Origin of the sequence: Tatumella sp. UBA2305 (genome assembly GCF_002345795.1) — a bacterium.
In the GTDB taxonomy this organism is placed as follows: Bacteria; Pseudomonadota; Gammaproteobacteria; order Enterobacterales; family Enterobacteriaceae; genus Tatumella; species Tatumella morbirosei.
The window spans coordinates 1-57,671 of the sequence record NZ_DDVT01000025.1; the positions used below are offsets into that span (position 1 = coordinate 1).

The window sequence follows — 57,671 nt, forward strand, 5'->3', positions numbered from 1 at the left end:
GTTTCATAGAAATCCCCCTGAATTCAGGTTAGTAGAGAAATCTACTTATTAACCCGCCCATTTTTCGGGGGGATTACCTCAGCATAGTGTGATTAGGATTACGCGGAGTTACGCATTTGGGGGGTTGTAAGCGGGAAGCCGCCAAAATTTTGGCACTATGTTGTTCGTTAAATTAAGTTAATAAATTGTGAGAATTAGCGGTAAAGTACGTCTCAGCAGACGTACTTTAGATTATAGCGATGTGGATTTTTATTTTGAATCCGACTCATTCTCCGAAGCGTATGTACCCTCAAAAGGATCTGTCCACTTATAATTATTATAAAATAATGTTGCTACATCACCAGTATCCCATAAAAGGGTTGCCCCTCCACTGGAGGAAATCTTCCATTTACCACGAGTATTATCGCTGAATTCGATGAAACCTTTAGCATAACAAGGTGAATAACGTTCATGGATATTGAAGTTTAAAGGTACAGGATATGATTTTGAAAAGTATTCTCTCACATCTTTCTCTGTGATTTTAAATGCACGACAACCATCAATCACATTTATCGATTCATCGTCACTTTTTCCTGTTTCATTAATTTTTATTTCTACTATTGTCCTGGGTGCAGTATGGTCTGCAAAAGCCACATCTATGGTTAAAATCACACCCAATATAGAAAATATTTTTTTTACCATCGGGCTGTGCCTGCTTCTGTCTTAACTTTATATGATACTTCAGGATGTCTGAATATTTCAGTCATTGATACTTTCAATGTGTCAGTAAGTTCTGCTACAAGCCATCTTAAAGAGCTATTTTGTGCTTCATTTACTTTTTCATAAACAGCATTTTCCCCTTCGCCTGAATCGGGTTTCCCCACCATTTCTATACCCAGAGAATCAAAGTTAGCAGGGTATCTTTCCGGATATGGCTTCTTCTGTTCTAATCGAGAGAGTTGTTTATATTTATTCAGTAATGGTTTTATTGTGGCAATTTCTGAAGGTGTGCATGTTTTTTCCATGTAACATCTGGATCTTATATTGCCGACATGATTTGTGACTTTGAAAACTGAGGCAGTCTGATAAATATTGCCATCTTTATCTATTAGAAAATGAGCACCGTTTGCGCCTGTATGTTTATAACTATTAAAAGAACTTTCTGCTGTGGAGCCACCCGTCTGATGTACAACGATCCCGTTCACTTTATCCAGTTTACCGCGCTCTATTGTACTGAATCTCTTAATAATAATACGTTCCGCATCCACTAAACCATTTTTATCAACGAATAACATAGTTACATTTCCTTATATCACCTGTATTTAAATGTTTGCATTGGCTTTAATGTAGTAACCCATAGCAACTGTACCCGCTGAATTTCCCTCTGCATTCTGCAAAACGTAATCCATTTTCACCCGTGAAAATGGATTACGTTTCGCGCGGGACCCGCATGGTATTGAGGTAGACCGGACTAACCCGGGTAATGATAATTTCCTGAAGCGTAATTCGCAGATATTCCAGCGGAGAGCCACCTGCTTTTCTTACTGTCAGAACAGCTTCGGGAATATGTTTGCCAGTCAGACAATGCTGAAGAAGGTTGGGACTGGATTTGTCGATATAATGCTCAAAATTAAGGTCCTCAATAGTACATTTTCCCGCACCGCCGCCACTACCGGAATGCATATTCGATGTCTGACTAACAGACCAGTCCCAGTCAAGTACCTCAACCTCTCCTTTATGAGTGGAATCCTGAGATTCACCTTCGATACCATCAATTTTTATAAAAATATCCTGAGCCATAATTCTTCCTTGTATGGGTGAAATGATTTACTGCTTTTCTCTGCCTCGTATAAGCGTCCGGTAAACCGTCGGGCGCGACACCGAAAACAGCTCTGTCAGGTCACTGATTGAGTGTTCCCCCCTGCCGTGCATACGGCACAGCTCCTGTTGCTGCCTGTCTGAAAGCTTTGGTTGTTTGCCTTTCAGTTTTCCTTTTGCCCGTGCGATGGCCATTCCTTCGCGGGTCCTGAGCCGTATAAGGTCCCCCTCAAATTCTGCGAAGGTGGCCAGTACATTAAAAAACATTTTTCCCATCGGGTCTGCCGAATCGTAAACGCTGTTTCCCAGCGCCAGTTTTACCCCCCGCGCCTGGAGAGCATCCGCAATCGCTCTGGCGTCCGGAACTGAACGGGCCAGCCGGTCCAGCTTTGGCGCAACCAGCGTGTCCCCCTGGCGCACCGCTGCCAGGGCCTGGTCCAGGCCGGGACGCTGGTGATGTGAGCCTGTAAGTCCTTTATCGGTGTAAATCCGGTCCGGAGAAACGCCCAGTCTGGTCAGGGCTTCCTGTTGTGCAGCCAGATCCTGTCTGTCGGTTGAGCAGCGTGCATAGCCTATGCGTATTTCAGTCATAATATGTACGATTAAGGGACCGCAAGAGAGATTGATAACGTACTATCTATATGAGATAACTTTATGCCTGATTTTCCGCGGATACCAGAATGATTTTTGAATGTCCGCAGAACGATCCTCTTACGGACATATTCAGTGCGAGGTCAGGATGACATCCCGTCGTAAAGATAAAGGAAAAAGACTCTCCGTTTTAACGGATACAGAAAAATTCGCACTGTATGGTCTGCCTGATTTTGATGAAGGCCAGCAACTGGGATATTTGTCGCTCACGACAGAGGAGCTGGCAACCAGCCGCCCCGGCATACTGGCGCAGATTTATTGCATCCTGCAGATGGGTTATTTCAAGGCCAAAGACGCCTTCTTTCATTTTTCACCGAAGGACGTGGAAAGTGATTTCGATTTTGTGGTTCAGCGTTACTTTCGTGAGATATCCCTCACCGAACAGACCATTACCGATCATGAATATTATGCCCAGCGTAAGCTTATTACCGACTTCTTTGGGTATCATCAGTGGTCCGGCTCCGTTGGTCCGCAGCTGGATGCACGCGCAGCACAGATTGTGCGTCGTTGTATTAGCTCAGACCTGATCTGACAGTTACCGGTTATTTATACAGGTGTCTGTCAGATTACATCTGGCTTAAATTTTTCTCAGCCCAGATGCGTTTTCCATCAAGTAATGTTTCCATTGGCGTCCGGCCACAGCACATTTTCCCCTGATGGGTTCGCTCATTATTATAGTGAGCCAGCCATGCATCAAGATCTGATTGTAATGTATCGAGTTCGCCATACAGTTTTTTGCGGAACGCTATCTCGGTTAACACCGATCAGCAGTTTGCGATTGCTAATCCGATGGCGATGCCTTTTATTTCTAAGCTGATCCCACGCGGACCGGGCAACCCCATAGAACCCGGCGCTGATGGTGCCGCCGGTTCCGGGTCAGAGTCCGGGGTACAGCATATGTATGGTGTGCCTTACGGGGTTGAACTGAATCCGTTCCTGTCACCACTGGGTTTACCTTGTCTGCAACCTTCATGGGGCTTTGTCTCTGCGATCAATTTACGTAATCACCAGATCATCTGGAAAAAACGGATTGGTACTGTTCGTGACAGTGCGCCGGTACCTTTACCCTTTAAAATGGGTGTTCCAATGTTGGGTGGTCCGGTGACAACGGCAGGGAATATCTTCTTTGTGGCTGGCACACTGGATAACTACCTGCGTGCTTATAGTGTACGTGACGGCAAACTGCTGTGGCAGGCTCGTCTGCCGGCAGGTGGTCAAGCGACACCAATGACGTATGAGGTTGATGGTAAGCAATATGTCGTGATTATGGCCGGCGGGCATGGTTCTTTTGGGACCAGCCTCGGCGATTCACTGATAGCTTACAAACTTCCTTAATTTAACGCCCCCGTACCCTTAGGGTACGGGGGCTTTTCTTATGTGTTTAATCATCACGGGTTAACATTCTTCATACTTTCAGCTTTATCTGTCTGGTTGATGCTTTCATTCTTGCCAGAAGTGCAGTTTTTCACTTCGTCGACGTCCTGATAATGCCCGTAAATTTACTTCCTAAACTACTCCAGCTCCAGTTGTTCAATCACTGCGGCTATTTCCGCTAAATCGCTCTCCGGGAGGGGTAACAGCGGGCGGGGCAGGTTGTCGGGGGGCGTCAGACCAAGTATTCCGGCAGCGGCGGAGATAACCCGCAGGCTACTGCCATGTTTGCGGAACAGTGCCCATAAAGGTTCCAGTCTGGCACTCAGTGCTGTGACCTGTTGTGCATCTCCGACTGCCGCCGCCCGGGTTATTTGTTTGCTGATGTGCGGGAACAGGCCGCCACATACTGAATACCAGACGTCACAGCCAGCAATTAAACCACTCGCCGCAAAAGCATCTCCGCTAATACCAATAACGGTGCCAGGTCTTAGCTGGCTACGCAACTGGTTAATCCGCTGTGTCACCGTACCGTGATCCCCGGGGATTCCGGGAATTTTCACCGAGCGAACTTGTGGCAATGACGAGAGTTGTCTGAGTAACTGGTCTGAATAGCGGAAATGGGTGGTCGACGGGTTATCATAAACACAGATCGGTATCGATACTTGTTGGGTTACCGTCTCAAACAACCGGTACACTTCTTCATCGCGCAGAGACTGGTAGCAAATCACAGACAGTAGAAATGCATTCGCCCCGGCTTGCTGTGCATCTTCCGCCAGACGCAGAATTTCATCACTGCTGACTGAGCCGATACCGGCCATTAATGGAATATCACCGGCCAGCTGGCGGGTGAGCTCTATCACGCGCTGGCGCTGCTGACGGGTCAGATAGGCATAGCTACCGGTTGATCCCAGAATACCCAGTGAATCGACTCCGGCGGCAGTCAGACGCGCCATAATCCGGGCAAAACTCTCTTCATCCACCTGTCCGTTGTTTAACGGAGTTAACGGGAAAGCACACAGACCACTGAGCATAGAAACACTCCTGAACTAACGTAATTGTTTATTCGGATATCAGGGCCATGTTGAATTGCATACCTGGCATCATTTTCTCCAGACCATCTGTCAGCATTTTTCCGGCGAGATCCAACTGTTCAGCCGGCATTTCAGGCAGGCTTTCCAGAATAAACCACATATGCTGTGCTTCGATACTTAAACGGGTACGAATTCCCTGGCGCCAGTTCCAGCGCCGGCAAGTGACACCCATATCATCACGCCAGATGACCTCGCCAGGTGAAGCGGTTTCGGTCACTGGATTTCCCTGTTTCAGTGTGTCGAAAGGTTCATCCCCTTTGGCGATAACTAAGCGAGGCTCTCCCTGATAAGCTGCTATATCTTCTCCTCCTACCGGAATGGCAAAGCGCAGGCTGACGGCATTATACAGGTCAACTATGGGATCCAGAGGCGGCAGGCTACCATCACGTAATACCCTTTTGCGCAGTGCATCCGCAGAACAGGGAGTACGTTTAGCCTTGGCACCAAATGACCGAAATACCTCAGCCCAGGCAGCCAGGTGTGAATCTGCCCACCGGGGCTCTCCGGCCAGAACTGCTTCACAGGCCGCCTGCAATTCAGCCTTACCAATTTCTGCATTTTCAACCGGTGCAGCGGTAACGCTAATACTGAGTGCCCGAAAACCCGGGGCAAGTCGATAAATCTCTGGTGCAATTGACGGAATGAGTGCTGACACGACATAATCCTTTAATGACTATTTTATCGCATAATATCGACTAATGACCAAAAAAGTCAATTTAGTGACCGAGCCTGGAGCGGACGTAAGTTCGGTGAATCAGGCTGTATCACAGAGAATCAAACAATACCGTAAACAAAAAAAGCTCTCCCTCGATGAGCTTTCCCGTCGGGCGAACGTCAGTAAAGGTATGCTGGTGGAGATTGAAGGCTGTAAGGCCAATCCAAGCATTGCTCTGTTATGCCGTCTTGCTGCAGCGATGGGGGTTTCGGTAGCTGATTTTGTCGACGTGAGTTCCAAACCGGATGTGCGTATCATCGATGCCCGGGATATTCCTGAACTCTGGACTGGTGAGAAAGGAGGGTATGCCAGATTACTGGCAGGGTCCGGAGGCCCAGAAATGACGGAACTTTGGTTATGGAAGATGCAGCCAGGGGAAAAATTTGAATCCTCAGGACATCCGCCAGGAACCTTTGAATTAATGTATGTCCGGTCCGGCACTTTGACGCTTAGCGTCAAAGAGAGTGTTTACCCGCTAACTCAGGGGTGTTCAGCGATAGCCAAAACCGATGCGCCTCACAGTTATGAAAATAGGGGGGATCAACCGGTAGTGTTTATGATGACGGTGAACGAAAAGCCCTCCTGAGTGTCACCATCTACGCCTGCAACGTCATGACAGTCTGGTGGCTTGTGGTCAGGTGTTGAATTTGTCACCACTACATGCTGTTATAAATCCTGACAACTTCGCTATACCACAAGGGAAAGGGAAAAACATCAGTGTTACAGTCCAGCGAGTGGTTCAGCCGGAATGGCATCGAATGTTCCCGGGTGATCGCCTGTGATGACGGATTTCCAAGACATTCTCATGATGAGTATGTGATCAGTGCTAATCTTAGCGGCGTAGAGGAAATCTGGTTGTCGGGAAAAAATTTAACCGTAAAAAGCGGACAGGTCACCCTGTATAACCCCGCCTCTGTTCAGTCTTCCGAATTTGCACAGCAGAGTGTCGAATTTATCAGCATTCATCTGCCCCAGTCCGTGGTGAAAACGCTGGTGGCACAGGAAAATCTCAGCAGCCAATCTCAGGCTCCGGTACTGCGTGAAGGGGTGCTGGATGATCCGCAGTTGTTTCATGCTATCTGCCGGTTTGCGGATTCGGCCCGCGAAGATAACGACTCTCTTCAACAGCAGGAACTGTTACAGTTGTGCGGCGAATTGCTGGAACCTTCCGTCTCCCTGACGGGGAGTGAAGCACAGCAAATCAGCAGAGTGATCGACTACCTTCGCTGCCACCTGACGGAAAAACCCTCTCTGGAAACTCTGGCGCAGATAGCCGGATTAAGTAAATATCATTTTGTCCGGTTGTTTACCCGCTATACAGGGTTGCCACCCTTGCAGTATCACATGCAGCTCCGGCTGCACCAGGCGCGTAATCTGCTACGCCGCAATATTTCTCCGCTGGAGGCCGCGATTAGTCTCGGATTTTACGACCAGAGCCATTTTATCAATGCGTTTCGCAAAGTGATGGGGATCACCCCCGGTCACTATATTGCCCGGTTAGGTCTTAGCCGGGGATAAATTCGTGGTAGCCGGAGACAATCACCGTGACTGCGAAGTAACTGAATATAATCGCAGAGGCGATATAAGAAAACTTCAGTAAACGGTTACCCATTAATTTTCCCCCCAGGCTGCCAACCAGACAGAGTGCACAGGTCCAGAGGACTCCGGCCATAAAGAATCCGCCCAGAAACCATCCTGAGGATGCCACACTATGCTGCCCCATCCTTGAGATTAGTGCACCGCCGACGGTGGCAAACCAGAGAATGGCCGAAGGGGAAGACATCGCCAGCATCATGCCCCGAAAGAACTCCCTTCTCAGTGAGCATAACTGAGGGGGTTCTCCGCTGTTCAGGGCGGTTGACTGATTAACGGCCGCGATCAACATTTTCACTGCAAACCAGACCAGCATCGCGCCGCCGCCAATCCACAATACCCAGCGTACGGCACTGAACTGTAACAGCACCGTCATGCCTGCCAGCGCCAGAATGGCGTAGGCCAGATCACCGAAACAGGTGCCAATGCCCAGCCATAAACCATGAAAATAACCGCGCTGCATTGCCAGTGTCATCATCGCGATATTGGCAATACCAATATCCAGACACAACGACAGGCTAAGTAAAAAACCATTAGAAAACTGAAGCATAGGGTCAGTCCCTGATCATAATTTAAGCAGTAATAAACGTGGTAACCGTGGCCACATAAACGGCCAGAGAGTGACTATCTCATCACAAGCCGCTAACAAGGTATTGGAAATAATTGCGCCGCTGACAGTGCCGGCAATGGCCGGAGAATCTACGCAGTTATGATTTTTCTGTCTGCGGGGCGGAAGATGGAGAGAAATAGCGGGAAGGGGTGATACCAAAGGTCTTTCGAAAGCCATGAATAAAGGCACTCAGGCTGTCATACCCCACGGCAAGGGAGACCCCGGTGACACTCTGCCCGCTAAACAGTAATTCCAGGGCGTGCAGCATACGCGCCTGTTGCCGCCACTGGCCCGGGGTAATCCCGGTCTGCTGCCGGAAACGACGCGATAAGGTACTCAGTGACATGCCGGCCTGCTGTGCCCATTCTTCGATGTTGTGATTAAGGTCAGGCCTGTCCAGTAACCGATGGGTAAGTTGCTGTAACCGGGATTCGGTGGGCATGGGCAAATGGAATCCTCCCCGGGGGAGAAGTGCTATTTCATGGGTCAGGCTGTCCAGCAGGCTCAGGACATGCCCTGGTTCCAGTAACGGGGCATCTGCCAGCCGACTGATCATCGCGTCGGTCAACGACGTCTGAGTGAAAATCACCGGAACGTCAGGAAATGCCCCACCAAGTTCTGGTTGCAGATAAAGGCACATCCCTTCAATCGCGCCAAACCAGTGAGTACCGTGATCCTGTTTGCCGGGGATCCAGCAAAACTGTCCGGGCAGTACACATGTGACCTCATCGCCACTGTGAAGAATGACTAATCCGTGGTGGATCGCGATAATTAATCCCTGCGGATGCTGGTGCTGTTCCAGAAAAGTGCCCTGTTCCCGGCGTTTTCCAGCTAACCGCAACGGAGTCACCGGCCGATCTTTATCGATCATTGGCGTCTCCAGCCGCAGTACCGGTGACGATTCTGAGCAATTCTCTGACGGGTTGGCGTTAGCCGCATTTTTAGGGGCCGGGTACACTGTGTTCTCCTGATGTTAACCTGCTGTTTAGTTTAACGGCTTGTTGACGGGTAATCACTTTTCTCTGGAAATAAAACCATGTCGCAGTCACCACTGACCCTCTCTTCAGAAAGGTCATTCTCCTCAGCCCTGATTTTCGCGGGGATCATTCTGGTCGGCGCCAATCTCAGAGCGGCGATCACGGTCGTCGGCCCGGTACTTTCTGATATCCGGGCCAGTACCGGAATCTCAGATTCCGCAGCGGGCTGGCTTAATGCATTACCGTTACTGATTTTTGCCCTGCTGGCCCCGGCTGCCCCAAAGATGGCGGCTAAATGGGGGATGGAAAGGGTTATCGGTCTGGCCCTGACATTGCTGGTGGTTGGCATCAGCTGGCGTTCCTCCGGAGGCAGTATCGGCCTGTGGGGAGGGACCTGTATCCTTGGGGCAGCCATCGCATTTTGTAATGTATTGCTGCCGGCACTGGCAAAACGGAGTTTCCCGGCGAAAGCTGCAAGAGTCATTGGCGGTTATGCGGCGATGATGGGCGTTATCGCCGCGATAGCCTCCGGCGCGGCGGTGATGCTGGCCAATGGGGATACAGAGGGTTGGCGCCGGGCATTGGGTGCCTGGGCGGTACTGGCCGTCATCGCGTTACTGGTCTGGTTGCCACAGCTACGTACCCGTACCCGGCCTGCACATACCCGACTGGCGGCGCTTGATCCCCACCCGGAACAGTACCGCTCTCCCTGGAAAAGCAGTACCGGTTGGCAGGTTGCGCTGTTTATGGGATTACATTCGACGGTTTTTTATGTGCTGGTGGACTGGTTTCCCGCCTATGCACAGACCGTCGGTATTTCAGCTTCTATGGCCGGCCGCTGTCTGTTCGTGTACCAGTGTATTGCTGTGCTGGCCAATCTGAGCATGACGATCATCATCCCGCGGGTTAAAGATCAGCGCGGACTGGGGCTGTTATGTTCGGTTCTGATTCTGGCTGGGGTCAGTGGTTTGTATTACCAGCCAGCTCAGGCGATGCTTTGGCTGGTACTGGCCGGCATGGGGGCGGGCATTGCGATGGTCGTCTGCTTGTCATTGTTTAATTTACGCAGCCAGGGCCACAGTCAGGCAACGGCGTTGTCCGGGATGGCGCAATGTATCGGTTATCTGATGGCGGCGGCGGGGCCGGCACTGGTCGGGTTGGCAGTGCAGTACACCCATCAATGGGCCGTTCCGTTTACTTTGCTGATGGGGCTTGCGGCTATCCAGATAGTCGTTTCGGTACTGGCAGGGCGCAACCGTACTATTGGCTGAACATAGTCAGCGGGTTTGGGGGCAGGGCATCTGGCATAGATTTACCCCCTAAATAACATTATTTTGTCAGGGTCACTGCTTTCAGGCAGTGGCCCGGGGCTCGTCGCGGAGCGGACCCGGTGATGACGATGGACTGATACCCGGCATTTCAGCGGCCAGTTGATTCCACTGTTGGCAACTGCGACTGAGCTCGCGCTCGCTGGTGTATCAGAGTCGGGTCATTGCTGAGTGCAGGGGGGCAGCGGGACAACCACAAAATCTCCCGATATATTGCTGACGGGCACACTGCGTGGCAGCAACATAATACCCACTCCGTCGTGAACCATTGCCATCATCAGGTCCCGATGGCTGGTTCACCCGGCGAGCATTAGCTTTACACCCTCTCACCGCACAGGAATCCGGAATCTGAAGTTAATTTAACCAAAATGTGAATTTCACAGCCCGGTGTTATTTCACTGTAAACGTTACCACTCTCCAGCATAAACTAATTTAAAGATTATTTTTCCCGTTTTTTTATGCCAATTTATTCTCTAAAAATTGGTTTATCTGCAATCCTGGCATATCCAATTTTAAGGTAATATTCCGAATTTTGTCGCTAATGTATGGATTTTTTTCATAAAATTTTGCGAACAAATGAACACATTTGTTGGTGCCGTGTCATGAAATTTATGAACAAATGTTATTGTCAATGGATATGGATCACAAAAAACGATATTAAATACAACTAAAAAGGACTAACCTTATGCGGCTCTTTACATATCTATAAAGTTGTTGATTCTAAGGTTAATTCAATGTCACAGGAATCCAGAGGCCTGCGCCTCATCACACTAGCAATATCAGTGTTCTGCACCTTGTGGCTGATAATCGGCGGTGGCTGGTTACTGGCAATTGGCGGCAGCGCATACTATCTCATCAGCGGCATCGTTATGGCGGTGTTCACTGTAATGCTGTTAAAGAAAAGAAGCTGTGCTTTTTATCTTTACTCACTCATTCTGTTAGGCACAGCTCTCTGGGCCTGGTGCGAATCCGGCCTTGATTTCTGGGCTCTGGCTCCGCGTCTCGATATCTGGGTACTGTTTGGTATCTGGATGATTTTGCCGTTTGTTTATCGCCAACTGGCGGCTCCCAACCGTAAAGCTACTACGCTGATGGTAATTGCTATCGTCATCAACCTGGCCATGGTCGTTGGCGCCTTTTTCGGCAAAGACCCGCAGGCAGTCTACGGTGACCTGAATGTTCAGGCTCCTGCAACTCAGCCAGTGTCTGCTGGCAAAGACTGGACCGCTTATGGTGGTACTCAGGCCGGTGACCGTTACTCTTCATTAAGTCAGATTAACGAAAGCAATGTCAAAAATCTGCAGGTGGCATGGACCTATCAGTCTGGTGACGTAAAACGCCCTGATGATCCGGGTGAGATCACTAACGAATCAACTCCACTGAAAGTAGGCAATCTGCTTTATACCTGTACAGCGCACCAGATTCTGGTCGCGATTGATGCTGCAACAGGTAAAGAAAAATGGCGTTTTGACCCTAAAATCAAATATGACCCTACCTTCCAGCACATGACCTGTCGTGGTGTTTCCTATCATGACTTTAATACGGCAACAGATCCGCAGAGTGCTCCGGTTTCTCCGGCGGCCTGCTCACGTCGTATCTATCTGCCGGTTAACGATGGTCGTCTGATTGCGGTGGATGCTGAAAATGGTCAGCTGTGTAAAGACTTTGGTAATAATGGTGAGCTGGATCTGCAGCATCAGCAGCCGAATGCTTTCCCGGGCGGCTATGAGCCAACATCACCACCGGTAATTACCGATAAAGTGATTGTGATTGCCGGGGCCGTTACCGATAACTACTCAACCCGCGAGCCGTCAGGTGTTATCCGTGGTTTTGACGTGAAAACCGGTAAACTGCTGTGGGCATTCGATCCGGGTGCAAAAGATCCGAACGCAATTCCTGCGGACGGTCAGCACTATTCAGCGAACTCACCAAACTCCTGGGCACCAGCAGCTTACGATCCGAAACTGGATTTGGTATACCTGCCGATGGGTGTGACCACACCGGATATCTGGGGGGGCAACCGTACTCCTGAGCAGGAACGTTATGCGAGTGGTATCCTGGCACTGAATGCAACTACCGGTAAAGAAGCCTGGTTCTACCAGACTGTCCACCACGATCTGTGGGATATGGATATTCCGGCGCAGCCTTCACTGGCAGACATTACTGATAAAGACGGTAACAAAGTTCCTGTCATCTACGTTCCGACCAAAGTAGGTAACATCTTTGTTCTGAACCGTGCAACCGGTCAGCTGGTGGTTCCAGCTCCTGAGCATCCGGTGCCGCAAGGTGCAGCCAAAGGCGATCACACTTCTGCGACTCAGCCGTTCTCTGAACTGACCTTCCGTCCGGAAGCGAAACTGACCGACAGTAAGATGTGGGGCGGTACGATGTTTGATCAGATGATCTGTCGTATCATGTTCAAACGTCTGCATTATAACGGGACTTTCACCCCACCTTCAGAGCAGGGCACCCTGGTATTCCCGGGTAACCTGGGCATGTTCGAATGGGGTGGTATTTCGGTCAACAGTGGCAGCGAATTTGCCATTGCTAACCCAATGCAACTGCCGTTTGTTTCAAAACTGATCCCACGTGGTCCAAACAACCCAATGGAACCAGGTAAAAACGGTGCCGGTGGTTCAGGTGGTGAAGCCGGTCTGCAACACATGTATGGTGTACCTTTTGGTGTGGAACTGAATCCGTTCCTGTCACCGTTCGGTCTGCCATGTATGGAGCCTTCATGGGGCTTTGTCTCAGCCGTTAACCTGAAAACTAACCAGATTGTGTGGAAAAAACGTATTGGTACTATCCGTGACAGCGGTGGCCCGATTCCGTTACCACCGATTACTGTCGGTACTCCAATGTTGGGTGCTCCTATCACCACAGCAGGTAATATCTTCTTTATCGCCGCCACTCTGGATGACTACATCCGTGCTTATAGTGTGCGTGACGGTAAACTGTTATGGCAGGCTCGTTTGCCAGCAGGTGGTCAGGCAACTCCAATGACCTATGAAGTTGATGGTAAGCAGTACCTGGTGATTGTTGCCGGCGGACACGGTTCGTTCGGTACTAAAATGGGCGATTACATTATTGCTTATAAATTGCCTTAACAGGGTTGATTCCGGAGGCTGTCAGCAGTTTTCGGGTTAACCCGGGTAATAAAAATCCCCGCAGGTAGTCAGCTACCAGCGGGGATTTTTTCATCTGTCGGACGGAGTATTCCCCGGTGGTGGGGCAGCGGAAAACATTCCGGGAGTTTGCCCGGTTACCTGACGAAACATAGCCGAGAAAGCACTGATATTCTGATAACCCAGAGTCAGTGCGGTAGCCGTGACCGACTCCCCCCGACCCAGAGCCAAAAAGCTGTAATTGAGGCAGGCACGCTGCCGCCACTGAGCAAATGACAGGCCGGTTTGTTGCCGGAAGAAGCGAGTGAAAGTCCGTAGACTTTTATGTAACAGGGCCGCCCACTGCTCAGGTCGCAGCCGGATATCGGGTTGCTGAAGGAACTCGCTGCACAGAGCTGCCAGCCTGGGATCGCAGGGGAGCGGGGTGAACAGCGGATTAATTCTGGCTTGCATCAGGTCCTGCAGCATTAACAGGATGACTAATTCATCCCGGCTACCCGCCGGGTAATCCAGCGGAATATCTGCAGAGACGAGCAATAACTGGTGCAGTAACGGGGTGACATGCAACACCTCACACTGAATGGCAGCACGCGGGGCCGCCTCAGGCTCAATATACAGGCTGCGGGTACTGGCACCGAGCATTCTCACGGCATGAACCTTACCTGCGGGTATCCAGACTCCACTGCCAGGCAAGACCACCCACTGTCCTTCTTCACTATTCACCTCCATCAGGCCGCTGATGCTATAGAGAAACTGCGCTCTGCGGTGCTGGTGTGGTGCCAGCCATGTATCGGCAGGGTAATCGGTCGCCAGGGCCAACACCGGGCGTTGGATATGGTCGACGCTGTTAATCGGAGTATTACGCATGACCTGTCTCAGGTGGCCTGAATTCGTTAATGATTGTCCTGTACACGTAAATAAGTCATTCCCTGAAGTTTATATACTCTGACGCACGGTGACAGACAGGTAAATATTTATGATTCTTTTTTTAGCGATATCCGGTGTTGTCTCAGGGGTCACGACGGTGTTGTTTGGGTTTGGCGGTGGGTTTATCACGGTACCGTTGCTGGTTTCAGTTCTGGCGGCACAGCATTTACCGGTAAACAGTCAGGGCAGTGTGGTGATGCAAATAGCGGTGGCAACCTCTGCGGCAGTGATGTTGTTCTCTTCCCTGATTGCCAGTCTGCGTCAGAAACATCTGCTCAGGAAACTGGCCCCGGTATTGAAACCATTGTGGCTGATGATTGCGTTGGGCGGGATAGCCGGATCTGTGGCTGCACAATACAGCAATGGTCAGTGGATTCGTGCAGGATTTATCCTCTATCTGTTACTGACATTGCTGGACTGCCTGTTCCGGCCCGGTTTTTTACGAAACGCTACTGTCGGAAACACGGGAATCCGACCTTTGAAACATTCAGCCCTGGCCGGGTTAATGATTGGTTTGATTGCAGCCTTCCTCGGGGTAGGAGGCAGTGTGATGACAGTGCCGTTGATGCGGCGACGAGGAGCCACTATGGTTCAGGCGGCAGCGTTGGCTAATCCACTCACCCTGCCAATGGCACTGACCGCCACTCTGACCTATGCCGTGACATCGCTCTGGCATTCATCGCCTGCCATGCCCGGATTCGTTGGCTATATCGATGTTCAGGCCGCTGTTATCCTGATGGCAGGAAGTTTTACCGGAATGTGGCTGGCAGGATATGCCGTTTCCCTGGTACCAGACTCGTTACACGCACGGCTTTATCCGTGGCTGCTCAGCCTGGTTCTGGGGGCGATGCTGTTACTGCCTGCCGGGCACTAAGGCCGTGATGCTAATTAGTAGGTTGGCCAACTGGTGGGTGTCATTTCCATCACATTAATGAAGGCTTCCTGAGCACTGCTGACAAACAGATGCCATTGTTGCATGCTCAGGGTAATACCCATCAGTCCGGTCACAAACCAGCAAGACATGACTACACCAATACTGCTGCAGACAAAGCTAAAGAAATAGTGACTGTTCTGCCGGCATTTAATTTTCACTGTGCTGGCGAGAAACATGACGAAAGCACTGAGTAACCCCCAGCGCATGATCAGAAAACCTGCAGTTAATGTGCCCATTTTTTCTACCCGTGACTGATGCTTATAACAATTTTTTGACTGACATAAACTCCGTCATCCGGGAAATTGCCGCGGGAGCGGGGGACCTGACGGGGACGGAATTTTGTGATGCAGGTCACATTATAGGCTTTCTTGTAAGAAAATCGAACGAAAAATACACGCTATGTAATTTTTTGTAGCATGAAGGAGGAGGTGGTGGGAGAGTCTTTGAAAAGCGGGGTGCCGCCGGTCAGGCGGCAACATGACGACTTACATCATCCCCGATACAGACACCGGACGGGCTGCAGTCGGCCTTGACTCGCGATGAATAGTCTCTGACGGGCTGAGTTCGCGGCAGCGCATCGCCTGGCGATACGCCGTCGGGGTCTGGTCGAACTGGCGACGGAATACCCGCGAAAAAGTTTGCTGCGATTCGTAACCATATTGCAGGGCAATATCGAACACCGGGCGTCGGGTTTTACACAGCGCATCGGCGGCCATCTCCAGCCGGCGCTCACGAATATAATCACCCAGCGTCTGCTGCGTGACTGCCCGGAACATACGTTGCAGGTGCCATTTGGAATATCCTGATTTAGCAGCGACTTCATCTATCGATAAATGTTTCCCAAGGTTCTGGTTGATCCACTGGGTTAACGAATGAATGATCTCTTCTTGCATCATAGTTCTGTCCTGTACGGCGAATATTATCGCCGGAGTGGTTCGGGATTTTTGCGTCGGAGTGGAGTATAATTCCTCAAGTTAACTTGAGGTAAAGGCCGAAAATGAAAAAAGAGAGAAACTACCCGAAACCGGTCCTGACACCCGGCGAAGTTGCCCGTCGTAGCGGGGTCGCAGTCTCAGCTCTGCATTTTTATGAAAGTAAGGGGCTTATCTCCAGTAGCCGTAACAGCGGAAATCAGCGACGTTACAGCCGCGATGTATTGCGCCGGGTCGCGATTATTAAAGTTGCGCAGCGCATTGGTATTCCCCTGGCGACAGTCAGCGAAAATCTGGCGCAATTACCGCCGAATAAGCGTATGTCTGCCAGTGAATGGGAAACTCTGACGCTCCACTGGCGTGAAGAACTGGATAAAAGAATCGCCACACTGACGCATTTACGGGATGATCTAAACGGCTGTATTGGCTGTGGCTGTCTCTCAATGCGCGACTGTCCGTTACGCAACCCGGGAGATCAGCTGGCGGCCAGTGGACAGGGCGCGGTGTTGCTGGAAAGGGGCCCGGCGGGAGAAGCACTTTCCGCCCCGGAAGTTGATGCTGTCACCCCTCCGGTAAGAAAGCGTCGCTCTGCTGCATCGAAGTAATGGAGTCCGGATTTTGTGGAGAGGGTACAGTGGTGTACCGCAGGACGCTTGTCAGGATACCGGCCGAAATGACGTGGCAAATCAGAGTCCGGGACCGAACCAGCCGTCGCAATTACAGGGCGAAGAGTGGCTGTTCCCGTGATTCCCGGGGGGCCCGGAATCCTGGGGAAATCTGTAAAGCGAGGGTTTGGATGAATTTTCGCACTCCGGGATGCATTTAACTGCCTTATTTTGTTTTACACTATCACAGTAACTGATGTGTTTCTGGTTCATAAAACGCCTGTGGAAGAGGCTAGAAGGAAAGCATGGAAATCTTTTTTACCATTCTGATCATGACATTAGTGGTATCCCTGTCGGGTGTTGCCGGCCGGTTACTCCCGTTTCATATTCCCCTGCCACTGGTACAGATCATCGCCGGAGCGATACTGGCATGGCCTTCAATAGGGCTGCATGTCGATTTTGATCCGGAGTTGTTCCTGGTGCTGTTTATTCCGCCACTGTTGTTCGCCGATGGCTGGAAAACTCCGACCAGTGAATTTTTGCACCACGGGCGTGAGATTATCGGCCTGGCATTGGTGCTGGTGCTGATAACCGTCGTGGGTATTGGTTACCTGATTTACTGGACGGTGCCTGGTATTCCGCTGATTCCGGCATTTGCGCTGGCTGCCGTGCTTTCGCCCACCGATGCGGTCGCCCTCTCCGGGATTGTCGGTGAAGGGCGAATACCTAAAAAAATCATGTCGATAGTTCAGGGCGAAGCCCTGATGAATGATGCCTCTGGTCTGGTGTCACTGAAATTTGCGGTGGCGGTCGCCATGGGAACCATGGTGTTCACCTGGTCAGGCGCGACCCTCGAATTTTTGAAGGTGGCTATCGGTGGGCTCGTGGCCGGGGTGGTTATCTGCTGGTTGTACGGTAAATCCCTGCGTCTGATGAGTCGTTGGAGTGGTGATGATCCGGCAACCCAGACGGTGTTATTGCTGCTGTTACCTTTTGCTTCTTATATTATCGCGGAACACTTCGGTTTTTCAGGCATTCTGGCCGCAGTGGCCGCAGGGATGACAATTACCCGTTCAGGCATTATCCGCCAGGCTCCGCTGGCGATGCGTCTGAGAGCAAACAGTGTATGGCAGATGCTGGAGTTCGTATTTAACGGCATGGTGTTTTTGATGCTGGGCCTTCAGTTACCGAGCATCCTGGAAACCTCTATCCAACAGGCAAACGCGGATTCTAATGTCAATATCTGGATGCTGTTCGCCGATGTGGGCTTGGTGTATGCCGCGCTGCTGCTGGTTCGCTTTGGCTGGCTGTTCATCATGAAGCGTTTGAGTGTCCGGTTACTGAAAAAGAATCCGATGGAGTTCAGCAACTATTCATTCCGTGAGCTGTTGATTGCAACTTTTGCCGGGGTTCGTGGTGCGGTCACCCTCGCAGGTGTATTGTCAGTGCCTTTATATCTGGCTAACGGCGATGCATTTCCGGCGCGTTATGAGCTGGTGTTCCTTGCCACCGGGGTCATTATGTTCTCGCTGATCATTGGCGTGATTATTTTACCCATTTTGTTACGGGGGATGCCGGGCATGGATAAGAGTGAGAATGCCCGTGAACTGCGGACTGCCCGTGCGGTAATGGCGAAGGTCGCCATCGACAGCCTGTATAAAATGGAAGAGCGTCTCGCCAAAGACAGTGAAGAGAATATCGACCCGGATGTTCTGAAAGAGGTGAGTTCCCGGGTGACCGGAAATCTTCGGCGCAGGATTGACGGTAAAGAAGATATTGAACGAGCGATGTTTGCAGAAAACCTCGAACGTCGTTTCCGTCTGGCGGCACTGCGTGCTGAACGGGCAGAGGTTTATCATATGCGTGCGACACAGCAAATCAGTAACGAATCGATGCAGAAACTTCTGCGTGATCTCGACCTGCTGGAAGCTTTGCTGATCGAAAAAGAAGAGTGATGGATGGCAGGAGGCCACCTGACTGATCAGGCGGCCTCCTGGCGACTAAATCGACAGTACCGGAGGTTCTCCGGGCCAGAACTCCCGGCAGCAATCGATCCATGCCCGGGTGCTGCTGGAAATATAATTCCCTTCGCGCCAGACTAATCCCAGCGTCCATCTCAACTCTGATTCCAGCGGTATCCAGAGTAACGAGGCCGGGTCCAGTCTCTGGCAAATCGGTTCCGGCAGAATCGCCACTCCCATATCTGCCTGTACCATCGCCGCCAGAAAATCCCACTGGCCGCTACGAATAGCAATGGTCGGGGACAAGCCAAGGCGCTGAAAGGTTTTATGTAACTGACGGTTCAGCGAAAACTCCTCGTTAAACACCAGTAACGGGTAACGGGAGACATCCTGCAGGGTCAGGCTTTTGCGTTGCAGCCACTCCCGGGTACGGGGGACTAACACACATAACGGGTGCTCCATTAACGGCAGTACCTGCAAGGGGAATTCGCTCTCGGCGGGCAGGGCGGTCATGGCAATATCCAGACGTCCCTGTAATACGGCTTGTTGTGCTGCCAGACCACCAAACTCAGAAATTTTCAGTTCTACACCCGGATAACGTTTATGAAAGGCGGAAATAGAACCGACGATTTGCATGCCGACCATCGGCGGGATCCCCAGGCGTAACTCACCGGTTGTCAGCTGATTAATATCACTGATTTCGGCCTCTAACTGACGAAATTCCTGCAAAATCGCATTTCCGCGTTGGTATACCGCTTTGCCACTATCGGTCAGGTACAGCTTCCGTCCTTCTCTTAACAGCAGGGTGCAGCCCAGTTCCTCCTCAAGTTGCCGCAGCATTTTGCTGATAGTCGGTTGAGTGACATACAGTTTTTCTGCCGCACGGGTAAAGCTTTGCTGGCGCACCACTTCAGTAAAGTAACGAATCGCTCTTACATCCATAACTATTCCTAAATGGCATGGTTGGGATAATTTTAGTTCATTTTATTCACCCTGTGGCCAGGATGTATACTGCATCCATCAATTATTTTTGAGGAATTCACCATGCTTGCGGCCCTTCGTTCACAGCGGCTGACAAAATTACCCCGGTGGCTGCAGCTGCCAGTACAGGTACTGATTTATATCGGTTTCTTTCTTTTTTCAGAACAACTGGTGCTGTGGCTGCATATTCCTCTGCCGGCAAATATTGTCGGTATGCTACTGATGTTGTTACTGATTGTGACCAGAGTTTTACCCCTGAAATGGGTTAAAGCCGGTTCCAACTGGTTACTGGCCGAAATGTTGCTGTTTTTCGTCCCTGCGGTCGTGGCGGTGATCAACTACGGAACATTACTGCGTGAGGATGGTGTCCGTATCTGCCTGGTGATTGCCATCAGTACTGTGATGGTATTGGCAGCGACCTCATTTGTGGTTGAACGTATCTATCGTTATGAAACTCAGCGTGCAGAACGCAGGCAGGCCCGTGATGAATGATTTAGTGATCAGTGTGTTGTGTGCGGTAGTGACTGTTCTGGTTTACTACCTGAATAAACGGCTCTACCGCCGCTGGCGTATCCTGCTGCTGATGCCGCTGGTGATGACACCGTTGGTACTGGTCGCTCTGTTGCTGGTGACTCATATCAGCTGGAGTGATTATATTGCCCAAAGCCACTGGCTGTTGTGGTTACTGGGTCCGGCAACCTTAGCTTTTGCGGTGCCGGTGTATGAAAATATCTATATTATCCGCCGTCACTGGATGTCACTCAGTGCCGGGGTGATCACCGCAACACTGGTCGCGGTGTGCAGCTCGGTCTGGCTGGCCCGGCTGTTTACGTTGCCGGAAGAGATCCAACGCAGCCTCGCGGTTCGATCAATTACCACCCCGTTTGCGCTGGCTGCCGCTCAGCAGGAAGGGGGACAACCCGATTTAGTCGCGCTGTTTGTGGTATTAACCGGCGTGTTCGGGATGGCGATTGGTGATTTTATGTTTCTTCGGTTGGCGATTAAACAAAGCCTGTCAAAAGGTGCCGGTCTGGGGGCTGCATCTCACGGTGCCGGTACGGCGAAAGCTTATCAGCTGGGCCCTCAGGAAGGCGTGGTTTCCAGTCTGGTGATGATGCTGGCAGGGGTGGTTACCGTACTGGCTGCACCGATTATTGGTCATGTGATGTGGCGGGCTTAATCACCCGATGATTTCAGAATATGACGAAATATACTTCTGCTTACCTATAAACAGGTTGCGGCCCCTATTTTATGCTGTTCCAATGTAGGGTGCGCGTTTTTATTAACCAGGAGTATTACAATGAAAAAAATTATCCTCGCTGCAGGAGTGGCAGGTTTACTGGCCAGTGGCGTGGCCCAGGCAGTCGAAGGCAGTGTAGATGTTGGCAGACACAGCACCAACCTCAACCTTGGCCTGGGTACCGCATCCCCGGGACTGTTTGTTAAAGGTAACTGGCTGCGCAGTAATGATGACGGTAGTGTCACCGGTGCAGCACTGGGCTATAACCTGTCTGTGGGTCCGTTAAACTTCTCTCCGACAGCCAAAGCCCTGTTTACTCATCCTGAAGACAGTAAAGATGGCTTTGCTGTAGCCGTCGGTTCCGGTGTCAGCTATCAGCTGAATAACATGTGGGGCGTGTATGGTGAATATTATTACGCACCAAAATCGTTCTCTACACACCTGCAAAACTACCAGGAAGCCGCGGGTGGTATCAGCTTTTCACCGATCTCTATGCTGAACCTGCGGGCAGGTTATCAGTATGTTGAACTGAACAATAAAGGTGATAATAAAACTAACGTACTGGTTGATGGACCATACGTAAGTGCCTCAGTGAACTTCTGAGTCTTCTCCCCCGCAGGTTAACCTGCGGGGGAGACGGTTTAATGTGCTTTTCCCTGATCTATCCCAATGCCGGTTTGTGACCGGATAAACTGCGCCGTGAAGCGTTCCCGCTCGCTTCTGCCGGCCACTGAATGGTCGGTGACCGAAAACAGCCAGCAACAGACAAACGCAACCAGCATCGAAAACAGTGCCGGATATTCATAAGGATAAACGGGTTGTTCATGTCCCAGCACCTGTACCCAGATAGTCGGGCCAAGGATCATCAACACAATGGCGGTCAGTAATCCCAGCCACCCCCCTGCCACGGCTCCGCGGGTAGTGAGCCCCCGCCAGTACATCGACAGTAAAATGATCGGGAAATTACAGCTGGCAGCAATGGAAAATGCCAGGCCGACCATAAAGGCGATATTCTGTTTTTCAAACAGAATGCCGAGTGCGATTGCCACGATCCCCAGCACCAGCACCGTGATCCTCGATACCCGTAATTCTTGTTGTTCACTGGCATTCCCATTGCGTAATACACTGGCATAGATATCATGCGAAACCGCAGAAGCCCCTGCGAGGGTGAGTCCGGCGACAACCGCCAGAATAGTGGCAAAGGCGACGGCGGAAATAAACCCGAGGAAGGTACTGCCACCCACCGCGTTCGCCAGATGCACCGCAGCCATGTTAGTCCCGCCAGCCAGTGCGCCTGACGCATCTGTGAATTGCGGGTTCGCACTGACCAGTAAAATGGCGCCAAAGCCAATAATAAAGGTCAGGAAGTAGAAATACCCCATAAACCCTGTCGCCCAAAATACGCTCTTACGGGCTTCTTTCGCATCGGCAACGGTGAAAAAACGCATCAGTATATGGGGCAGGCCTGCCGTCCCAAACATCAATCCCAGTCCCAGGGAGAGTGCCGATATCGGGTCACTGACCAGCCCGCCGGGCCGCATGATCGCCGCGCCTTTTGGATGCACCGCCATGGCCTGGCTAAACAGGCTGCTGAAACTGAATCCCGCAGCTTTCATCACCATCACCGCCATAAAGGTAGCACCGAACAGTAATAGTACTGCTTTGATAATCTGCACCCAGGTGGTTGCCAGCATGCCGCCGAACAGGACATACAACACCATCAGTATCCCGACCATGACTACGGCGACCGGATAGTTCAGGCCAAACAGCAGTTGAATGAGCTTCCCGGCCCCGACCATCTGCGCAATCAGGTACAACGCCACCACCACCAATGAACCGCAGGCTGACAGGATACGGATGGGTTTTTGTTGTAACCGGTAGGAGGCTACATCGGCAAATGTGTAGCGACCCAGGTTTCTCAACCGTTCGGCAATCAGAAACAGAATCATTGGCCAACCCACCAGGAAACCCAACGAGTAGATCAGTCCATCGTAACCGGAAGTGTAAACCAGCGCCGAAATCCCGAGAAATGAGGCGGCAGACATAAAATCGCCTGCCATCGCCAGGCCGTTCTGAAATCCAGTGATGTTCCCCCCGGCGGTATAGTAATCGCTGCGCGAGCGTGTCCTGCGTGAGGCCCACCACGTAATTCCCAGGGTAAAAGCGACGAAGACCACAAACATGGCGATGGCCTGATAATTGACCGGTTGGCGGTGAACTTCACCGGTCAGAGCATCGGCGGCCAGTAATGACGGAGCATAGCACAGTAGTGCTAACAGGATGATTTTTATCATTATTCACACTCCCGGATAACCTGGCGGGTTAAGCGATCATATTCTCCGTTTGCGCGCCAGACATACAGTCCGGTCAACAGGAAAGAGATCACGATGAGTCCCACACCGACAGGAATTCCCCGGGTTACGCTACTGGTGGCTGATAACGGGGTACCCAGCCAGTCAGGAGCGAAAGCGATCAGTAAGATAAAACCAATGTAGAGCACCAGCATAATCAGGGATAGAAGCGTGGCGAAATGCTGTCTTTTCTTCACCAGCTCACGGAAGGCGGGATTATCTGCAATTTTCTGACACAAGATATCGTTCATCGCTATGTCTCCGGAGGTAAAAGTGTGCAGGTCTGTCAGTTTTATTATTCGGTGTTACGTACCTTGTCTGGCCGCTCGCCGGTGATGGACTACATTCATCAGAACGGGCATATCTTTGGAACGGAATACGGGGGAACGCGGGGCGTGTGGGCTGAAAAAAGGGGCAGAGAACCCACCCCTGATATTTTCAGGCGATTAAGGCATCTTTATCGACTGTTGTTCTTCGAGTAATTTTTCTACCACGCCAGGATCGGCCAGGGTGGAAGTATCGCCCAGCCCGGAGGTGTCTCCGCTGGCAATCTTGCGCAGGATACGGCGCATGATTTTGCCTGAACGGGTTTTGGGTAACATATCCGCCCAGTGCAATACATCCGGGGTAGCAATCGGACCAATTTCTTTACGCACCCACTGACGTACCTCGTTGTACAACTCCGGGGTCGGTTCTTCACCGGCATTCAGTGTGACGTAGGCATAGATAGCCTGTCCTTTAATGGCATGGGGAATACCTACAACGGCGGCTTCGGCGATTTTCGGATGTGAAACCAGCGCCGATTCGATTTCAGCGGTACCCAGACGGTGGCCGGATACATTCAGCACATCATCGACACGACCTGTTATCCAGTAGTCACCGTCTTCATCACGTCGTGCTCCGTCACCACTGAAGTAGCAGTTCTTAAAGGTCGAAAAGTAAGTCTGCTCAAAACGGGCATGATCGCCATACAGCGTTCGTGCCTGGCCAGGCCAGGAGTCAGTGATCACCAGGTTACCTTCGCAGGCGCCTTCCTGAACCATGCCGTCGTTGTCCACTAAGGCAGGCTGAACACCAAAGAATGGGCGGGTTGCAGAGCCCGCTTTCAGTTCGGTGGCGCCCGGCAGTGGGGTTATCATAAAACCTCCGGTTTCGGTCTGCCACCAGGTATCGACGATGGGGCAATGGCTGTTTCCGATATTCTGGTAATACCACTCCCAGGCCTCAGGGTTGATAGGTTCTCCCACGGATCCGAGGATGCGCAGGCTGGTACGCTGTGTACCGGTAGTTGCTTTATCTCCTTCTGCCATCAATGCGCGGATGGCGGTCGGGGCCGTGTATAGGATAGAGACCTGGTGTTTATCCACAACCTGAGACATTCTGGCCGGAGTTGGCCAGTTTGGAACGCCTTCAAAAATCAGGGTCGTCGCGCCACAGGCCAGCGGTCCGTACAGCAGGTAGCTGTGGCCGGTAATCCAGCCGACATCGGCAGTACACCAGTAGATATCTTCCGGATGATAATCAAACACATACTTAAATGTTGTGGCTGCATAAACCAGATAGCCGCCGGTGGAGTGCAGTACGCCTTTAGGTTTACCGGTAGAGCCGGAGGTGTACAGGATAAATAAGGGATCTTCGGCATTCATTGCCACCGGGGTGTGTTCGGTAGCCGCTTCAGCCATCAGGTCATGCCACCACAGATCACGTCCTTCCTTCCAGCCAGGGAAGCCACCGGTTCTGCGAAACACAACGACATTTTTAATGCTGGTAACTTCAGGGTTTTTCAGTGCCTCATCGACATTTTTTTTCAGGGGAATAGCACGTCCTGCCCGGATACCTTCATCGGCGGTGAGCACCAGTTTTGCGCCACAATCGATGATTCGTCCTGCGACGGCTTCCGGTGAGAAACCACCAAAAATCACCGTATGCACCGCACCAATACGGGCACATGCCAGCATCGCGACGGCAGCTTCCGGCACCATAGGCATATAGATTGCCACGACATCCCCTTTTCGGATGCCTAAATCTGTCAGCATATTGGCTGCACGGCATACCTGCTGGTGAAGTTCACGGTAGCTCAAGCGGGTACTCTGGCTGGCATCATCACCTTCCCAGATAATGGCCGTTTTATCGGCGTGAGTCGCCAGATGACGATCGATGCAGTTTGCTGCCAGGTTGAGGGTACCCTCTTCAAACCAGCGAATATTGATATTGCCCGGAGCAAATGACGTGTTTTTAACCTGCTGGTAAGGTGTTATCCAGTCGAGAATTTTTCCCTGTTCAGCCCAGAATGCCTCAGGGTTTTCTACCGAATTACGGTACATTTCTGTGTATTGCTGTGGGTTAATCAGGGCATTTTCAGCAATCCCTGCAGGAATCGGGTGCTTGTGAATCTGGCTCATGTCAGGCCTCCTCTGCTGGTTGTTAGTATTATGTGACTAAATGGTTAATTAAAGGGGGGTGGAAGGAATTTTTTGCTTTTGCGTTGCAGATCACGTGTCAGAGAAAAGTCATATTATCGGGGGGTTTTTTCACTTTAGTGTAAATTACAGGTAAAAGCAGTAATTATAACTATTTCCTTTGGTTTGTTATCTGCTTCCGCAGACTGACGGTTGATTATCCACTCAAAACTGGCAACAGAATTCAGGATATTCTGATCTTATTATCTATTTCCATAACAATTAGTTATAACAGAAATCGCCCTGCGGTAAAGATTCGCGGAGTTAATTGTTGTTTTTATTCGTTATGGAATAAGGTTGCCATAACCTGCCCAAAAATGTTACTTATCTATCTCTTATGCAGGGTTTGGCAGCAATTCTCGTCGATTTGAGGTCTGTTTTTACCCGGTGTTTGTTCACTTCACCGAATAATTCTCTGCTGATGAGAAATGAAAGGGAAGTCTGACTAAGGAAACAAAAATGAAGAAAGGCATAAAGATTAGTCTTGCCTGGCAAATACTGATTGCGTTGATTTTGGGAATTGTTGTGGGTGCTGTCCTGCATAACCAGCCAGGTGACCGTGACTGGTTGATCATCAATATCCTGAAACCTGCCGGTGACATCTTTATTCATCTGATCAAGATGATTGTTGTCCCGATTGTTATCTCATCACTGATTGTCGGCATTGCCGGGGTGGGTGATGCTAAAAAGCTGGGGCGGATTGGTGTAAAAACCATCCTTTATTTCGAAATTATCACTACGATAGCCATTATCCTGGGGATCACATTAGCAAACGTGTTCCATCCGGGGACTGGTATCGATATGTCGACCCTGGCGACTACCGATATTTCTAAATATGAAGCGACGACCCAACAGGTGCAGAATGGCCCGCACAGTCTGGTGACTACCATCTTATCGGTTATCCCGCAGAATATTTTTGTCTCGCTGGTGAACGGTGACATGCTGGCGATTATTTTCTTTTCGGTAATGTTCGGTATGGGGCTGTCAGCCCTGCCGGCAGAGCACCGCGACCCGCTGATTACGCTGTTCCGTTCGGTCTCCGAAACCATGTTTAAAGTCACGCATATGATTATGCGCTACGCACCGGTCGGGGTGTTTGCGTTAATTGCCGTGACGGTTGCCACCTTTGGTTTTGCTTCGCTGTTCCCGCTGGCTAAACTGGTCGGTCTGGTTTATGCCGCTATCCTGGTGTTTGCGCTGGTGATCTTTGGGATCGTGGCAAGAATCTGCGGGTTACGGATTATGACCATTATCCGGATCCTGAAGGATGAGCTGATTCTGGCCTACTCAACGGCCAGTTCGGAAACCGTTCTGCCACGTATTATGGAAAAGATGGAGGCTTACGGCGCTCCGAAATCTATCACCAGCTTCGTCGTACCTACCGGCTACTCGTTTAACCTCGACGGTTCTACCCTGTATCAGAGTATTGCGGCGATTTTTATTGCTCAGTTGTATGGCATTAATCTGTCACTCAGTGAAGAAATTATGCTGGTACTGACACTGATGGTGACCTCAAAAGGGATTGCCGGGGTACCCGGAGTCTCGTTTGTGGTACTGCTGGCGACTCTGGGTAGTGTCGGTATTCCGCTGGAAGGTCTGGCGTTTATTGCCGGGGTTGACCGTATTATGGATATGGCACGTACTGCCCTTAACGTTGTCGGTAATGCCCTGGCGGTACTGGTTGTGGCTCGCTGGGAAAAACAATTCGATACCGAAAAAGCCCGCGATTACGAACAGAAAATGAAGGCGCATTTACTGGCTGATTAACCTGTGTGGTGCGGGGTCGTCTCTGACCCCGCACGCTTTGCTCCGCCATACCTCTTCCGATGAAATTGTTCCAGCCCGTCCTGCGCTTTCCCCTCTGCGCGGCATGTTCTATGATGCAGCCTGACTTACCACAGAACAGGTAATGGATATGACGCTTGACCTGAATAAGATGATTACGGAAGGCCGTAATCCTGCCAGTGAAATTATCGATCAACTGACAACAGAACAGATGCTGACGGTTATCAATCAGGAAGACCAGAAAGTCGCCCTGGCTGTGGAAGCTATTTTGCCGCAGATTGCCACAGCGGTGGATGCCATTACTGCTGCCTTTGCCGCGCGAGGACGGTTGATTTACTGTGGCGCCGGAACTTCCGGGCGGCTGGGAATCCTGGATGCCAGTGAGTGCCCGCCAACCTTCGGTTCCCCGCCTGAACAGGTGCAAGGGCTGATCGCAGGTGGGCAGCGCGCGATTCTTCAGGCGGTAGAAAACGCCGAAGATAATCGTCAGCAGGGCGCAAGCGATTTGCAGAAAGTGGATTTCAGTGCCGGGGATATCCTGGTCGGGATTGCCGCCAGTGGACGTACCCCTTATGTGCTGGGGGCGATGGAATATGCTGAGCAATGCGGGGCGGTGGTTATTGCGCTTAGCTGCAATCCGCAGGGGGAAATGGCGGCCAAAGCGGCCATCGCATTGACGCCTGTGGTAGGACCCGAGGTGATCACGGGGTCTTCACGCCTGAAAGCCGGTACCGCGCAAAAGATGGTACTGAATATGCTGACCACGGGAGCGATGATCCGTAGCGGCAAGGTCTTTGGCAATCTGATGGTCGATGTCGAAGCCACAAATCATAAACTGGTGAAGCGACAAATTAATATTGTGATGCAGGCCACTGACTGTGATGCAGCCACGGCTGAACAGGCACTGAATGCCTGTCACGGACACTGTAAAACTGCCATCGTGATGTTGCTGGCAGATCTGGATGCCGTTCAGGCGACGGCCCTGTTAGAGCAACATCGCGGCTTTATTCGTCAGGCACTTGCCGCTTCAGTAAATCACTAAACAGCAGCTTCTTCACAGAGTTCCCCCTGTTAAGCGGAGTCAGTGTTTACTGACTCTACGTTATCAGGGCGAGGCCTGATAAAATGCTATCCATTTCAGATGTAAATGATTATTCTTATCATAAGGAAACTCATTTTACTTTCCTGTCAGGTTATTGCATCACGAATCTTTGATTTGTCGATATTTACGGTTATGTGAAGTTTCTTACTCTGGAGAAGTCACCTAAATGCTTAGTTCTCATTCTGCTTTTTTCCGTCCATTGGTACTGGTTACCGCGCTATTATCTGCCCAGACCTTTGCTGCTGAAGCTACGGCTATTCATCAGCCGGTAGGCAGTGGTTTATATGAACTGGCGTACAGCCAGCCGGATAATGCCTTATTTGTCGCCAGCTCCCAGGGCCGGGATGACAAAGGCGGGGTGGTGTATCAGCTGGACCCGAAAGATTTGCATACTGTGCAGGCACTGAAAAACCAGTACAAACCTTTCGGTATCGCCCTGGATGCTCAGAATAACGTGTTGTTCCTGGGGAACAGCCGTGAAAATGCCATCACCTCGATGAATGCTAAAACCGGTGCTGAAATTAAACACCTGGTACTGGATAGCCGTCAGCGGAGTGAAACCGTTCGTCCGTTGGCAGTTCGTGAAATTGTGTTTGATGCGGCCAGCCAGCGTCTGTATGTTCCCGGGGTTGGGGGGGACGGGGTTGTCTGGGTGGTGGATGCGAAAAACCTGACTCTGCTAAATACGATTGAGCATACCGGGAAAATTGCTACCGGCATCGCGCTCGACAGCGATAACCATACTCTGTATATCTCTAACGGTGATGGCGAGTTGCTGGTGATCAACACCCATACCAATGCCATCGAAAAACGGGTTAAGCTGGTCGAAAACGGTGACAGTGCATTACTGAATATCACGCTGGATAAAGCTGGGCACCGGCTGTTTATTTCTGACTTTAAACAGGCCGGAGTACTGGTGGTGGATACCCGTACAGACAAACTGATTCATACTATCGATGTCCCTGAATCGCTGTCGGTACTATTTAATCCTTCCCGTGACGAGTTATATGTCACTCACCGTAAGGCCGGTACTGTCAGTATTGTTAATACTAAAGATTATTCGGTGAAACAGACCATCAAAGCTCCGGGGCTGCCAAACAGTCTGGCGCTGTCCGCGGATGGTAAGACACTGTTTGTTTCGGTGAAACAACCGGCGACACGTCAGAAGCCTGCCACTGCACCGGATGAGGTGATGCGTATTAGTCTGTAACCGAAAACGGGCTGAAGAGACGACAAGGCAAGAGGTGAGATTCAGCCAGTGGTACTGCATTCCCCCGGCTGAAGGGGAATGCAGAGGGAGCGTCCCTGCTCCATTTGCCTGCAAAGGCGCTTCAGGGTTGAGTCTGAATGCGGTTTAAGATCTAGCGACCGCCGAACTAAACAGCACCGACAGTTTCCCGCTTGGTTTACTCAGTTTATCCAGTTTTTTCTGGTTTACCTTATCCAGTTTACCCAGCCGATCCAGCGTAGGGGATGAGGCGTCGCTGGTGGTATGCTGGCTGCCATCTGCGGCAACCATGGCTTTCGCTGCCCGGGAAAGGTAGGCGGCATAGCCTGCTTTGGTCGCTAATTCACTCTGGCTGGCAGGTTGATGATGACGCAGCCAGTCGCCTAAATAGAACTCCAGAAATGGCGGTGCATCCTTAGGTTTCTTATAAGAGACGGACCGCAGGAAATAAAGCACGGACCGATAAGTATCATTCGCCATAAATTTCATTCCGACCTGCGGCGGCAAATTCGCCGGAGTCACCGCGTTGCCTGCCGGATCTTTCAGCCAGGCCAGGTTATGCTGCTGCATCCAGGTCCAGAAGGCCGCCATGTCTGGCAGCGAGCTCAGATCATTGGTGATCCGCACACTGTAGGTGAAGTCCTCACCCCGTGCGATATCACGGTAAACACTGACCGTATGGTGGCCATCAGTCAGATAAACCTGGTGATTCGGGGCAATAACCGCACTTTTTATCGCCTCCGGGTAAGTCCCGTAGGCTGACTGGCAAGTGAAACTCGCAGGTTGGGTGATTCGCGACTGGCTATCGTAATGACTGGCTTTACCGGCCCCATTTTCTTCGCAGAAACTGTCAAATAACTCACCGGGGTTAGCCTGGTATTTCGCAACCTTATAAAGAATCTCATCATACCCTACCGCCGGCTGGGTAGGGTGGATCTGGCTGACGGAGAGTTGTTTGATGCTGGCCGTGTCCGCGGCCATACTGTGCGCTGATACTACGCCGGTCAGCAGTAGCATCAGGCAGGATAATCCGGTTTTTTTCATTTTTAGGTTCCATTCTTAAACAATTCGTCTCTGCAAACGTTCACTGGTGGTACGAGCAAGGTGGCCGCAATACATCAGCAGATGCAGTCACTATACCCATGAAATTCCCTGACCATTGTGAATATTAGCGGGGTATTCTGCGCCTGCTTTATGAATTAAAAATGAATGTGTCAGCCAGGAGGGGAGACAGGCTTCTGCATAACGCAGAAACCTGTCGGTGTACCTGTTAATCTGCCGCGTCGTGCATCATTTCGTCATGAGGTTTATCCTGCAGGATCTGCTCAAAACTTCTCAGACGTTTATAGATAGACATCAGCTCAACCAGCGTTGACCAGGAAGTGATCAGATACTGGAAGGAAGAGCGTACCTGTTCAAACACATTCGATACCTGGTTCATTATTCCCAGTGTAATGGTCCCGGCAACAATTGACGGGAACAGAACGAACAGACCAAATACGTTATCAACCTGCAGATACAAGATGCGGGTAATGTTGAAATACAGATAATGGAAATAGAGCCGGAAGTAGTTGTATCTGACCCGGCTAAACAGGTCATGAACCGTCGCCGGTGAGGCTCGTTCAGCATCGTCTTCGCCGTAAACCAGCTCTTTACGATACGCGGCCTCAACCCGTTGATTACGAAACTCCAGGCCAGGTAATTTAATCCCGACCAGCGCCAGTAATGCCGTACCAAACAGTGACCACAGCAACGCGATAATCACCAGCGCATACGGAATATTACCGACAATCGGCACATCTTTAACATAATGAGACAGGGAAACCAACACCGGCAGGAAGGCTATCAGCGTCATAATCGCCTGAATAAAGCTGACCCCCCAGTCTTCCAGGGTACTGGCAAAACGCATGGTGTCTTCCTGAACCCGCTGTGCCGCACCCTCTACCTGACGCAGGCGCTGCCAGTTGGCCATATAGTAATTGTTCATGGCGGTACGCCAGCGGAACACCCAGTGGCTGATAAAGAAGGAGTTCATCACCCCGATCACCACCGCCACCAGTGCTATGCCCAGGAAAGCAATCACCTCCGAATAGAATACGGTGATTGGCACTGAACCGGCTTTAGTCAGGGCTTTTTGAATCAAATCACCAAACGGGCCGTACCAGGCGTTAATAGCGACTCCGACCTGTACATTGAACCAGGAGGTGAAAATGATCAGTGCAGAGCCCCAGACTGACCATAACTGCCAGGGATGATTATCAATCACTCGCCAGCACAGCGCAAACAGTGCCGTCGCTATCCAGAAATAGAGATAAAACCAGACCTGTGACAGATGAATAAAGCGGGATACGGTCGTTGGCAGCGGGCTACTGGCCGCTTTGGCTAACGCCGGAATCCTTTCGAGCGCGTGCTCCCCGAAAAAGAACCAGACCAGGATGGTCACCAGGCTCCAGATGGCGGCGCTGGCGAAAAACAGCCCCGGGCGTGGAAAAAAACTTTTAAACATAGCAACTCCGTTAAATAGTCACATCCTGTTATAGCGTTAAAGCCTGTTAACTGTCTGTTGAAGGATGTTTCTGACAGTGACAAACCCTGAGTGTTGCCAGCTGCTTCTCCTGCAGCCTGGGATGAAATTGTTAATAAAAATGGCGATTGATGTTTTTTTCTACTGAACCTTTGTCATTACAGGTGTAGAATATAAGGATTGTTACCGGTAACACTTGCTTGTTACTTATCCGGAAACAAAATAAACATCTTAAAAGTTTAACATTTCATGCTGCATTATATGCGGTACTGAGGCAATGTCATGTCAGAACAGATCAAAGGGCAGTCTCGCAGGGATTTTTTACTAAAAACGATCACTTTAGCTCCTGCAATGGCTGTCGGAAGCACTGCTATTGGTTCACTTGCACTTAGCCCGGCAGCTCAGGCTGCCGATACTCAATCCAACGGCCCACAAAAGGCCCGTGACTATCAGCCTGCCTGGTTTACCAAAGAAGAGTTTGCGTTTATCAGCGCGGCTGTGGCCAGATTAATTCCTGCGGACTCTCGCGGGCCAGGCGCACTGGAAGCCGGTGTGCCTGAATATATCGACCGGCAAATGGATACACCTTATGCCACCGGTTCAAACTGGTATATGCAGGGGCCATTTGCTCCGGATACTCCGAAAGAACTGGGTTATCAGTTGCCGCTGGTACCAAGGCAGATTTACCGGCTGGGCCTGGAAGATGCTGACAATTACTGTAAACAGCAATATGGTCATGTGTTTGCTGAGCTGAGCGACGACCAGCAGGTCTCTGCGCTGAAGGCCTTTGAATCTGGTCAGGCGAAATTTACCCGGCTTCCTGCCACCCTGTTTTTTTCTTATTTACTACAGAACACCCGCGAAGGTTTCTTCAGCGATCCCATTCACGGCGGTAACCAGGGTATGACTGGCTGGAAACTGATTGGTTTCCCTGGTGCCCGGGCTGACTTTATGGACTGGGTCGAACGTGGTGAACATTATCCATTCCCACCGGTATCAATTCGCGGAGAAAGGGCATAAAAATGGCCAGTGTAATGAAAAAAACAGATGCTGTGATTGTAGGTTTCGGCTGGGCCGGGGCGATTATGGCAAAAGAACTGACAGAAGCCGGATTGAATGTTGTCGCGCTGGAGCGTGGCCCACAGCGTGATACTTATCCGGACGGCGCTTACCCGCAGTCTATTGATGAGCTGACTTACAACATTCGTAAGAAGCTGTTCCAGGATTTATCGAAAAGCACAGTCACTGTTCGCCACAATCCATCGCAGACTGCCGTACCCTATCGTCAGTTAAATGCGTTCCTGCCTGGAACCGGTACCGGTGGCGCCGGACTGCACTGGTCAGGGGTCCATTTTCGGGTTGACCCGGCTGAACTTCGGCTGCGTAGCCATTATGAAGAGCGGTATGGCAAAGACTTTATCCCTGAGGGTATGACCATCCAGGATTTTGGTGTCAGTTACGATGAACTGGAACCATTCTTTGACCAGGCCGAAAAGGTCTTTGGGACTTCCGGAACGGCCTGGACGGTAAAAGGTAAGCTGGTTGGAAAGGGCAAAGGAGGGAACCCGTTTGCCCCTGATCGCTCCAGTGACTTTCCTCTGAAGGCACAAAAACGGACTTATTCGGCACAATTATTTGCCGAAGCAGCAGAGTCTGTGGGCTATCACCCGTATGATATGCCATCCGCGAATACCTCAGGTCCTTACACCAATACTTATGGTGCTCAGATGGGGCCGTGTAATTTCTGCGGATATTGCAGCGGTTACGCCTGCTATATGTATTCAAAGGCCTCGCCGAACGTCAATATACTGCCGGCTTTACGTCAGGAACCTAAATTCGAATTACGTAATGATTCCTATGTGCTGCGGGTCAATCTGACCGACGATAAAAAACGTGCGACCGGGGTCACCTACGTCGATGCCAGCGGACGCGAGTTTGAACAGCCCGCTGACCTGGTCATTTTGTCTGCGTTCCAGTTTCACAATGTCCATCTGATGCTGCTTTCAGGTATCGGTAAACCCTATAACCCGGTGACCAACGAAGGGGTGGTAGGGCGTAACTTTGCTTATCAGAATATCTCTACTCTGAAAGCCTTGTTTGACAAAAATATTACCACTAACCCGTTTATCGGGGCCGGTGGCGCGGGGGTCGGGGTGGATGACTTTAATGCCGATAACTTTGACCATGGTCCATACGGTTTTGTCGGGGGATCGCCGTTATGGGTAAACCAGGCGGGGGTTAAACCTATCTCCGGGCTGCCGGTACCCACTGGGACGCCGGCCTGGGGCAGCGAATGGAAAGCTGCCGTCGCTGATACCTATACGCATCATGTCTCGATGGATGCGCATGGCGCCCACCAGTCTTACCGCACCAACTATCTTGACCTGGATCCGAACTACAAGGATGTCCACGGACAACCCTTGCTGCGCATGACTTTTGACTGGCAAGAGAATGACATCAAAATGTCGCAGTTTATGGTGTCGAAAATGCACAACATTGCACAGGCCATGAATCCGAAAATGATTATGGGGGGGCCTAAGACTCCGGGTACGCATTTTGATACCACGGTGTACCAGACGACCCATATGAATGGCGGCGCCATCATGGGTGAGGATCCGAAAACCAGTGCTATCAACCGCTATCTGCAAAGTTGGGATGTGTCGAACGTGTTTGTACCAGGGGCTTCTGCGTTCCCGCAGGGGTTAGGTTATAACCCGACCGGGATGGTGGCAGCACTGACCTATTGGTCAGCCAAAACCATCCGGGAAGTTTACCTGAAAAATCCGGGTCCGTTGGTACAGGCATAAGAGGCACAGAAAATGAAAAAGAGCATTTTAGCGCTGGTGTTGGGTTCACTGGCTTTTTCTGCCATGGCCGAAGATAACAGTGGTCAGGATTTGGTGAAACGGGGCGAGTATCTGGCGCGGGCGGGTGACTGTGTTGCCTGTCATACCAGCGAAGGCGGGCAGCCTTTTGCCGGCGGATTACCGATGGCAACGCCTATCGGCAAGATTTATTCAACCAATATTACTCCCGATAAGACTTACGGTATCGGGGATTATACCTATGACGATTTTCAGAAAGCAGTACGTCATGGTGTGGCGAAAAATGGTGAGACATTATATCCGGCCATGCCTTATCCGTCGTATGCAGTCGTCAGTGATGACGATATGCATGCCCTTTACGCCTACTTTATGCAGGGTGTAAAACCTGTCAGTCAACCTAATCACGCGACAGATATCCCCTGGCCGCTCTCTATGCGTTGGCCACTGGCGATATGGCGGGGCATGTTTGCTCCTGAAGTAAAACCAGCCACGGCACAGCCAGGAGAAGATCCGGTGCTGGCGCGTGGGCGTTATCTGGTTGAAGGCTTAGGGCACTGCGGTGCCTGCCATACCCCCCGCAGCATCACCATGCAGGAAAAGGCGCTGAACAATAGCGAAGGTACTGATTATCTCTCTGGCAGCAGTGCGCCTATCGATGGCTGGACTGCCATTAACCTGCGTGGCGACGATCGTGATGGTTTGGGCCGCTGGTCGACCAGCGACATTGCTCAGTTCCTGCGCTATGGACGAAATGATCATACCGCTGTGTTTGGCGGCATGACCGATGTAGTACAGCATAGCCTGCAATATCTGAGTGATGACGATATTAATGCGATAGCCCGCTATCTCAAATCGCTGTCACCGCGTGATAGCCAGCAGAAGGTATTTAAGGCAGATGATTCTGTCTCGCAGGCACTGTGGAAGGGTAACGATCAACAAACCGGGGCTGCTGAGTATGTTGACAGTTGTGCTGCCTGCCATAAAACCGATGGCAGTGGATATACCCGTTTCTTCCCGGCGCTGAAAGGCAACCCGGTGGTGCTGGCTGAGGATCCTACCTCACTTATCCATATTGTACTGACGGGGGATACGTTACCCGGAGTTCAGGGAGCGCCATCAGCGGTTACCATGCCGGCATTTGGCTGGCGGCTTAACGATCAGCAGGTGGCAAATGTCGTGAACTTCATCCGTAGCAGCTGGGGAAATACCAGCACCTCGACGGTATCGGCTGACCAGGTCGCGAAGCTGAGAAAATCAGAGGATGTACAGGGGAAAATGGGCGCTGAGTCAGTAGAGAAATTGCCTAAGCAACCTTAACCATCAGGTCCGGCTCTCCGTCACAGGGAACAGGTGGAAAGCCGGACCAACAGATTATATATTTTCGAGATCCAGACCGCGGGTTTTCGGACCATAAATGCCCACCGACAGCATCACTATCAGCATGCTCAGGACGATAAAGATAATCACCCCCTGGCTGCCGGCGTACTGAAGTATCAGCCCAATCATAATGCTGCTAAACACCGTCGATAACCGACTGAAGGAATAACAGAATCCTACTGCCCGGGCACGGATGTGCGTCGGGAAAATTTCGGTCTGATAAGCATGGTAACTGTAGGTCAGCCAGGCGTTAGAATAGGTCACCAGGAAACCACAGACGATCAATAGTAGCGGCTGAGTCACCAGCGCGAATAATGTCCCAAATACCACCGTCATCAGACAGGCCAGCACAATCTGCCATTTGTTTTCGATTTTATCGGCGTAGCGGCTGCAAATCAGTGAACCCAGCGGGTAGGCCAGAGTAATGAAAAACGCATACAGCAGGCTGTGGGTCAGGGTGGTTCCCTTACCGGACAGCAGCGCTGGCAACCAGTTGCCAAAGCCAAAGAAACCAATCGCCTGGAAGAAGTTCATCACCACCAGCATCAGCGTTCTTTTCCGCCATTCCGGCGCCCATATTTCGCTGAATTTCCCCTTGCGCGGAGTGGCCGTTAAATCTGCATGTGGCAGTTGCTCCACGGAGGGAGGTGTCACCCCACAACGTATTTCCATGGCACTAAGCACCTGGTGAGCTTCCTGATGGCGGCCCTGTTGTGCCAGCCAGCGAGCCGATTCCGGCAGATTACGGCGAATACTCCAGATCACTAACGAGCAGACCGCCCCGGCAATAATCACCCAACGCCAGCCTTCCAGATTCAGCAGTGTTTGCGGAATCAGCCACCACGACATTAGCGCCACGGCCGGTACCGACAAAAACTGAATAAAAAAGGAGAAGGCAAACGCCCGGCTCCGTAAATGAGCCGGCATCCATTCGGCCAGATAGGTATCAATAGTAACCAGTTCCACTCCCAGACCAATCCCGACCAGAAAGCGGCACAAAATAATGCCTTCCGCACTGTTCTGAAATGCCATCACTAATGAAAAGATCCCGTACCAGGCGAGGGCACACATAAAGCTGAAGCGACGGCCGAATTTATCGGCGTATTTCGCCAGCAAACTGGCGCCGACAAATAACCCCAGAAAAGTGACTGAAGCGAATGCAGCCTGATCAGATATACCGAAAACGCCATCCTTTCCCAGATGAAATATCTTTTCAGAGAGTAAACCTGAACTAATATATCCCGTTTCGAATAAATCATAGAGTTCAAAAAAACCGCCCAGCGCCAGAAGAGAAATAAAACGCCACAGACTTTTGCTGGAGGGTAATGCATCGATGCGTGCAGCGATGGTGTAATTATTACTTTGCGGAACAGCAGAATATCCTGCTGTGGTACAGGTAGATGACATAACGAACTTAACCTCGGGATCACTGTATTTGCAATGCTGCGAATCACATTATTAGTATCGGATATCAGGGGTGATCAGCAGTGAACAAACAGCAGAATAGTCGAAGGAAAGAAAAAAGACGAGATTAAATATGATTAATTAGCGGGGGATATCAGGTTTTTTATTCCTGCAGAAAAAAGATTTCCTGCAGGAATAACACGGCTAACTACATTCGCTGTGTGGCAGCGAGGGGTTTATCAGAAACTATAACCGACAACGGCATAATATCCCCAGCCGGTGGCCCGGGTGTTGAAATCGCCGCTGCCAAAGTTAAGTGTGGTACCTTCTGACCATTGTCCGCCGTTATGGAAATAACGGGCCACCAGAGAATAGTGCCAGTGGTCATAGCTCAGTGACAGAATATGGCTGGAGGCGATAGAGTTCCCGGAACGTGACGGGCCTGATTTCTCACGCAGGTCAGAATCCCAGTCAAAGTTGGTAAATCCGATATAACTTAAATTGCCGCCCCAAAGCGTGGTCAGAGGCAGGAAGTATTTAATTTTAAAACGGTAGCCATCCCAGCTGTTTTCATTCGCCGCACCGTAGTTTTCCCACTGATATTTAGCGTAAACGTTTAACGACAATCCCAGTTTAGTGCCGGTATCGATATCCGTACCTAATCCCATATACCAGGTATTCTGGCGGTTGTCGTTATTCGGCCCCATGTCATAGATATAGTTGTTGGCAAAATACCACTCTTTAAAGGGGCCGAATGCCAGGCTGGTACCGGTCAGCTTATCTATAGAAAAACGGGGTTCAATTTCCATAAACAGAGGAGAGCCTACCCCTTTGTCCCAGATCCCGTTATCGTTACCGTTACCGATACCAAAGAATTTGGGTACATCGACATAGCCGTAGAAATCAAACCAGTCTTTATGGGCAAACGCTTCGTATTCGAGGTATAAATCATTATTCACCTTCGGTCCGAAGCGGGTGTGGTAACTGCCGACCACGTTAACGCTTTGGTGCCACCAGTCAGAAACATACTGCGGAGATGTATCTGCGGCGTAAGACGAGCCCATGACTGAACCCGCGAAAACTGTTGCTGCCATCATTAATTTATATTTCATTTTATATTGACCACTCGCTTTTTTTACCAATCACGCCGTACGCTGACGGAGTAAATAACCACGCAGAAAAAGAAATCAAACCATAAAGATAGTTCCGGGCGTGCCGGTACTCTGTCAGGCAGGATCATGCCTGATATCATACGCGAGTAATCATACATAATTCACATTTGACAAAAGTTGTTGCAGTTTAAATCACCATTAATGTGATTATGATCACATTAATGAACGAGACATACGGAACTTTTCCTGCCGGTAGTCTGCCAGCTAAACTTGTGGGTGAGACGTCGCTGACCAATGAAGAAAATTTTCGGGAGCGGTTTTATCCGGAAAACAGGGCCTGTTCCCCCTGCAGTTCCGGGGCCGGAACACATTCGTGTCAGCGTTATGACAGTGGTTAAACAATAAGTAAGTGTTATGATTAAACCGCCATAATCGGCGGGTTTTGCCACAGTAATCGCATTTTATCACCTGAAATTTTCAAACGGTTAGGAGCTACAGATGGCTGTCAGACAACATCATTATCAGGTCACCGTGACATGGACAGGGAATCGCGGAGAGGGAACTTCCTCCTATACTGCTTACGATCGCTCATCTGATTTACAGGCCACCGGCAGGGATCCCATCGCTTTGAGCGCTGACCCGGCGTTCCGTGGTGACGCTTCCCGCTGGAATCCGGAACAATTGCTGCTGGCTTCTGCTTCTGCCTGCCATAAATTGTGGTATCTGCACGTTTGTGCTGACGCCGGAATCATTATTGATGAGTATCAGGATAACGCTGAGGGAACCATGGTTGAGGGCGTACGCGGGCATTTTACCCGCATGACTCTGCGGCCGCAGATCCGCCTGCGTCATCCTGAAGATCAACCGCGAGCAGCAGATCTGCATCACAAAGCCCACGATGCTTGTTTTATTGCTAATTCACTGAATTTTCCGGTGGATATTGAACCAGTATTTTTACACGATAAGTAGTTAGTCGTTTGTGCTGAGACGGCCATTTAACAAGAGGATAGCTTGTGCAACAGGGTGAAAACTTATTAGCGATGTATATTTTCTCCCGTGTTGTGGAGCAACAAAGCTTTAGCCATGCGGCTAAAATCCTCGGGATCTCTACGGCCACTGTCAGCCGGGAGATAGCGGCTTTGGAAACACGACTGGCGATGAAACTGCTGCATCGTACGACACGTAAAGTGACGGTAACCGAATGTGGTCAGCAGTACTACCGCTATTGTGAACGAATCAGTGCGCAGCTGGAGAGTGCCGAAGATTTTATCCGGCAAATGCACAGCCAGCCGGGTGGTCAGGTCCGGCTGATGACTCCGGTGACTTACGGCTGTCAGTGTATTGTGCCGGTATTACAACCTTTTATGCAGCATCATATCCATGTGCGGATAGATCTGGACCTCAGTGACCGTGAGCCGGATATGGAGCGGGATGATATTGATGTGGCGATAGTGGTACGCCAGCGTCCACCGGAATATGAACGGTGCCGGCCGTTGTCGGTCATTCATTGGGGATTGTATGCCAGCCGGGAGTATCTGGCGCAGAATCCGCCGGTCACCCGGCCGGAGCATCTTAACAGCCACCAGCTGCTGACCTTTCATGGCTCAGCACACCAGGCGGCGCTCTCTTTTCAGCGCGAGAAAAAACGAGTCGGGATTAACGCAGTCAGCCGTTTCCGGGCCAATAACAGCATGGCATTGCTGACAGCCGCTTGTGCAGGTGCCGGGATTGCCTGTCTGCCCTCCTATATGGTGTCCCGGGCGCTGACGGACGGTGTTTTACAACCGGTATTGCCCGACTGGCAGTTGCCCAGCTATCACAGTTATCTGCTGCTTAAACAACCGGAACAACACTCCTCGCCGGTGACCTGGTTGTGCGACATGCTGACCGGGAAGCTCAGTCACAGTTGATTATTACGGTGTGGTAACAATCCGGAGCCAGCAGGTAAATATCCGTGCCGATATAGGGCTTTTTTCCGCTGGCAGTTATTCTGTCATCTCCACAACAATCTACGGGTTAATTTCAATGACAGAATCTTCGGGTGAGGCGGCGGAACAGCATATTTACTGGCGACGCAATCTTTGGGTATGTACTCTGGGTTCGTTCACCACTCTGATAGCAATGACACTGCTGTTACCGTTTTTGCCGCTTTACCTTCATTCTCTCGGTGTAGAAGAAGAAGCCAGCATTGCACACTGGTCGGCGGTGGCCTACGGTGCGACCTTTCTGACAGCGGCGCTGACGGCCCCGTTATGGGGGCGTCTGGCGGACAAATATGGACGTAAACTGATGCTGATCCGTGCCAGCCTGGGGATGGCTGTCGCCATGTCACTGATGGGGATGGCAACGGCGCCCTGGCAGCTGGTGGCATTACGTTTACTGGCGGGATTACTCGGGGGCTATGCTTCCGGGTCGATGATTTTGGTGGCTTCACAGACGCCAAAGGAAAAAACCGGCTGGGCAGTCGGGATTCTTTCGTCAGGTGTTATGGCTGGCAACATTGCAGGACCCTTGGTCGGTGGTGTGTTACCCGGCTGGATGGGTATCCGTGCCACCTTTTTGCTGACCGGTGCGATCATCTTTATCACTTTTCTCGCCACCTTATTCTTACTGAAAGAACAGCGCCAGCCACCCAAAAAAACGGCCACCAGTGCTGTGGCAGAAACTCCGGCGGCGATACCGCTACCCGTAAAAATCATGTGGATATCCGGCATGTTACTGGTTTTCGCCAGTATGTCGGTTGAGCCGATTATTACGCTGTATGTCGCCACATTTACCCCATCATTACAACATGCCACCCTGCTGGCCGGGATAGTGATGGCGGCGACTGCCCTCGGCAGTATTTTAGCGGCCCCGCGCATCGGCGCACTGGCTGACAGAGTTGGACACTGGCGGGTTTTATCTTTCGGTCTGGTTGTCTGCGGGATATTGCTGATTCCGCAGGCATTTGTGACCGCGGTCTGGCAGTTAGTCGTATTGCGTTTCTGTATGGGGCTGGCGTTGGGCGGTATGTTGCCCTGTATCACCGCGATCATCCGTCATCATGCCGGGGCCAATAACACGGGCCGGTTACTGGGATATTCAACTTCAGCACAATATATAGGTCAGGTGACCGGACCATTGTTTGGCGGGCTGGTGGCCGGTAAATTCGGTACTCCGGCCGTATTTATTGGGACGGCACTGGTGATGCTGGTGGCCGGAGCACTCAATATCAGCTGGCGTCTGAAAAATCAGAGTTGAGTAAAATTTATCCGGCCGGTGCAGTTATCTGCCCGGCCGGAATATGGATCAGGATTTTACGCTGCTGAGTGGATTGATTAACCGACGCAGTACCGGAATAAGCAGGGCGATGATAATCGCTGCAATGACCGATCCCCAGCCGAGAATATTGAAAATATGACTGTATCCCGGGTTAGTAGCCAGCGGGGTGGAGCCCGCATTTTGTGGCATCATTCCTGAGAAATAGCCGGCGAGTACCGAAGCAACACCGGTCACCATCATCCAGCTCCCCATCATCAGTCCCTGATGTTGTTTCGGAGCCAGCTTGCCAATCATTGCGTAGCCGATAGGCGAAATCAGCAGTTCACCAATGCTTTGCAGAATATAACTGATGACAATCCATTTAAACGCCATTAAGCCATCGCTGCCAGCCAGGCTAATTCCGATGGGTAACTCCAGCATACCCAGACCAATAAATACCAGCGAACTGGCAAACTGCAACGGAATGTCGATTCTCCAGCCTTTAGCCCGTAACCGGTTAAATCCGGCCGCCAGCAGGGGGCCACCAATAACAATCACGATAGTATTAATGTCCTGAATCCACTGTGGCGCAATCTGCCAGCCAAAGACATTCAGGTTAATATTGTTTTCCGAGAACAGCATTAACCCCATTGGCGCTAACTGATAAAGTGACCAGAAGACCAGTGAACCCAGCATCAGGATCAGGTAAGCTCCCATTCGTGAGCGCTCTTCTGCCACCGGGTGTCTGAGCGTTAAGCCGCACAACAGGATAAACACCAGTGCACCAATGGCAATCACAAAATAGCTACTAACCCCTGCATGGCTTAGCATTAATCTGATGACAGGCAACAGTACAATCAGGATGGCAATTCCGACCAGCAGGCGCTGACGAAAACTGGCCGGGCTGACGGTGCAGAGAGGGGTATCTTTATCCCTGACCTGTTTCCAGTAGATAAAGGTCAACAGGATAGCAATCAGATTACCGGAAGTGGCAAACAGGAACAGGGCTTCATAATCGGCAGACAGTTGGTAGTAACCCGCGACGGTAAAACCGATGAAAAAACCGAGGTTCATCCCGGCATAGTTCCACAGGAAGGCACTTTCACGACGCGGGTCGTCCGGGGTAAATCGCTGTGTCAGCATCATATTCAGGCAGGTCACATTCAATCCGCTGCCGGTCAGGAACATCGCCAGACCCCAGTACAATCCGCTAACCCCGGCGCTGGCAATCAGATAACAACCGATGACCTGCAATACCATCCCCATAACGAACAGATTGCGGTTACTCAGATAGCGGCCACCGAGATAGCCGCCAAACAAGTGCAGGCCATAATTGAAGGCACCGAACACGCCCATGATCGCGTTAGCTGAGTTTTCACTAAATTCCAGTTTTTTCGTAGCATACAAGACCAGTGTTGAGTACAACACGGCGAAGCCAAGTGTCGAAAACATCTGAATAAAAAAAGTACGCCGGAACCGGCACTTTTTTGTGGAAGATGAGTGGCTGAAGCGTTCAACGCTTTCCCCCTGTAATAAGTGATGTGGTGATAGTTGTGGGTCATCTCCGGAAATATCCGGGAGCCTTTTTTAAAGATGTGAAAAAAATGCCATTTTTTCGCCAGACTCACAACTATTAATCTGTGTTGATCAATATGTTTATCTCGTTTAAACAGTATTTGATTCAGATTAATTTACTTTTTTAACATCATTTTAGTATAAAATTCCGCCAGAGCGACACTGGTGATGGCCCGCGGCAGTTCAGTCAGTACCGTGGAAAAGCGTTTCTCAGAATCTTACTCACTTCGGGCGCCATTCATCAGGATTTATAATGGAAATTGTTTCATTGATAGGGATTGGCTCTCATAAAATCAACTATAGACTAATCAGGCGGCGTATACTTTCCTCAGCAGCCAGGCAGGCAGCTCATCATCTGCCCGCTGAAAATTCAGGTTAAATGACTGGCCTGTTTTTTTTTCAATGACTCCGGGTGGGCTATGATCCCTTTAAAACTTGCTAATTTTTCTATTAATTTCGTTTTCCAGCCGATGTTTGGTAAAACCGGAGAATTGTTAGCGGTTGAGTGTTTATCCAGAATTACCGCCAACAACCAGGGGACAGCAATCTCTCCGGAATTTTTTTTCCAGAATCTGACACCCGGAATGAGCATTGATATTTTGAAGGCGCAGATTGCATTAATTGAATCTTACCGGGAATGGTTTGTCAGCAATGATGTGATTGTGACTCTGAATGTCGATGATAAATCATTAGAGTTTGTTAACAAACATTATCTGTCACGGGATAAAGATGCGCTCAGCTTCATACATTTTGAAGTTAATGAATCATCAGACAGTCTGGTGGCTGAACCTAATCAGTCTCCGGTATTTCTGAAGAAACAGACCGTCTGGCTGGACGATTTTGGATCAGGTCTGTCAGGTTTTTCGGCCTTTTTTGATAACCAGTTTCGCTTTATAAAAATTGACCGTTTCCTGCTCTGGAACTTTATGAGCAAGCCCGGCGGCAGCCAGCTGATGGACGCATTGTTGAATTTCTTTGCCCTGAATAACTGTAATGTGGTAGTGGAAGGTATCGAAACCGATCACCATGAACAGTGGTTATCTCAGATGCCGTACTATGCCCTGCAGGGCAAACTTTGGAAAGAACTGACCATTGAAGAGTTGTGCCGTGCTGCCTGATTCCGGGCAGCCGTCAGTCATCACTGCTAAAGGTTAATCCGTCTCAACTCTCATCGTAATCTTGTGAACCTCTTCTTGTTTAAATATGTTATTCTTCAGGCATGATTAAGTAACAAGGGTTTGTTGTTATGGTGCGTTTTGAGACTGATTCCCTGATTATTAAGAACGATCGTTTCGAACTGATGGCAATCCTGAGGACTTTGATTAAGGAAAAGCATCGTCTGAATCTTGGTTCAGAACAGGGTTTCGATTTTGAAGTGCTACGCCTGGAATCCGGCCGTATCAATCTTATCCCTCTGCAGGATCCCGCAACACTCCCTGATACTCTCGACCTGATTGCTGAAGGCCGGGAAGCCAAAATTATCTTCAGCACAAGGGTGCTGGCGTCAAATAACACCGACAGCGGTGTCGTGATTGTTGGAGATATTCCTGATGAATTTCAGTACTACCAACGCCGGATTAATTTGCGGGTTCCTCTGCCAATATGGAAGCACTTTACACTCACGTTGCCAGTCTCCGGACTAACGGTCCCTCCACCGTTTATTATTTATGATTTCTCGGTCGGTGGTGTCGGGGTTTATACCCAGAAACCCTTATCAGAAAAGATTAAAGTGGGGTCGGTGTTTAAGAAAGCACAACTCTCCCTCGGTGAATATGGTGAATTCAAAGCTAACGTTGAGATAATTGCCATTAACGATTTGGAAGATGAATTACCGGAACATCCCGGTTATCAGCAGCGGATGTCGGTTAAATTTAGCAATCTTTCACTGATTACCCAACGGAATTTCCAGAAAATTGCCTATGCGTTTGAAGTGAATTTTAAGCGTAAGAAGTAACCCCATGGCGGTTAAACCGCCAATCCTCTGCGTCCCCTGATAAGCCGTAGCAAATCCTGTCGCTCAACTCAATACTACAGCCGCTATGGCTTTTTTTTCCGCCCCCGGTTTTCCTCCCGGGGGCGGATGCTGGTTATTTGAACGTGATATTGACGGTCGCAGTGGTATTGAAGGTCCCGACTGTCGGAGAGTTAGTCAACCATTTCAGATAGGCAATATAGCCCCTCGGGATGGTCGTATCGCTGCTGGTGATGGCAGCGGAGGTGAAATTATAGGTCTGGCCAAAGACAATGGGAGTACTGGTATCAGTACTGGAGGTCAGATAAACGCCAATACCCGGCTTGGTCGAAGGGATAAGTAAGGTACTGTCGGAAGCACTCACATCATTACTACTAAAGCTGGCGACCAGTTGTTGGCCGACACAGCCACCACCGGAGACGTTAGCCGTCACGGTAAAGGGGATGGTTTTGGCTATCTTACCCACCGCCGAGGTCTCACGCATTATGCTGTTAAAGTTAATCGTTGACGGTGAAATAGTGACCGTCGGGGTACATTGTATGACCTTGATATTATCAAAATTTGTCAGGTTTGCCACATAGTTACTGTTAGGGGTTGAGTTTATCCCCTTTTCGCCATCTACCTGAAATACCCCGGCATTACCGATATTGGTAAAGGTGGTGGGCGGGGCGACTCCTGTGGCTTTCAGATAAATAGAGAAGGCAAAGGATATGGTCAGCGGCCGGGCTTTTGCGTGGTAGTAATAATAATTTGAGTCTGCCACGGTTCCGCGGCCAATATCAATCGCTTTGCTGGCGACTGCAGTATTGATGGAATCGTAATCTTTACCATTTATCGTCACCCCGACACTCAGGGAAGAGTTTATTTTGCTCAGGCCGCCTTGTGGGTTCCAGTAAAGCCAGGCATCTTCTCCCTGTGGATACGATTGCATATCCCAGCAGGTAAAGGTGGCGGTATACGTCGAAGAGCGCCACAGTACCCTGCCGGCAGTAAAGTCAGACTTTGCGAAAGAGACAGAGCCAATCGGAAAATTTTCCGCGATAGACCCTGTCGGACTTGTCTTATCAGCATTACTGCCCTGGCGACAGGACAAGGCAAAACTCTGCTGGCTGGCGAAAATTGCACACAGCAACAGTAACAGGCCGGTCAGTTTTTTAATGATATGCAGCGTCATTGCCTGACTCCTCAGGGGCGTTGGCAGGTAAGTGTAAGTTCCTGGTAACCCATGGTTTTAGTTTGAGCATCCAGTTTTGCAGGGATCTGCAGATAGCATTTATCGGCAGGGCCATCACCCCATTTCACCGTCAGTTTATCGCCAGCGGCAATACCTGCAACGTACAGGTCACCGTTCATACCCACGGTTCCGCTGTTACGGCCTTGTGAGTTAAATACACTGGCACCGATCTGTGGGAAGCTGTTATCCGCTAATCTTGAATGGATCAGCAAACTGTGACCGTAGAAGGTATTAAAGTTCACCCGGACAATCGCTTTCTCTGTCGGTACTGTCTGGATAATGGACTGTGGGATATCCAGTCCGGGCCGCATTTGTTCGGTATCCAGGGCAATGGTGTTGTAACGGTAAGGCGTCACGTTATTCACTATGGCATAGCCGAAGCGGTCAACTTTAACCCCCGGAGAGTTCAGTACACCTACCCCTTGCGCATCCTTCGCTTTAACAATCACAAAAGTATCACCCAGTGGCTGTGACAGAGTGACACCGCCGGAGTGAACGACCAGGCCACCGCTGGCACCCAATGAAGACTGAGTATAATTAGAGCTGTAGCTGTAACTGCCGTTAATATTGCCTTTGCTGCCATCGTAGCTCAGGTTAGCACTACTGTTTTGTCCGCCGGACTGAGTATGGCCGGTAGAGACGCCATAGCTCAGGCGATTATCATCCAGCAGGGTTCCGGAAACGCCGGTATTGTAACTGTCGCCACTCTGCTGATCGTGCGCCAGTTGAGTGGTGGATACAATAACGTTGTTGTTACTGTTGATCACCAGCGGAATCGACAAGGTCACATTGACGCTATTGTCTGAGTAACCATATTGTGAACGGGTAGACTGCCAGTAAACACCATAGCTGGCTCCTTTCCAGGAATTAGAGTAACCCACCTGCACTGTGCGGGTTTTTTCGCTGGTTCCCCAGTAACTTTGTTGGTTGGCATTCAGATAAATGTTGCCATAGCCGCTCAGGCTCTGGTTAATCGAGACTTCCATTCGCTGGCGTTTATTTGCATAAACGTTGGAATAGAAGGTCGCATTATTGGTTTGTGCCCAGGAAGGGGTACCGGAAACGACATTATTCGGATCTATATAATCACTTTCGTAGACACCGTTTTTCCAGTCACGGCGTTCCCGCACAGCATCGCTGAAGTCGTAATATCCGGAGGTCGAATAGCGATAACCTGCCAGACGAAAATCGGTACCGAAGCTATCCAGTGACTTTGCATAAAGAAAACGATAACTCTGGCCTTGTTTGGTACCCCCCGAAGCCAGATTGGTTTTAGCATAACTTCCATCCAGAGAAACAGCACCAAACTCACCCAGACTGGAGCCTACCCCGGCTACAGCCGACTGGTAATTGTCTGCAATCAGGACCCCGCCGTAAGGGGTCAGGTTATGGCTGATACCCCGGGCCACGGTTCCCTGAATGAAGTCCGGCTCATACCCACTCATACCGTCGTGGTAACGACCGGCAGTGACTTCGTAATTCCATAATCCTTCACGCAGCATATTGGCTACAGAAGAATAGGCGACAGTAAACTGGTGCGAAGAGCCATCGGCCTCGGTCACCGTGACATACAGCGTACCACTGGTGTTCGGGTAAATATCGTGAATCGCAAACGGCCCCGGAGGTACCGTAGTACTGTACACCAGGTAGCCGTTCTGCCGGATAGTCACCCTGGCATTAGAAGAGGCGACGCCACGAACCACCGGGGCATAGTTACGCATGCTGTCGGGCAGCATGTCATCCACGCTGCTCAGTTTAACACCACGGAACTGGATACTGTCGAACACACTATTGCTGGTAGCGGACTGGCCCACCAGAAAACGACTGCGCATTGAAATAATGTCAGTTTCCGCCCAGCTGGAAATATTGTTCCAGTGAGAACCCGAGGTATTATCGTGGGTATAGTTACCATTCTCCCGTAACCGCCAGCGGCCGAGGTTAAGTCCGTTATTCAATGACAGGTAAGTATATTCATTACTGGAGGCTGAAGATGACCCATGGAAGCTATTTTTACTGTAGTCCAGGTTGTAATTAACGAATCCGGCATTCACCCCTTCATCCCACAGACGTGTCGGGATGGAGCCTTTCGGCACTACGGTCATACTGGTTTGCGGAATGGTCAGGTCAATACGTTGCTGGGTTATATCCGCTTCTACCTTTCCGTCCGGGATCAGTTTTTTTAAATCGACACACTGTTGGCCGGCGAGCGGAGCTGGCAAAATAATGCCGTAATTGTGTAATTGCTCAGCACTAAAACAGGGTTCAACACCATTAGCATTACGGATAAAGGTGACTGACAGGCTGTCAATTTTTTCTGAATTAAGAAAAATATCGAAAGGGTAGGTACCTGGCTGAATACTGTCGCCGACTGACACTTCACGCGCAGCATTCATATTTGCCGCGCCATGCACAAACTGCATATTAAACTCTTCAGCGCTGGCCGCGGAAATAACAAACATTCCCGGTAAAGTAACAACAAGCGGCAGAGAGCGAAATATCTTTTTTTTCATGGCGACCAGCTTCTGAATTGTCTTTATTTGGTCGGGAAGTTTTTCACTTCTGAGGTCCCGCCAAAATCATTGACATAACTGAATGAAACGGCTGAACCCACCTGAGTATTCGCCGGCAAAGTAAACTGTTCGGTAGAGTCCGGGGCAACCATATCCAGATAAATATCTTTACCGCTGCCCAAATGCAGGCGGTTCAGAGAAACATACATCGGACCATTATTGGTCACTGATAATTTATTTCCACTTTGCCGCCATACCAGTTTCTGAACTTCTTTTTCCAGCGTGGTATTCAGTCCCTGCGGACGATAGAAAAGTTTTAACCTGCTGTGTACCGCAATCTGTAATGTATTTGAGTCTTTAGCCGACGGCGGTATTTCCTGCAGATTAATCCAGAACAGTGATTCACGATTGGTTGGCAATCCGTGACCGGAATAAATAAAACGGAGCGTGGCTTCCTTGCCAGCATCGATACGCATAATTGGCGGAATAACCTGCATCGGGATTGCAGCGCTATTGCGTGGATTTTCGTTTTCCAGCCAGCTTTGCAGCATATAGTTCTGATTACTGGAGTTATTTAACGACAGGGAAGCAGAACTACTGTTTGAATTGTAGATAACTCTGGTGGCTTCCAGTTGAATTGCCGCAAACGAAGAGACGGAAAACAACTGCAGCAGTGCAAAAATAAACAACCTTTTCATTAATTTCACCTGTTTTTAGCCACCAGAGTGTCAGCGATTACTGATACTCGATAGAGAATGTGGTACTTGCTTTAGTTGGTCCAGATGGCGTACCAGCCTGAAATGCGTAGTATCTGGCAATCATATTCAGTTGCACGGTACCGTCATTTCCAATTGTCTTGAAAGGAACAGCACTGCTTGAATCGCCAATGTTATAAACCGCTCCACTACTAGCATCAAGAATTTGGATACCTACTGTTGCTGCAGGATCAGTCGTCGCAGTTGATTGTGCGGTCATTTTCAACACATTCGAATTACCTGCAACAGGTGTACCGTCAAAACGAACTTTAATCGCACCGGTCGCACATTTGGACAGGTCAATTTCGAAAGCCTTAGAACCTGCATACTGACCGTTTGCAGTTAATCCGGTACCGGAAATAGTACCCATGGCAACCGTGATATTTCCACTGGATGCATTGGATACAACGCAGCCTGACTGAGTAATATTACCGGTGAAAGTAACAGTACCATCGGCAGCGATCGCTTGTACAGATGCCAGACCTAAAGTTAATGCTGCAATTGGTAACAGAACTTTTTTCATTTTAAGACCCCATGACTGATTAGTAAAACGCATCATTTGTTGTTGAGATAAATCAGTTGAGTGATTTATCCGGGACTGCATTCTGATAACCAGCCTTGCGGGCAACACATCAGTCAGCATTTCCGTTGAAGAGAGATTACCACCAGGAATTATCTGTAGTGATAGGTTTTGGGAATGAGTATTAGGTTATTGATAGGTTTAGTGTGCTTTACTTGAATAAGTACCGAAAAAATAAGGTGTGAAAATACTCAGTAATATCGGCATGTTAGGGATATTCATTGTTTTATCGCAAAAAAAAATGGATTTTTTCTGTAAAGTCACTGTCAAGTCGCGGCAAGGAGAAATCTCTGTGGTGAGATCGATTATGAAGGGATTTATCAGAGGGGGGAAAATGTGAAGTTAGTCCTGGAAACTTTAGTGTAGCTGATCAGCCGTTAAGGAAATACTTTATTACGGCTGACCAAATGGGCGTTATTGACCGTAGTACGCGTTGTTGCCGTGTTTACGCAGATAATGTTTATCCAGCAGGGTTTGCTGCATCGACTGCAACCCCGGGTTCAGCTGGTGAGAAAACAGTCCCATGTAGGCGATTTCTTCCAACACGATTGCGTTATGCACTGCGTCAGCGGCATTTTTCCCCCAGGCGAAAGGGCCATGAGAATTGACCAGCACCGCCGGGATCTGCCCCGGGTCAAGGCCTTGTTGCCGGAAAGTTTCGACAATTACTTCACCGGTCTGCCACTCATATTCACCATTAATTTCATCATCCGTCATTGGTCGTGTACAAGGCACCGCGCCATAGAAGTAGTCTGCCTGGGTGGTGCCATTCGCCGGTATATTGAGCCCGGCCTGAGCCCAGATGGTGGCATGCCGGGAGTGAGTATGGACGATGCCACCAATCTGTGGAAATTTCTGATACAACAAACGGTGAGTGGGAGTATCAGACGATGGGCGTTTGTGGCCTTCTACCACCTCGCCGGTTTTCAGGCTGACCACCACCATATCCCCGGCCTTCATAGTGCTGTAATCCACTCCTGAAGGTTTGATGATCAGCACGTCGTGCTGGCGGTCTACCGCACTGACGTTGCCCCACGTTAGTGTCACCAGATGATGTGCCGGAAGAGCCAGATTGGCGGCCAGCACCTGTTGCTTAAGTGATTCAAGCATTGTTCTGTCCTCAGTGATGGCCTGTACCGGCCAGCAGTACAGGCCGCAGGATTATGACTGCCAGCGGTAATAAACAGAATTCCAGCGAAGGCAGTCTTTCAGGCCGTGCAGAGTCGTGTTCTGATCGATCACCGTGATCTCGATATTGTGCATTTCGGCAAACAGATACATATCTTCCAGCGTCAATGCCTGGCTGAACACGGTATGGTGTGCGCCACCGGCCAGCATCCAGGCCTCAGAGGCGGTGTAGAGATCCGGTTGTGGTTGCCACAATGTGGATGCCACCGGCAGTTTAGGCAGTGGATGCCGGGCGGGAATGGAATCCACACAATTGACTAACAGGCGGAAACGATCCCCCAGGTCGATCAGTGAGGCATTAATCGCCGGTCCGGTTTGAGCAGCAAAAATGAGCCTGGCAGGATCCTCTTTACCGCCAATCCCCAGCGCCTGAACATCCAGCACCGGTTTGTCGGCGTTGGCAATGCTGGGGCAGATCTCCAGCATATGTGACCCCAGAACCTGCTGTTCGCCAGGGCGCAGATGATAGGTGTAATCTTCCATAAATGAGGTGCCGCCCGGCAGGCCACTGGCTATCACCTTCATCATTCTCAGTAACGCGGCAGTCTTCCAGTCACCCTCGCCGGCGAAGCCATAACCTTGTTGCATTAAACGTTGTACTGCCAGACCCGGTAACTGTTTCAGCCCGTGGAGATCTTCGAAGGTCGTGGTGAACGCATGGAATCCGCCATCGCTCAGAAAGCGTTTCATACCAAGCTCTATTCGCGCGGCATCCAGCAGATTCTGGCGTTTATCTCCGTTGAGTTGTACGGCCGGCGTGAGCTGATAGCTGCTTTCATACTCATCTATCAGGGCATTAATCTCGCCGTCGCTGACCTGGTTCACTACGCTGACCAGATCCCCGACACCATAGCCGTTCACCGCATAGCCAAAGGTGATTTGCGCCGCCACCTTGTCCCCTTCGGTCACCGCCACTTCACGCATATTGTCACCAAACCTGGCCACTTTCAGTTTACGGGTGTCCTGTACCGAGACGGCCTGACGTATCCAGCGGCCCAAACGTTTCAGCGTGTCCTGATCCTGCCAGTGGCCGGTGATCACGCTGTGTGACAGCCGCATTCTGGCACCAATAAACCCGAATTCCCGGCCGCCGTGTGCGGTCTGGTTCAGGTTCATATAGTCCATATCGATACTGCCCCAGGGAATATGGTCATTGAACTGAGTGTGGAACTGCAACAGCGGTTTGGTCAGTACATTCAGGCCATTAATCCACATTTTGGCCGGAGAGAAGGTATGCAGCCAGACGATAATCCCGGCACATCTTGTATCGCTGCTGGCCTGCTGACAGAGTGCAGTGATGTCATCGGGGCGGGTTGCGGTCGGTTTGAGTTGCAACCGGCAGGGCAGGCCGCCCTGAGAGTTAAGTGAATCAACCACCTGTTGCGCCTGGCTGGCGACCTGGCGAAGGGTTTCTTCTCCGTACAGGTGCTGGCTGCCGATGACGAACCAGATATCATATTGTTGAAAAATGTTCATTCAATGCTCCTTAATGCGCCAGAGAGATACCGTCTGCGGCACTGACCGTGTCGGAGGTCCGGCTGATCGGGGTATAGAGTTGTTCGGCAGCCACTGCCCATTGCTGATAGCGCTGGTACAGTTGCCCTAAAGTGGCAGAACGTTGCGGGTCGGGTTGCAGTGTCTGTTCAATATTACTGGCCATATGCTGTTGCGCGGTGGCAATATCCGGCCATTCACCGGCCGCCACGGCGGCAAAAATAGCCGCTCCCAGTGCACAACACTGATCAGAGGCCACCACCTGTAACGGACGATTCAGTACATCGCAGCACACCTGCATAATGATGGGGTTTTTACGGGCAATCCCGCCCAGTGCCATCACGTGGTTGACCGGAATATCCTGTCCGGTAAAACAGTCCATAATGGCGCGGGCACCAAAGGCGGTCGCCGCAATCAATCCCCCAAAAATAGCCGGTGCATCACTGGCCAGCGTCAGGCCAGTGATCACTCCTTTTAGTCGCTGGTTAGCATTCGGTGTCCGCCGACCATTCAGCCAGTCGAGGACCAGCGGTAAATGATCGAGTGCTGGCTGACTGGCCCATGAGCGGGTGAGCTCCGGCAATAGTTGCTGGCGGCTTTTTTCCAGGGTGTCCTTTAATTCAGGATGCTGTGCCGCCAGACTCTCCAGCGGCCAGCTTAATACCCGGCCAAACCAGGCGTAGATATCACCGAAGGCAGATTGTCCGGCCTCAAGCCCGATAAAATCAGGGACGACACTGCCATCGACCTGACCACAAATACCGCGAACAGCGCGTTGCCCTACCTGCTGTTTATCGGCAATCAGGATGTCGCAGGTCGAAGTACCAATCACTTTGACCAGCGTATTTGGCTGGGCTCCAGCCCCCACGGCCCCCATATGGCAATCGAAAGCGCCACCGGCAATGGCTATTCCGTCAGGGAGTCCCAGCCGTGATGACCACTCAGCCGTCAGTTTGCCGACCGGTTTTTCTGCGGTGAAGGTGTCGCGGAACATAGGGTACGGAAGGTGTTGGTTTATCAAGGGATCCAGCTGATCAAAGAACGCGGCGGGCGGTAATCCTCCCCAGCTTTCATGCCACAGTGCTTTATGTCCGGCCGCACAGCGACTGCGGTGGAACTCATTCAACGCGGTGGTTCCGGAAAGCATCGCCGGAATCCAGTCACACAGTTCGACCCAGGCCACGGCCTGTTCAGCAACGGCACGATCCTGGCGGGTGATATGGAGGATCTTCGCCCAAAACCACTCACTGGAATAGATTCCGCCAATATACTGAGAGTAATCTTCGGCGGCTGATTCATGGCACAACCGGGTGATCTCTTCGGCTTCATCCACCGCAGTATGGTCTTTCCACAGGATAAACATGGCATTCGGATTGGTGGCAAACTCTGGTCTCAGAGCCAGAACCTGGCCGCTGGCGTCCACGGGGGCCGGTGTTGATCCGGTCGTATCCACACCAATCCCGCTAATTTGCTGTCGTTGTTGGTCACTCAGCTTCGCTAAGGTCTGTTGCAGAGCACTTTCCATCGCTTCCAGATAATCACGCGGATGGTGGCGAAACTGGTTCAGCGTGGCATTGCAAAACTCCCCTTGTTTCCAACGGGGATACCAGGCCACACCTTCGGCAAGTTCTTTGCCATTTTCACAATCCACCGCCAGTGCACGGACAGAATCACTGCCAAAATCGAGCCCCAGTGTTAAAGACATAATCAAACTCCGCTCAGGTAGCACATGGGAAAACAGTAGGGGGCTGGCGGAAAAAGCGGTATGACTCTGCGGCTGTAGATATGGACAATTTTGCTGAGGTCATCAGAAGTGTGAGCTGGCGCGATTTGCTGAACAGAACCTTATCTATATTTGCTCTACGCAACGATTTTTCTGCTACAGGCAGGTTGCGAATAAATACCTATAAAAAACTCTACCCTACAAGCACGAGGTGACTTATGTGGAAACGTATTTTACTGGCAACGGCCATCTCCGCAGCCCTGACATCGGCAGCGATGGCTGAGAACCTGACCGTCGGTTTTTCTCAGGTTGGCTCTGAATCTGGCTGGCGGGCTGCAGAAACTACTGTGGCAAAACGTGAAGCTGAGAAGCACGGTATTACCCTGAAAATTGCGGATGGGCAGCAGAAACAGGAAAATCAGATTAAAGCGGTACGGTCTTTTATTGCTCAGGGTGTCGACGCCATATTTATCGCCCCGGTGGTACAAACCGGCTGGGAGCCGGTATTACGCGAAGCTAAAGATGCCGGAATTCCGGTATTCCTGCTCGACAGGGCGATTACCGTTAAAGACCCGTCGTTATACATGTCAGTTGTCACCGCCGATAACGTGCTGGAAGGGCGGCTGATTGGTGACTGGCTGGTAAAACATGAGGCCGGTAAGCAATGTAATGTGGTTGAACTGCAGGGTACCGTGGGTGCCAGTGTCGCCATCGACCGTAAAAAAGGTTTTGCTGAAGCGATTGCCGACCATCCGAACATTAAAATCATCCGTTCTCAATCCGGTGACTTTACCCGCAGCGGAGGTAAACAGGTGATGGAAAGCTTTATTAAGGCCGAGAACAACGGCAAAAATATCTGCATGGTGTTTGCCCATAACGACGATATGGCCATCGGTGCCATCCAGGCGATTAAAGAAGCCGGCCTGAAGCCCGGCAGCGATATCCTGACCGGTTCGATAGACGGTGTGCCGGATATCTACACCGCGATGCAGAAAGGTGAAGCCAATGCCAACGTCGAGCTGACGCCGGATATGGCCGGTCCTGCTTTCGATGCGCTGGAAAAATACAAAAAAGATGGCACCCTCCCGCCAAAAATTATCCGTACAGACTCCCGACTCTATTTACCGGCTGACGCCGCGGCGCAGTTAGCGAAAAAACAGGGGATGGGCTACTAACCGCCAGACCGCCTGGTCACAGGCGGTCTGCTGCCAGAGGAGAACCCTATGGAGCTGTCACAGGACACCGGCTTACTGACCTTGCAAAATATCAGTAAGCGTTTTCCGGGCGTCAAAGCGCTGGATGATGTGTCATTTTCTCTCAGGAAAGGCGAAATCATGGCGTTGCTGGGGGAAAATGGTGCAGGAAAATCGACACTGATTAAAGTGCTGACCGGGGTATATACCCGCGATCAGGGCAGCATATTGCTCAATGGCCGGGAAATTAATCCGCGCAGCACGGCTCAGGCACAGGAGTCTGGCATTGGCACGGTTTACCAGGAAGTGAATCTGCTGCCCAATATGTCGGTAGCCGATAACCTGTTTATGGGACGGGAGCCCCGGCGCTTTGGATTAATCGACCGTCGCACCCTCAACCGTAAAGCCAGTGAACTGTTGCGGGAATATGGTTTTGAACTGGATGTCACCGCCCCGCTGGGCGTATTTTCGGTGGCGATGCAGCAGATTATCGCCATCTGCCGGGCGGTCGATTTGTCCGGACAAATACTGATCCTGGATGAACCCACCGCCAGTCTGGATACCAGCGAAGTCGAAATGCTGTTCACCCTGATGGAAAAGCTGAAAGCGCGCGGGATGAGCCTGATCTTTGTGACCCATTTTCTTGATCAGGTTTACCGTATTACAGACAGGATCACGGTTTTACGCAACGGGCGTTATGTGGCGACGCGGGATACCGCGACATTACCGCAACTGGAGTTGATAAAACTGATGCTGGGCAGAGAACTACTCAGTACCTCGTTACAACGTCAGGGGCGGACCCTGCACAGCGAAAATCCGGTGGTCAGTTTCAGTCAGTACGGACGTAAAGGGGATATTGAGCCGTTCGATTTGGCGGTACGTCCCGGAGAAATCGTCGGGCTGGCCGGGCTGTTGGGCTCCGGTCGTACCGAGACGGCTGAGGTATTGTTCGGCATTCGCCGTGCCGATCAGGGGACCGCATCGATCCGTGGAGAATCGCAAAATATCCGTACCCCGGCGCGGGCTTCCCGGGCAGGGATAGGATTCTGCCCTGAAGACCGCAAAACCGATGGCATTATTGGTGCGGCCTCGGTCAGGGAAAATATTATCCTGGCCCTTCAGGCACAGCGCGGCTGGCTCCGGCCGCTCTCCCGCCATCAACAGACAGAAATTGCGGAACGACTGATCAAAAGCCTGGG

At 50.7% G+C, this 57,671-nt stretch carries 50 protein-coding genes and 3 pseudogenes (1 of these 53 running past the window's edge); 25 read left to right on the plus strand and 28 right to left on the minus strand.

Annotated features, from left to right (window positions below):
* Positions 1-249: 249 nt before the first annotated feature.
* The 4 genes and pseudogenes from B3Z23_RS17240 to B3Z23_RS17255 form a co-directional block, all read right to left on the minus strand.
* Positions 250-681 carry a hypothetical protein gene (locus B3Z23_RS17240; RefSeq protein ID WP_294912444.1) on the minus strand — a complete coding sequence of 144 codons (432 nt, stop codon included), beginning with the start codon at positions 679-681 and terminating at the stop codon, positions 250-252.
* Positions 675-1,274 (minus strand): peptidoglycan recognition protein family protein, encoded by a 600-nt coding sequence (locus B3Z23_RS17245; RefSeq protein WP_294912445.1) that lies wholly within the window; start codon positions 1,272-1,274, stop codon positions 675-677. The genes B3Z23_RS17240 and B3Z23_RS17245 overlap by 7 nt, the downstream gene beginning before the upstream one ends.
* 27 nt (positions 1,275-1,301) lie before the next feature.
* Positions 1,302-1,779 (minus strand): annotated as a pseudogene (locus B3Z23_RS17250) (Hcp family type VI secretion system effector).
* A gap of 27 nt (positions 1,780-1,806) precedes the next feature.
* Positions 1,807-2,388, minus strand: a complete 582-nt coding sequence (locus B3Z23_RS17255; protein WP_294912446.1) for a recombinase family protein — start codon at positions 2,386-2,388, stop codon at positions 1,807-1,809.
* A 100-nt stretch (positions 2,389-2,488) separates the two neighbouring features.
* Between B3Z23_RS17255 and B3Z23_RS17260 the strand changes: the two genes are divergently transcribed.
* Positions 2,489-2,980 carry a DUF4158 domain-containing protein gene (locus B3Z23_RS17260; protein WP_294912447.1) on the plus strand — a complete coding sequence of 164 codons (492 nt, stop codon included), beginning with the start codon at positions 2,489-2,491 and terminating at the stop codon, positions 2,978-2,980.
* A 34-nt stretch (positions 2,981-3,014) separates the two neighbouring features.
* Here the strand turns inward: B3Z23_RS17260 and B3Z23_RS17265 are convergent.
* A pseudogene (locus B3Z23_RS17265) lies at positions 3,015-3,200 on the minus strand (IS481 family transposase); the annotation flags it as partial.
* Between the two features lie 16 nt (positions 3,201-3,216).
* On the opposite strand from B3Z23_RS17265, the pseudogene B3Z23_RS17270 reads away from it, so the two are divergent.
* Positions 3,217-3,783, plus strand: a pseudogene (locus B3Z23_RS17270) (PQQ-binding-like beta-propeller repeat protein); the annotation flags it as partial.
* A gap of 176 nt (positions 3,784-3,959) precedes the next feature.
* On the opposite strand, the gene B3Z23_RS17275 reads toward B3Z23_RS17270, so the two are convergent.
* Complete coding sequence (locus B3Z23_RS17275; protein ID WP_294912448.1) at positions 3,960-4,853, minus strand: dihydrodipicolinate synthase family protein; 894 nt, start codon at positions 4,851-4,853, stop codon at positions 3,960-3,962.
* A 28-nt stretch (positions 4,854-4,881) separates the two neighbouring features.
* Positions 4,882-5,568, minus strand: coding sequence for a B3/B4 domain-containing protein (locus B3Z23_RS17280; RefSeq protein WP_294912449.1), 687 nt, complete (start codon positions 5,566-5,568; stop codon positions 4,882-4,884).
* A 43-nt stretch (positions 5,569-5,611) separates the two neighbouring features.
* On the opposite strand from B3Z23_RS17280, the gene B3Z23_RS17285 reads away from it, so the two are divergent.
* Both B3Z23_RS17285 and B3Z23_RS17290 read left to right on the plus strand, forming a co-directional pair.
* Entirely contained in the window at positions 5,612-6,214 is a 603-nt protein-coding gene (locus tag B3Z23_RS17285; RefSeq protein ID WP_294912450.1) for a cupin domain-containing protein, read from the plus strand.
* A 131-nt stretch (positions 6,215-6,345) separates the two neighbouring features.
* Entirely contained in the window at positions 6,346-7,146 is an 801-nt protein-coding gene (locus B3Z23_RS17290) for an AraC family transcriptional regulator (RefSeq protein WP_294912452.1), read from the plus strand.
* On the opposite strand, the gene B3Z23_RS17295 is transcribed toward B3Z23_RS17290, so the two are convergent.
* Positions 7,133-7,771 carry a LysE family translocator gene (locus B3Z23_RS17295; RefSeq protein ID WP_294912453.1) on the minus strand — a complete coding sequence of 213 codons (639 nt, stop codon included), beginning with the start codon at positions 7,769-7,771 and terminating at the stop codon, positions 7,133-7,135. The two genes, B3Z23_RS17290 and B3Z23_RS17295, sit on opposite strands and share 14 nt — an antisense overlap.
* A gap of 157 nt (positions 7,772-7,928) precedes the next feature.
* Positions 7,929-8,789: a helix-turn-helix domain-containing protein gene (locus tag B3Z23_RS17300; protein ID WP_294912455.1), complete on the minus strand. Its 861-nt coding sequence runs from the start codon at positions 8,787-8,789 to the stop codon at positions 7,929-7,931.
* A 78-nt stretch (positions 8,790-8,867) separates the two neighbouring features.
* Here B3Z23_RS17300 and B3Z23_RS17305 point away from each other — a divergent pair, with 78 nt between their 5' ends.
* Both B3Z23_RS17305 and B3Z23_RS17310 read left to right on the plus strand, forming a co-directional pair.
* Positions 8,868-10,079, plus strand: a complete 1,212-nt coding sequence (locus tag B3Z23_RS17305; protein WP_294912456.1) for an MFS transporter — start codon at positions 8,868-8,870, stop codon at positions 10,077-10,079.
* A gap of 791 nt (positions 10,080-10,870) precedes the next feature.
* A complete protein-coding gene (locus B3Z23_RS17310; RefSeq protein WP_294912457.1) occupies positions 10,871-13,243 on the plus strand; it encodes a glucose/quinate/shikimate family membrane-bound PQQ-dependent dehydrogenase in 2,373 nt (790 codons plus the stop codon).
* A gap of 90 nt (positions 13,244-13,333) precedes the next feature.
* Here B3Z23_RS17310 and B3Z23_RS17315 read toward each other — a convergent pair whose 3' ends face one another.
* The gene (locus B3Z23_RS17315) at positions 13,334-14,128 is read right to left on the minus strand and encodes an AraC family transcriptional regulator (protein ID WP_294912458.1); all 795 of its coding nucleotides are present in this window, start codon (positions 14,126-14,128) and stop codon (positions 13,334-13,336) included.
* A 109-nt stretch (positions 14,129-14,237) separates the two neighbouring features.
* Here B3Z23_RS17315 and B3Z23_RS17320 point away from each other — a divergent pair, with 109 nt between their 5' ends.
* Positions 14,238-15,062, plus strand: a complete 825-nt coding sequence (locus B3Z23_RS17320) for a sulfite exporter TauE/SafE family protein (RefSeq protein ID WP_294912459.1) — start codon at positions 14,238-14,240, stop codon at positions 15,060-15,062.
* 14 nt (positions 15,063-15,076) lie between these two features.
* Here the strand turns inward: B3Z23_RS17320 and B3Z23_RS17325 are convergent, their stop codons facing one another.
* On the minus strand, positions 15,077-15,358 hold the full coding sequence (locus B3Z23_RS17325; protein ID WP_294912460.1) for a YjcB family protein: 282 nt from the start codon (positions 15,356-15,358) through the stop codon (positions 15,077-15,079).
* A 249-nt stretch (positions 15,359-15,607) separates the two neighbouring features.
* A complete protein-coding gene (gene soxS / locus B3Z23_RS17330; protein ID WP_294912461.1) occupies positions 15,608-16,018 on the minus strand; it encodes a superoxide response transcriptional regulator SoxS in 411 nt (136 codons plus the stop codon).
* A gap of 101 nt (positions 16,019-16,119) precedes the next feature.
* Here soxS and soxR point away from each other — a divergent pair, with 101 nt between their 5' ends.
* Both soxR and B3Z23_RS17340 read left to right on the plus strand, forming a co-directional pair.
* The gene (gene soxR, locus B3Z23_RS17335; RefSeq protein ID WP_294912462.1) at positions 16,120-16,659 is read left to right on the plus strand and encodes a redox-sensitive transcriptional activator SoxR; all 540 of its coding nucleotides are present in this window, start codon (positions 16,120-16,122) and stop codon (positions 16,657-16,659) included.
* 305 nt (positions 16,660-16,964) lie between these two features.
* Positions 16,965-18,614 (plus strand): Na+/H+ antiporter, encoded by a 1,650-nt coding sequence (locus tag B3Z23_RS17340; RefSeq protein ID WP_038023776.1) that lies wholly within the window; start codon positions 16,965-16,967, stop codon positions 18,612-18,614.
* Between the two features lie 45 nt (positions 18,615-18,659).
* Here the strand turns inward: B3Z23_RS17340 and B3Z23_RS17345 are convergent, their stop codons facing one another.
* Entirely contained in the window at positions 18,660-19,562 is a 903-nt protein-coding gene (locus B3Z23_RS17345; RefSeq protein ID WP_294912463.1) for a LysR family transcriptional regulator, read from the minus strand.
* A 102-nt stretch (positions 19,563-19,664) separates the two neighbouring features.
* On the opposite strand from B3Z23_RS17345, the gene B3Z23_RS17350 reads away from it, so the two are divergent.
* The 3 genes from B3Z23_RS17350 (at position 19,665) to B3Z23_RS17360 (ending at position 21,444) form a co-directional block, all read left to right on the plus strand.
* The gene (locus tag B3Z23_RS17350; RefSeq protein ID WP_038023770.1) at positions 19,665-20,093 is read left to right on the plus strand and encodes a CidA/LrgA family protein; all 429 of its coding nucleotides are present in this window, start codon (positions 19,665-19,667) and stop codon (positions 20,091-20,093) included.
* Positions 20,086-20,781: an LrgB family protein gene (locus tag B3Z23_RS17355; protein ID WP_294912598.1), complete on the plus strand. Its 696-nt coding sequence runs from the start codon at positions 20,086-20,088 to the stop codon at positions 20,779-20,781. Before B3Z23_RS17350 ends, B3Z23_RS17355 begins: the two co-directional genes overlap by 8 nt.
* 120 nt (positions 20,782-20,901) lie before the next feature.
* A complete protein-coding gene (locus B3Z23_RS17360) occupies positions 20,902-21,444 on the plus strand; it encodes a YfaZ family outer membrane protein (RefSeq protein WP_294912464.1) in 543 nt (180 codons plus the stop codon).
* A gap of 38 nt (positions 21,445-21,482) precedes the next feature.
* On the opposite strand, the gene B3Z23_RS17365 is transcribed toward B3Z23_RS17360, so the two are convergent.
* The 3 genes from B3Z23_RS17365 to acs form a co-directional block, all read right to left on the minus strand.
* Entirely contained in the window at positions 21,483-23,135 is a 1,653-nt protein-coding gene (locus B3Z23_RS17365) for a cation acetate symporter (RefSeq protein ID WP_294912465.1), read from the minus strand.
* Entirely contained in the window at positions 23,135-23,443 is a 309-nt protein-coding gene (locus tag B3Z23_RS17370) for a DUF485 domain-containing protein (RefSeq protein WP_294912466.1), read from the minus strand. The genes B3Z23_RS17365 and B3Z23_RS17370 overlap by 1 nt, the downstream gene beginning before the upstream one ends.
* A 195-nt stretch (positions 23,444-23,638) precedes the next feature.
* Positions 23,639-25,594 (minus strand): acetate--CoA ligase, encoded by a 1,956-nt coding sequence (acs, locus tag B3Z23_RS17375; protein WP_294912468.1) that lies wholly within the window; start codon positions 25,592-25,594, stop codon positions 23,639-23,641.
* A 516-nt stretch (positions 25,595-26,110) separates the two neighbouring features.
* On the opposite strand from acs, the gene gltP reads away from it, so the two are divergent.
* The 3 genes from gltP to B3Z23_RS17390 all read left to right on the plus strand — a co-directional run bounded on the left by gltP (position 26,111) and on the right by B3Z23_RS17390 (position 29,748).
* Positions 26,111-27,418 (plus strand): glutamate/aspartate:proton symporter GltP, encoded by a 1,308-nt coding sequence (gene gltP, locus B3Z23_RS17380; RefSeq protein ID WP_294912469.1) that lies wholly within the window; start codon positions 26,111-26,113, stop codon positions 27,416-27,418.
* 148 nt (positions 27,419-27,566) lie between these two features.
* Positions 27,567-28,478, plus strand: a complete 912-nt coding sequence (gene murQ, locus B3Z23_RS17385; protein ID WP_294912470.1) for an N-acetylmuramic acid 6-phosphate etherase — start codon at positions 27,567-27,569, stop codon at positions 28,476-28,478.
* A gap of 226 nt (positions 28,479-28,704) precedes the next feature.
* Positions 28,705-29,748, plus strand: a complete 1,044-nt coding sequence (locus B3Z23_RS17390) for a YncE family protein (RefSeq protein ID WP_294912471.1) — start codon at positions 28,705-28,707, stop codon at positions 29,746-29,748.
* Positions 29,749-29,892: 144 nt separating this feature from the next.
* Here the strand turns inward: B3Z23_RS17390 and B3Z23_RS17395 are convergent, their stop codons facing one another.
* Both B3Z23_RS17395 and sbmA read right to left on the minus strand, forming a co-directional pair.
* Positions 29,893-30,810, minus strand: a complete 918-nt coding sequence (locus B3Z23_RS17395; protein ID WP_294912472.1) for a ParB/Srx family N-terminal domain-containing protein — start codon at positions 30,808-30,810, stop codon at positions 29,893-29,895.
* 226 nt (positions 30,811-31,036) lie between these two features.
* Positions 31,037-32,272 (minus strand): peptide antibiotic transporter SbmA, encoded by a 1,236-nt coding sequence (sbmA, locus tag B3Z23_RS17400; protein ID WP_038023747.1) that lies wholly within the window; start codon positions 32,270-32,272, stop codon positions 31,037-31,039.
* Between the two features lie 300 nt (positions 32,273-32,572).
* Here sbmA and B3Z23_RS17405 point away from each other — a divergent pair, with 300 nt between their 5' ends.
* The 3 genes from B3Z23_RS17405 to B3Z23_RS17415 are packed head-to-tail and all read left to right on the plus strand — an operon-like array spanning position 32,573 to position 36,432.
* The gene (locus B3Z23_RS17405) at positions 32,573-33,310 is read left to right on the plus strand and encodes a gluconate 2-dehydrogenase subunit 3 family protein (protein ID WP_294912474.1); all 738 of its coding nucleotides are present in this window, start codon (positions 32,573-32,575) and stop codon (positions 33,308-33,310) included.
* A gap of 2 nt (positions 33,311-33,312) precedes the next feature.
* Positions 33,313-35,097 carry a GMC family oxidoreductase gene (locus B3Z23_RS17410; protein ID WP_038023741.1) on the plus strand — a complete coding sequence of 595 codons (1,785 nt, stop codon included), beginning with the start codon at positions 33,313-33,315 and terminating at the stop codon, positions 35,095-35,097.
* A 12-nt stretch (positions 35,098-35,109) separates the two neighbouring features.
* On the plus strand, positions 35,110-36,432 hold the full coding sequence (locus B3Z23_RS17415) for a c-type cytochrome (RefSeq protein WP_294912476.1): 1,323 nt from the start codon (positions 35,110-35,112) through the stop codon (positions 36,430-36,432).
* Positions 36,433-36,486: 54 nt separating this feature from the next.
* Here the strand turns inward: B3Z23_RS17415 and B3Z23_RS17420 are convergent, their stop codons facing one another.
* Complete coding sequence (locus B3Z23_RS17420; RefSeq protein ID WP_294912478.1) at positions 36,487-37,899, minus strand: MFS transporter; 1,413 nt, start codon at positions 37,897-37,899, stop codon at positions 36,487-36,489.
* A gap of 236 nt (positions 37,900-38,135) precedes the next feature.
* Positions 38,136-39,008, minus strand: coding sequence for a nucleoside-specific channel-forming protein Tsx (locus B3Z23_RS17425; RefSeq protein WP_294912479.1), 873 nt, complete (start codon positions 39,006-39,008; stop codon positions 38,136-38,138).
* A 498-nt stretch (positions 39,009-39,506) separates the two neighbouring features.
* Between B3Z23_RS17425 and B3Z23_RS17430 the strand changes: the two genes are divergently transcribed.
* The 3 genes from B3Z23_RS17430 to B3Z23_RS17440 all read left to right on the plus strand — a co-directional run bounded on the left by B3Z23_RS17430 (position 39,507) and on the right by B3Z23_RS17440 (position 42,248).
* On the plus strand, positions 39,507-39,977 hold the full coding sequence (locus B3Z23_RS17430) for an OsmC family protein (protein WP_294912481.1): 471 nt from the start codon (positions 39,507-39,509) through the stop codon (positions 39,975-39,977).
* 44 nt (positions 39,978-40,021) lie between these two features.
* On the plus strand, positions 40,022-40,918 hold the full coding sequence (locus tag B3Z23_RS17435) for a LysR family transcriptional regulator (protein ID WP_294912483.1): 897 nt from the start codon (positions 40,022-40,024) through the stop codon (positions 40,916-40,918).
* A 115-nt stretch (positions 40,919-41,033) separates the two neighbouring features.
* On the plus strand, positions 41,034-42,248 hold the full coding sequence (locus B3Z23_RS17440; protein ID WP_294912485.1) for an MFS transporter: 1,215 nt from the start codon (positions 41,034-41,036) through the stop codon (positions 42,246-42,248).
* 48 nt (positions 42,249-42,296) lie between these two features.
* On the opposite strand, the gene B3Z23_RS17445 is transcribed toward B3Z23_RS17440, so the two are convergent.
* Positions 42,297-43,706: a peptide MFS transporter gene (locus B3Z23_RS17445; protein WP_414716507.1), complete on the minus strand. Its 1,410-nt coding sequence runs from the start codon at positions 43,704-43,706 to the stop codon at positions 42,297-42,299.
* Between the two features lie 536 nt (positions 43,707-44,242).
* Here B3Z23_RS17445 and B3Z23_RS17450 point away from each other — a divergent pair.
* Both B3Z23_RS17450 and B3Z23_RS17455 read left to right on the plus strand, forming a co-directional pair.
* Positions 44,243-44,941: an EAL domain-containing protein gene (locus B3Z23_RS17450; RefSeq protein WP_294912487.1), complete on the plus strand. Its 699-nt coding sequence runs from the start codon at positions 44,243-44,245 to the stop codon at positions 44,939-44,941.
* Between the two features lie 128 nt (positions 44,942-45,069).
* On the plus strand, positions 45,070-45,777 hold the full coding sequence (locus B3Z23_RS17455) for a flagellar brake protein (protein ID WP_294912489.1): 708 nt from the start codon (positions 45,070-45,072) through the stop codon (positions 45,775-45,777).
* Positions 45,778-45,910: 133 nt separating this feature from the next.
* Here the strand turns inward: B3Z23_RS17455 and B3Z23_RS17460 are convergent, their stop codons facing one another.
* The 7 genes from B3Z23_RS17460 to B3Z23_RS17490 form a co-directional block, all read right to left on the minus strand.
* On the minus strand, positions 45,911-46,969 hold the full coding sequence (locus tag B3Z23_RS17460) for a fimbrial protein (RefSeq protein WP_294912491.1): 1,059 nt from the start codon (positions 46,967-46,969) through the stop codon (positions 45,911-45,913).
* Between the two features lie 11 nt (positions 46,970-46,980).
* A complete protein-coding gene (locus B3Z23_RS17465) occupies positions 46,981-49,539 on the minus strand; it encodes a fimbria/pilus outer membrane usher protein (protein WP_294912492.1) in 2,559 nt (852 codons plus the stop codon).
* A 23-nt stretch (positions 49,540-49,562) separates the two neighbouring features.
* A complete protein-coding gene (locus B3Z23_RS17470; protein WP_294912493.1) occupies positions 49,563-50,237 on the minus strand; it encodes a fimbrial biogenesis chaperone in 675 nt (224 codons plus the stop codon).
* A 37-nt stretch (positions 50,238-50,274) separates the two neighbouring features.
* Positions 50,275-50,817 (minus strand): fimbrial protein, encoded by a 543-nt coding sequence (locus B3Z23_RS17475; RefSeq protein WP_294912494.1) that lies wholly within the window; start codon positions 50,815-50,817, stop codon positions 50,275-50,277.
* Between the two features lie 471 nt (positions 50,818-51,288).
* On the minus strand, positions 51,289-51,984 hold the full coding sequence (gene araD, locus B3Z23_RS17480) for an L-ribulose-5-phosphate 4-epimerase (RefSeq protein ID WP_294912496.1): 696 nt from the start codon (positions 51,982-51,984) through the stop codon (positions 51,289-51,291).
* A 51-nt stretch (positions 51,985-52,035) separates the two neighbouring features.
* Positions 52,036-53,538, minus strand: a complete 1,503-nt coding sequence (gene araA / locus B3Z23_RS17485; RefSeq protein ID WP_294912497.1) for an L-arabinose isomerase — start codon at positions 53,536-53,538, stop codon at positions 52,036-52,038.
* Between the two features lie 10 nt (positions 53,539-53,548).
* Positions 53,549-55,261 carry a ribulokinase gene (locus B3Z23_RS17490; RefSeq protein ID WP_294912498.1) on the minus strand — a complete coding sequence of 571 codons (1,713 nt, stop codon included), beginning with the start codon at positions 55,259-55,261 and terminating at the stop codon, positions 53,549-53,551.
* Between the two features lie 236 nt (positions 55,262-55,497).
* Between B3Z23_RS17490 and ytfQ the strand changes: the two genes are divergently transcribed.
* Both ytfQ and B3Z23_RS17500 read left to right on the plus strand, forming a co-directional pair.
* Entirely contained in the window at positions 55,498-56,454 is a 957-nt protein-coding gene (gene ytfQ, locus B3Z23_RS17495) for a galactofuranose ABC transporter, galactofuranose-binding protein YtfQ (protein ID WP_038023706.1), read from the plus strand.
* Between the two features lie 48 nt (positions 56,455-56,502).
* A protein-coding gene (locus B3Z23_RS17500; RefSeq protein ID WP_294912500.1) for a sugar ABC transporter ATP-binding protein crosses the window boundary here: on the plus strand, positions 56,503-57,671 show its 5' portion. Its footprint extends 352 nt past the window's final position; only the first 1,169 of its 1,521 coding nucleotides appear in the window; its start codon is at positions 56,503-56,505; its stop codon lies beyond the right edge, outside the window.

Coding starts and splice junctions, on each gene's coding strand:
- B3Z23_RS17240 (WP_294912444.1), bottom strand. CDS start 681: ATGGTAAAAAAAATATTTTCTATATTGGGTGTGATTTTAACCATAGAT.
- B3Z23_RS17245 (WP_294912445.1), bottom strand. CDS start 1,274: ATGTTATTCGTTGATAAAAATGGTTTAGTGGATGCGGAACGTATTATT.
- B3Z23_RS17255 (WP_294912446.1), bottom strand. CDS start 2,388: ATGACTGAAATACGCATAGGCTATGCACGCTGCTCAACCGACAGACAG.
- B3Z23_RS17260 (WP_294912447.1), top strand. CDS start 2,489: ATGTCCGCAGAACGATCCTCTTACGGACATATTCAGTGCGAGGTCAGG.
- B3Z23_RS17275 (WP_294912448.1), bottom strand. CDS start 4,853: ATGCTCAGTGGTCTGTGTGCTTTCCCGTTAACTCCGTTAAACAACGGA.
- B3Z23_RS17285 (WP_294912450.1), top strand. CDS start 5,612: ATGACCAAAAAAGTCAATTTAGTGACCGAGCCTGGAGCGGACGTAAGT.
- B3Z23_RS17295 (WP_294912453.1), bottom strand. CDS start 7,771: ATGCTTCAGTTTTCTAATGGTTTTTTACTTAGCCTGTCGTTGTGTCTG.
- B3Z23_RS17305 (WP_294912456.1), top strand. CDS start 8,868: ATGTCGCAGTCACCACTGACCCTCTCTTCAGAAAGGTCATTCTCCTCA.
- B3Z23_RS17310 (WP_294912457.1), top strand. CDS start 10,871: ATGTCACAGGAATCCAGAGGCCTGCGCCTCATCACACTAGCAATATCA.
- B3Z23_RS17315 (WP_294912458.1), bottom strand. CDS start 14,128: ATGCGTAATACTCCGATTAACAGCGTCGACCATATCCAACGCCCGGTG.
- B3Z23_RS17320 (WP_294912459.1), top strand. CDS start 14,238: ATGATTCTTTTTTTAGCGATATCCGGTGTTGTCTCAGGGGTCACGACG.
- B3Z23_RS17325 (WP_294912460.1), bottom strand. CDS start 15,358: ATGGGCACATTAACTGCAGGTTTTCTGATCATGCGCTGGGGGTTACTC.
- soxS (WP_294912461.1), bottom strand. CDS start 16,018: ATGATGCAAGAAGAGATCATTCATTCGTTAACCCAGTGGATCAACCAG.
- soxR (WP_294912462.1), top strand. CDS start 16,120: ATGAAAAAAGAGAGAAACTACCCGAAACCGGTCCTGACACCCGGCGAA.
- B3Z23_RS17340 (WP_038023776.1), top strand. CDS start 16,965: ATGGAAATCTTTTTTACCATTCTGATCATGACATTAGTGGTATCCCTG.
- B3Z23_RS17345 (WP_294912463.1), bottom strand. CDS start 19,562: ATGGATGTAAGAGCGATTCGTTACTTTACTGAAGTGGTGCGCCAGCAA.
- B3Z23_RS17350 (WP_038023770.1), top strand. CDS start 19,665: ATGCTTGCGGCCCTTCGTTCACAGCGGCTGACAAAATTACCCCGGTGG.
- B3Z23_RS17355 (WP_294912598.1), top strand. CDS start 20,086: ATGAATGATTTAGTGATCAGTGTGTTGTGTGCGGTAGTGACTGTTCTG.
- B3Z23_RS17360 (WP_294912464.1), top strand. CDS start 20,902: ATGAAAAAAATTATCCTCGCTGCAGGAGTGGCAGGTTTACTGGCCAGT.
- B3Z23_RS17365 (WP_294912465.1), bottom strand. CDS start 23,135: ATGATAAAAATCATCCTGTTAGCACTACTGTGCTATGCTCCGTCATTA.
- B3Z23_RS17370 (WP_294912466.1), bottom strand. CDS start 23,443: ATGAACGATATCTTGTGTCAGAAAATTGCAGATAATCCCGCCTTCCGT.
- acs (WP_294912468.1), bottom strand. CDS start 25,594: ATGAGCCAGATTCACAAGCACCCGATTCCTGCAGGGATTGCTGAAAAT.
- gltP (WP_294912469.1), top strand. CDS start 26,111: ATGAAGAAAGGCATAAAGATTAGTCTTGCCTGGCAAATACTGATTGCG.
- murQ (WP_294912470.1), top strand. CDS start 27,567: ATGACGCTTGACCTGAATAAGATGATTACGGAAGGCCGTAATCCTGCC.
- B3Z23_RS17390 (WP_294912471.1), top strand. CDS start 28,705: ATGCTTAGTTCTCATTCTGCTTTTTTCCGTCCATTGGTACTGGTTACC.
- B3Z23_RS17395 (WP_294912472.1), bottom strand. CDS start 30,810: ATGAAAAAAACCGGATTATCCTGCCTGATGCTACTGCTGACCGGCGTA.
- sbmA (WP_038023747.1), bottom strand. CDS start 32,272: ATGTTTAAAAGTTTTTTTCCACGCCCGGGGCTGTTTTTCGCCAGCGCC.
- B3Z23_RS17405 (WP_294912474.1), top strand. CDS start 32,573: ATGTCAGAACAGATCAAAGGGCAGTCTCGCAGGGATTTTTTACTAAAA.
- B3Z23_RS17410 (WP_038023741.1), top strand. CDS start 33,313: ATGGCCAGTGTAATGAAAAAAACAGATGCTGTGATTGTAGGTTTCGGC.
- B3Z23_RS17415 (WP_294912476.1), top strand. CDS start 35,110: ATGAAAAAGAGCATTTTAGCGCTGGTGTTGGGTTCACTGGCTTTTTCT.
- B3Z23_RS17420 (WP_294912478.1), bottom strand. CDS start 37,899: ATGTCATCTACCTGTACCACAGCAGGATATTCTGCTGTTCCGCAAAGT.
- B3Z23_RS17425 (WP_294912479.1), bottom strand. CDS start 39,008: ATGAAATATAAATTAATGATGGCAGCAACAGTTTTCGCGGGTTCAGTC.
- B3Z23_RS17430 (WP_294912481.1), top strand. CDS start 39,507: ATGGCTGTCAGACAACATCATTATCAGGTCACCGTGACATGGACAGGG.
- B3Z23_RS17440 (WP_294912485.1), top strand. CDS start 41,034: ATGACAGAATCTTCGGGTGAGGCGGCGGAACAGCATATTTACTGGCGA.
- B3Z23_RS17450 (WP_294912487.1), top strand. CDS start 44,243: ATGATCCCTTTAAAACTTGCTAATTTTTCTATTAATTTCGTTTTCCAG.
- B3Z23_RS17455 (WP_294912489.1), top strand. CDS start 45,070: ATGGTGCGTTTTGAGACTGATTCCCTGATTATTAAGAACGATCGTTTC.
- B3Z23_RS17460 (WP_294912491.1), bottom strand. CDS start 46,969: ATGACGCTGCATATCATTAAAAAACTGACCGGCCTGTTACTGTTGCTG.
- B3Z23_RS17465 (WP_294912492.1), bottom strand. CDS start 49,539: ATGAAAAAAAAGATATTTCGCTCTCTGCCGCTTGTTGTTACTTTACCG.
- B3Z23_RS17470 (WP_294912493.1), bottom strand. CDS start 50,237: ATGAAAAGGTTGTTTATTTTTGCACTGCTGCAGTTGTTTTCCGTCTCT.
- B3Z23_RS17475 (WP_294912494.1), bottom strand. CDS start 50,817: ATGAAAAAAGTTCTGTTACCAATTGCAGCATTAACTTTAGGTCTGGCA.
- araD (WP_294912496.1), bottom strand. CDS start 51,984: ATGCTTGAATCACTTAAGCAACAGGTGCTGGCCGCCAATCTGGCTCTT.
- araA (WP_294912497.1), bottom strand. CDS start 53,538: ATGAACATTTTTCAACAATATGATATCTGGTTCGTCATCGGCAGCCAG.
- B3Z23_RS17490 (WP_294912498.1), bottom strand. CDS start 55,261: ATGTCTTTAACACTGGGGCTCGATTTTGGCAGTGATTCTGTCCGTGCA.
- ytfQ (WP_038023706.1), top strand. CDS start 55,498: ATGTGGAAACGTATTTTACTGGCAACGGCCATCTCCGCAGCCCTGACA.